Origin of the sequence: Parafilimonas sp. (genome assembly GCF_051953455.1) — a bacterium.
Classification (GTDB): Bacteria; Bacteroidota; Bacteroidia; order Chitinophagales; family Chitinophagaceae; genus Parafilimonas.
Genome location: NZ_JBQCIT010000027.1, coordinates 57672 through 114935, shown reverse-complemented (window position 1 = coordinate 114935; position 57264 = coordinate 57672). Strand labels below are relative to the sequence as shown.

Annotated in this window: 58 protein-coding genes (2 of these 58 running past the window's edge); 43 read left to right on the top strand and 15 right to left on the bottom strand. The window is 39.6% G+C overall.

All coding sequences use genetic code 11. The features are described from left to right. Nucleotides 1-454: the 3' portion of a gluconate 2-dehydrogenase subunit 3 family protein gene (locus ACTHN6_RS11100; RefSeq protein WP_440435828.1), read on the top strand. Its footprint begins 188 nt before the window's first position; the window shows 454 of its 642 coding nt (coding positions 189-642); its start codon lies beyond the left edge, outside the window; its stop codon occupies nt 452-454. Between the two features lie 101 nt (nt 455-555). Here the strand turns inward: ACTHN6_RS11100 and ACTHN6_RS11095 are convergent, their stop codons facing one another. Together ACTHN6_RS11095 and ACTHN6_RS11090 are read right to left on the bottom strand one after the other, a co-directional pair. Then, entirely contained in the window at nt 556-1899 is a 1344-nt protein-coding gene (locus tag ACTHN6_RS11095) for a DUF58 domain-containing protein (RefSeq protein WP_440435827.1), read from the bottom strand. Then, nucleotides 1899-2876 (bottom strand): AAA family ATPase, encoded by a 978-nt coding sequence (locus ACTHN6_RS11090; protein WP_440435826.1) that lies wholly within the window; start codon nt 2874-2876, stop codon nt 1899-1901. The genes ACTHN6_RS11095 and ACTHN6_RS11090 overlap by 1 nt, the downstream gene beginning before the upstream one ends. A 219-nt stretch (nt 2877-3095) precedes the next feature. Between ACTHN6_RS11090 and ACTHN6_RS11085 the strand changes: the two genes are divergently transcribed. Next, the gene (locus ACTHN6_RS11085; protein WP_440435825.1) at nt 3096-4463 is read left to right on the top strand and encodes an amidohydrolase family protein; all 1368 of its coding nucleotides are present in this window, start codon (nt 3096-3098) and stop codon (nt 4461-4463) included. 22 nt (nt 4464-4485) lie between these two features. Continuing rightward, a complete protein-coding gene (locus ACTHN6_RS11080) occupies nt 4486-5469 on the top strand; it encodes a 2-hydroxyacid dehydrogenase (protein WP_440435824.1) in 984 nt (327 codons plus the stop codon). Between the two features lie 59 nt (nt 5470-5528). Here the strand turns inward: ACTHN6_RS11080 and ACTHN6_RS11075 are convergent, their stop codons facing one another. The 3 genes from ACTHN6_RS11075 to ACTHN6_RS11065 are packed head-to-tail and all read right to left on the bottom strand — an operon-like array spanning nt 5529 to nt 8316. Beyond that, complete coding sequence (locus tag ACTHN6_RS11075) at nt 5529-7403, bottom strand: M1 family metallopeptidase (protein ID WP_440435823.1); 1875 nt, start codon at nt 7401-7403, stop codon at nt 5529-5531. Between the two features lie 26 nt (nt 7404-7429). Next, nucleotides 7430-8056 carry a nucleotidyl transferase AbiEii/AbiGii toxin family protein gene (locus ACTHN6_RS11070; protein ID WP_440435822.1) on the bottom strand — a complete coding sequence of 209 codons (627 nt, stop codon included), beginning with the start codon at nt 8054-8056 and terminating at the stop codon, nt 7430-7432. Further along, nucleotides 8011-8316, bottom strand: coding sequence for a DUF6922 domain-containing protein (locus ACTHN6_RS11065; protein WP_440435821.1), 306 nt, complete (start codon nt 8314-8316; stop codon nt 8011-8013). Before ACTHN6_RS11065 ends, ACTHN6_RS11070 begins: the two co-directional genes overlap by 46 nt. Nucleotides 8317-8466: 150 nt before the next feature. Between ACTHN6_RS11065 and ACTHN6_RS11060 the strand changes: the two genes are divergently transcribed. Further along, entirely contained in the window at nt 8467-9240 is a 774-nt protein-coding gene (locus ACTHN6_RS11060; RefSeq protein ID WP_440435820.1) for an ABC transporter ATP-binding protein, read from the top strand. A gap of 9 nt (nt 9241-9249) precedes the next feature. Next, on the top strand, nt 9250-10974 hold the full coding sequence (locus tag ACTHN6_RS11055) for a hypothetical protein (protein ID WP_440435819.1): 1725 nt from the start codon (nt 9250-9252) through the stop codon (nt 10972-10974). Between the two features lie 34 nt (nt 10975-11008). Here ACTHN6_RS11055 and ACTHN6_RS11050 read toward each other — a convergent pair whose 3' ends face one another. Continuing rightward, entirely contained in the window at nt 11009-11443 is a 435-nt protein-coding gene (locus tag ACTHN6_RS11050) for a winged helix-turn-helix transcriptional regulator (RefSeq protein ID WP_440435818.1), read from the bottom strand. 170 nt (nt 11444-11613) lie between these two features. Here ACTHN6_RS11050 and ACTHN6_RS11045 point away from each other — a divergent pair, with 170 nt between their 5' ends. Next, nucleotides 11614-12723, top strand: coding sequence for an alkene reductase (locus tag ACTHN6_RS11045; RefSeq protein ID WP_440435817.1), 1110 nt, complete (start codon nt 11614-11616; stop codon nt 12721-12723). Between the two features lie 85 nt (nt 12724-12808). Here ACTHN6_RS11045 and ACTHN6_RS11040 read toward each other — a convergent pair whose 3' ends face one another. From ACTHN6_RS11040 to ACTHN6_RS11020, 5 genes are all read right to left on the bottom strand, one after another. Beyond that, nucleotides 12809-13900: a hypothetical protein gene (locus ACTHN6_RS11040; protein WP_440435816.1), complete on the bottom strand. Its 1092-nt coding sequence runs from the start codon at nt 13898-13900 to the stop codon at nt 12809-12811. After that, nucleotides 13897-14529 (bottom strand): ABC transporter ATP-binding protein, encoded by a 633-nt coding sequence (locus tag ACTHN6_RS11035; RefSeq protein WP_440435815.1) that lies wholly within the window; start codon nt 14527-14529, stop codon nt 13897-13899. Before ACTHN6_RS11035 ends, ACTHN6_RS11040 begins: the two co-directional genes overlap by 4 nt. An 85-nt stretch (nt 14530-14614) precedes the next feature. After that, on the bottom strand, nt 14615-15793 hold the full coding sequence (locus ACTHN6_RS11030) for a cystathionine gamma-synthase family protein (protein ID WP_440435814.1): 1179 nt from the start codon (nt 15791-15793) through the stop codon (nt 14615-14617). Nucleotides 15794-15930: 137 nt separating this feature from the next. After that, complete coding sequence (locus ACTHN6_RS11025) at nt 15931-17448, bottom strand: RagB/SusD family nutrient uptake outer membrane protein (RefSeq protein WP_440435813.1); 1518 nt, start codon at nt 17446-17448, stop codon at nt 15931-15933. 55 nt (nt 17449-17503) lie between these two features. Beyond that, nucleotides 17504-20590, bottom strand: coding sequence for a SusC/RagA family TonB-linked outer membrane protein (locus ACTHN6_RS11020; protein ID WP_440435812.1), 3087 nt, complete (start codon nt 20588-20590; stop codon nt 17504-17506). Between the two features lie 590 nt (nt 20591-21180). On the opposite strand from ACTHN6_RS11020, the gene ACTHN6_RS11015 reads away from it, so the two are divergent. The 4 genes from ACTHN6_RS11015 to ACTHN6_RS11000 all read left to right on the top strand — a co-directional run bounded on the left by ACTHN6_RS11015 (nt 21181) and on the right by ACTHN6_RS11000 (nt 29990). Then, nucleotides 21181-22017 (top strand): DUF2911 domain-containing protein, encoded by an 837-nt coding sequence (locus ACTHN6_RS11015; RefSeq protein ID WP_440435811.1) that lies wholly within the window; start codon nt 21181-21183, stop codon nt 22015-22017. A 130-nt stretch (nt 22018-22147) separates the two neighbouring features. Then, nucleotides 22148-28501, top strand: coding sequence for an alpha-2-macroglobulin family protein (locus ACTHN6_RS11010; protein ID WP_440435810.1), 6354 nt, complete (start codon nt 22148-22150; stop codon nt 28499-28501). Between the two features lie 56 nt (nt 28502-28557). Further along, a complete protein-coding gene (gene ubiE / locus ACTHN6_RS11005; RefSeq protein ID WP_440435809.1) occupies nt 28558-29301 on the top strand; it encodes a bifunctional demethylmenaquinone methyltransferase/2-methoxy-6-polyprenyl-1,4-benzoquinol methylase UbiE in 744 nt (247 codons plus the stop codon). Nucleotides 29302-29306: 5 nt separating this feature from the next. Continuing rightward, the gene (locus tag ACTHN6_RS11000; protein ID WP_440435808.1) at nt 29307-29990 is read left to right on the top strand and encodes a type IX secretion/gliding motility protein PorT/SprT; all 684 of its coding nucleotides are present in this window, start codon (nt 29307-29309) and stop codon (nt 29988-29990) included. Here the strand turns inward: ACTHN6_RS11000 and ACTHN6_RS10995 are convergent. After that, nucleotides 29987-31111, bottom strand: coding sequence for an AI-2E family transporter (locus tag ACTHN6_RS10995; RefSeq protein WP_440435807.1), 1125 nt, complete (start codon nt 31109-31111; stop codon nt 29987-29989). The two genes, ACTHN6_RS11000 and ACTHN6_RS10995, sit on opposite strands and share 4 nt — an antisense overlap. Nucleotides 31112-31177: 66 nt before the next feature. On the opposite strand from ACTHN6_RS10995, the gene ACTHN6_RS10990 reads away from it, so the two are divergent. From ACTHN6_RS10990 to ACTHN6_RS10980, 3 genes are read left to right on the top strand one after another with little or no spacing between them, the layout of a single operon-like run. Continuing rightward, nucleotides 31178-31426, top strand: coding sequence for a YtxH domain-containing protein (locus ACTHN6_RS10990; protein WP_440435806.1), 249 nt, complete (start codon nt 31178-31180; stop codon nt 31424-31426). A gap of 34 nt (nt 31427-31460) precedes the next feature. Then, a complete protein-coding gene (locus ACTHN6_RS10985) occupies nt 31461-31808 on the top strand; it encodes a phage holin family protein (RefSeq protein WP_440435805.1) in 348 nt (115 codons plus the stop codon). A gap of 1 nt (nt 31809) precedes the next feature. Further along, a complete protein-coding gene (locus ACTHN6_RS10980; protein WP_440435804.1) occupies nt 31810-32277 on the top strand; it encodes a hypothetical protein in 468 nt (155 codons plus the stop codon). Here the strand turns inward: ACTHN6_RS10980 and ACTHN6_RS10975 are convergent. The 3 genes from ACTHN6_RS10975 to ACTHN6_RS10965 form a co-directional block, all read right to left on the bottom strand. After that, a complete protein-coding gene (locus ACTHN6_RS10975) occupies nt 32264-34531 on the bottom strand; it encodes a RelA/SpoT family protein (RefSeq protein WP_440435803.1) in 2268 nt (755 codons plus the stop codon). The two genes, ACTHN6_RS10980 and ACTHN6_RS10975, sit on opposite strands and share 14 nt — an antisense overlap. A 109-nt stretch (nt 34532-34640) precedes the next feature. Beyond that, nucleotides 34641-35075 carry a type I restriction enzyme HsdR N-terminal domain-containing protein gene (locus ACTHN6_RS10970; RefSeq protein WP_440435802.1) on the bottom strand — a complete coding sequence of 145 codons (435 nt, stop codon included), beginning with the start codon at nt 35073-35075 and terminating at the stop codon, nt 34641-34643. A gap of 38 nt (nt 35076-35113) precedes the next feature. Further along, entirely contained in the window at nt 35114-38785 is a 3672-nt protein-coding gene (locus ACTHN6_RS10965; protein ID WP_440435801.1) for a TraB/GumN family protein, read from the bottom strand. Nucleotides 38786-39027: 242 nt separating this feature from the next. Here ACTHN6_RS10965 and ACTHN6_RS10960 point away from each other — a divergent pair, with 242 nt between their 5' ends. From ACTHN6_RS10960 to ACTHN6_RS10815, 30 genes are all read left to right on the top strand, one after another. Next, nucleotides 39028-40086, top strand: a complete 1059-nt coding sequence (locus tag ACTHN6_RS10960) for an agmatinase family protein (RefSeq protein ID WP_440435800.1) — start codon at nt 39028-39030, stop codon at nt 40084-40086. Then, nucleotides 40073-40663: a hypothetical protein gene (locus tag ACTHN6_RS10955; RefSeq protein WP_440435799.1), complete on the top strand. Its 591-nt coding sequence runs from the start codon at nt 40073-40075 to the stop codon at nt 40661-40663. The genes ACTHN6_RS10960 and ACTHN6_RS10955 overlap by 14 nt, the downstream gene beginning before the upstream one ends. Nucleotides 40664-40672: 9 nt before the next feature. Continuing rightward, nucleotides 40673-41974 carry a radical SAM protein gene (locus ACTHN6_RS10950; protein ID WP_440435798.1) on the top strand — a complete coding sequence of 434 codons (1302 nt, stop codon included), beginning with the start codon at nt 40673-40675 and terminating at the stop codon, nt 41972-41974. A gap of 104 nt (nt 41975-42078) precedes the next feature. Continuing rightward, nucleotides 42079-42576, top strand: coding sequence for a DinB family protein (locus tag ACTHN6_RS10945; RefSeq protein ID WP_440435797.1), 498 nt, complete (start codon nt 42079-42081; stop codon nt 42574-42576). A gap of 48 nt (nt 42577-42624) precedes the next feature. After that, entirely contained in the window at nt 42625-43176 is a 552-nt protein-coding gene (locus tag ACTHN6_RS10940) for a DUF1599 domain-containing protein (protein WP_440435796.1), read from the top strand. A gap of 86 nt (nt 43177-43262) precedes the next feature. Next, complete coding sequence (locus ACTHN6_RS10935) at nt 43263-44372, top strand: BT_3928 family protein (protein WP_440435795.1); 1110 nt, start codon at nt 43263-43265, stop codon at nt 44370-44372. Between the two features lie 271 nt (nt 44373-44643). Continuing rightward, nucleotides 44644-44772 carry a hypothetical protein gene (locus ACTHN6_RS10930; protein WP_440435794.1) on the top strand — a complete coding sequence of 43 codons (129 nt, stop codon included), beginning with the start codon at nt 44644-44646 and terminating at the stop codon, nt 44770-44772. Nucleotides 44773-45150: 378 nt separating this feature from the next. Continuing rightward, nucleotides 45151-45456 carry a 30S ribosomal protein S10 gene (rpsJ, locus tag ACTHN6_RS10925; RefSeq protein WP_090655123.1) on the top strand — a complete coding sequence of 102 codons (306 nt, stop codon included), beginning with the start codon at nt 45151-45153 and terminating at the stop codon, nt 45454-45456. Nucleotides 45457-45772: 316 nt separating this feature from the next. After that, nucleotides 45773-46390 carry a 50S ribosomal protein L3 gene (rplC, locus tag ACTHN6_RS10920; RefSeq protein ID WP_440435792.1) on the top strand — a complete coding sequence of 206 codons (618 nt, stop codon included), beginning with the start codon at nt 45773-45775 and terminating at the stop codon, nt 46388-46390. A gap of 14 nt (nt 46391-46404) precedes the next feature. After that, nucleotides 46405-47049, top strand: a complete 645-nt coding sequence (gene rplD / locus ACTHN6_RS10915; RefSeq protein ID WP_440435791.1) for a 50S ribosomal protein L4 — start codon at nt 46405-46407, stop codon at nt 47047-47049. A 26-nt stretch (nt 47050-47075) separates the two neighbouring features. After that, nucleotides 47076-47375 carry a 50S ribosomal protein L23 gene (gene rplW / locus ACTHN6_RS10910; protein WP_440435790.1) on the top strand — a complete coding sequence of 100 codons (300 nt, stop codon included), beginning with the start codon at nt 47076-47078 and terminating at the stop codon, nt 47373-47375. 52 nt (nt 47376-47427) lie between these two features. Then, nucleotides 47428-48267 (top strand): 50S ribosomal protein L2, encoded by an 840-nt coding sequence (gene rplB / locus ACTHN6_RS10905; protein WP_440435789.1) that lies wholly within the window; start codon nt 47428-47430, stop codon nt 48265-48267. A gap of 30 nt (nt 48268-48297) precedes the next feature. Next, complete coding sequence (gene rpsS / locus ACTHN6_RS10900; protein ID WP_090653737.1) at nt 48298-48564, top strand: 30S ribosomal protein S19; 267 nt, start codon at nt 48298-48300, stop codon at nt 48562-48564. Nucleotides 48565-48647: 83 nt separating this feature from the next. Beyond that, the gene (gene rplV / locus ACTHN6_RS10895; RefSeq protein ID WP_440435788.1) at nt 48648-48992 is read left to right on the top strand and encodes a 50S ribosomal protein L22; all 345 of its coding nucleotides are present in this window, start codon (nt 48648-48650) and stop codon (nt 48990-48992) included. A gap of 21 nt (nt 48993-49013) precedes the next feature. Continuing rightward, nucleotides 49014-49799: a 30S ribosomal protein S3 gene (gene rpsC, locus ACTHN6_RS10890; protein WP_440435787.1), complete on the top strand. Its 786-nt coding sequence runs from the start codon at nt 49014-49016 to the stop codon at nt 49797-49799. Nucleotides 49800-49921: 122 nt separating this feature from the next. Beyond that, the gene (gene rplP / locus ACTHN6_RS10885) at nt 49922-50335 is read left to right on the top strand and encodes a 50S ribosomal protein L16 (protein WP_440435786.1); all 414 of its coding nucleotides are present in this window, start codon (nt 49922-49924) and stop codon (nt 50333-50335) included. 86 nt (nt 50336-50421) lie between these two features. Continuing rightward, nucleotides 50422-50631: a 50S ribosomal protein L29 gene (gene rpmC, locus ACTHN6_RS10880; protein ID WP_440435785.1), complete on the top strand. Its 210-nt coding sequence runs from the start codon at nt 50422-50424 to the stop codon at nt 50629-50631. Nucleotides 50632-50635: 4 nt separating this feature from the next. After that, on the top strand, nt 50636-50911 hold the full coding sequence (gene rpsQ, locus ACTHN6_RS10875) for a 30S ribosomal protein S17 (RefSeq protein ID WP_440435784.1): 276 nt from the start codon (nt 50636-50638) through the stop codon (nt 50909-50911). 100 nt (nt 50912-51011) lie between these two features. Then, nucleotides 51012-51380 (top strand): 50S ribosomal protein L14, encoded by a 369-nt coding sequence (rplN, locus tag ACTHN6_RS10870; protein WP_090653725.1) that lies wholly within the window; start codon nt 51012-51014, stop codon nt 51378-51380. A gap of 92 nt (nt 51381-51472) precedes the next feature. Next, nucleotides 51473-51832 (top strand): 50S ribosomal protein L24, encoded by a 360-nt coding sequence (gene rplX, locus ACTHN6_RS10865; protein ID WP_440435783.1) that lies wholly within the window; start codon nt 51473-51475, stop codon nt 51830-51832. After that, a complete protein-coding gene (gene rplE, locus ACTHN6_RS10860) occupies nt 51832-52398 on the top strand; it encodes a 50S ribosomal protein L5 (protein ID WP_440435782.1) in 567 nt (188 codons plus the stop codon). The genes rplX and rplE overlap by 1 nt, the downstream gene beginning before the upstream one ends. A 15-nt stretch (nt 52399-52413) precedes the next feature. Then, on the top strand, nt 52414-52683 hold the full coding sequence (rpsN, locus tag ACTHN6_RS10855; protein ID WP_440435781.1) for a 30S ribosomal protein S14: 270 nt from the start codon (nt 52414-52416) through the stop codon (nt 52681-52683). Between the two features lie 98 nt (nt 52684-52781). Continuing rightward, nucleotides 52782-53180, top strand: a complete 399-nt coding sequence (gene rpsH / locus ACTHN6_RS10850) for a 30S ribosomal protein S8 (RefSeq protein ID WP_440435780.1) — start codon at nt 52782-52784, stop codon at nt 53178-53180. 21 nt (nt 53181-53201) lie between these two features. After that, complete coding sequence (rplF, locus tag ACTHN6_RS10845; RefSeq protein WP_440435779.1) at nt 53202-53756, top strand: 50S ribosomal protein L6; 555 nt, start codon at nt 53202-53204, stop codon at nt 53754-53756. Nucleotides 53757-53832: 76 nt separating this feature from the next. Further along, nucleotides 53833-54186, top strand: a complete 354-nt coding sequence (gene rplR / locus ACTHN6_RS10840; protein ID WP_440435778.1) for a 50S ribosomal protein L18 — start codon at nt 53833-53835, stop codon at nt 54184-54186. Between the two features lie 60 nt (nt 54187-54246). Beyond that, nucleotides 54247-54768 carry a 30S ribosomal protein S5 gene (gene rpsE / locus ACTHN6_RS10835; RefSeq protein ID WP_440435777.1) on the top strand — a complete coding sequence of 174 codons (522 nt, stop codon included), beginning with the start codon at nt 54247-54249 and terminating at the stop codon, nt 54766-54768. A 59-nt stretch (nt 54769-54827) separates the two neighbouring features. After that, nucleotides 54828-55010, top strand: coding sequence for a 50S ribosomal protein L30 (gene rpmD / locus ACTHN6_RS10830; RefSeq protein ID WP_090653709.1), 183 nt, complete (start codon nt 54828-54830; stop codon nt 55008-55010). A gap of 82 nt (nt 55011-55092) precedes the next feature. Next, complete coding sequence (gene rplO, locus ACTHN6_RS10825; RefSeq protein ID WP_090653708.1) at nt 55093-55542, top strand: 50S ribosomal protein L15; 450 nt, start codon at nt 55093-55095, stop codon at nt 55540-55542. Between the two features lie 60 nt (nt 55543-55602). Next, nucleotides 55603-56952, top strand: coding sequence for a preprotein translocase subunit SecY (gene secY / locus ACTHN6_RS10820; RefSeq protein WP_440435776.1), 1350 nt, complete (start codon nt 55603-55605; stop codon nt 56950-56952). Between the two features lie 191 nt (nt 56953-57143). Further along, a protein-coding gene (locus tag ACTHN6_RS10815; protein ID WP_440435775.1) for a DinB family protein crosses the window boundary here: on the top strand, nt 57144-57264 show its start. 362 nt of this gene lie beyond the right edge of the window; only the first 121 of its 483 coding nucleotides appear in the window; its start codon is at nt 57144-57146; its stop codon lies off the right edge, out of view.

The window sequence follows — 57264 nt, the reverse complement described above, 5'->3', positions numbered from 1 at the left end:
AGCTGCGCAGATAGGCGAGTTTATGAAAACAATGGTCACTGATTGTTATACAGAAGATGACCAGAAGATTTTTACCGATGGCATAACCAAATTACAGGATGCTGCAAAAAAGAAGTACAGCAAATCTTTTATGGACCTTACGCCGGAACAGCGCACCGAGTTTTTGATAGAGCTGGATAAGGAAGCGAAAGAGAAATCAAAAGAGATTGGCGCACGGGCTGCTAAATTAACGGATGAACAAAGGCACCAGATTGCGCTTGATAAAAACTTCGGTAGCTTTAAACGTGATCCCCAGGATGATCCTCATTATTTCACCATGATAAAGCAATTAACGCTTACCGGTTATTTCACTTCCAAACCCGGTGCAACACAAGCGCTGCGTTATATTGCCGTGCCTGGTAAATATGAAGGCTGCATTCCTTACAATAAAGGGGATAAGGCCTGGGCAACATAGCCGTGAAATTAATTCGCTGGTATAAAAATATTGGATGTTCAAAGTAATCAATGCTCAAGTAAAAAATGGTAATTACATATTGAGCATTGATTATTTTTTTTCTATACCACCTGCCTCTCCTTCAACTCTAAATATTTATTAATTGTATTTGCTGTAAGTTTTTGCGGCGCTGTAAGCAAACTCATAATGCCGTGCTTTTGCAACTCTTTTACTACCTGTCTTTTTTCAAAAGCAAATTTGTTGGCGATGGTTTGATAGTAAATGTCTTCAACTGTTTTGGCTTTGGTTTGCTGCAAGGCAGTTAGTTCGGTATTCTCAAAAAATATTACCAATAAAGGATGATGCGTTGAAAGCTGTTTTAAATAAGGCAATTGCCTTTCCATGCTGTACAGGCTTTCAAAATTGGTGAAAAGAATGAGCAGGCTTCGCTGCTTTAAATGATAGCGTGTATGCACATATAAAGCTTCAAAATCACTATCCAGGAAATCTGTTTCCTGCCTGTATAATGTTTGCAGGATAAGGCTTATCTGAGAAGGCTTTTTATCCGGTTGAATAAACTGATCTATTTTTTTATCAAAGGTCAGCAGGCCGCTTTTATCCTGTTTCAGTAAAACGATGTTGCTTAAAACAAGCGTTGCATTAATAGCGTAATCCAGCAGCGTTATACCTTCAAAAGGCATTTTCATGCTGCGGCCTTTATCAATCAAACAAACAACCTGCTGGCTTCGTTCATCCATATAATTATTTACCATCAGTCCGCTTTTACGGGCCGTGGCTTTCCAGTTGATGCGGCGGTAATCGTCGCCCTGCACATATTCTTTTATCTGCTCAAATTCAAGGCTGCTGCCTATTTTACGCAAGCGCCTCGAACCACCTTGTTGCAATTGGTTGGTAACAGCCATCAATTGGTATTTCTTCATTTGCATGAATGAAGGATATACAGCAACTTTCTGTTCTTCACCGCCTGCTATATGGCGGATGACCATATTGAGCGGGCCGCGTAAAAAAATATTAATAATGCCGAAAAAATATTCACCGCGTTCTGTTGGTTTTAAATAATAATCAAACGAAATGTTTTCGCGTTCTTTCAGCGTAAAATTTTTCTTCCAGTTTCTTTGCTGAAACTGCATGGGCAACTCATCTATAATTTCAACACGCACTTTATAAGCGCGCTGATTGGCCAGTTTAATTGTTACTTTATTATCATCACCATTGCTGAAACGTTCCGGGCAAACGCGTTGTGCGGTTACAGGCTTGTTGCCCGTAAAAACAATAATAAAATCGAGTACAACTGTAAGGCATAAACACAGTAAAGCAATGGTGGCAACCTGTTGCAGCGGTTCAAAGAAAAATGCAAGAATGAAAAGCGCAACAATAACAGACCCGGCTGTATAAAACAACCTGGTGAAATAAAAGCGCAGCCGGTAAAATATACGCTTCAGCATTATCTTGGCACTTCAATGGAATGAATAATTTTTTCTATCACTTCATCTTCATTGGCACCTTCCATTTCTTTTTCAGGTGTAAGAATTATACGATGGCGTAATACCGGTTTGGCAACATAGATAATGTCATCGGGAATAACAAAATCCCTTCCTGATAAAGCTGCATATGCTTTTGCAGCATTTAAAATAGCAATTGTAGCACGTGGAGAAGCACCGAGATAAATGGCTTTATCATTTCTTGTGGCTACAGAAATTTTTGCAATAAAATGAATGAGGTTTTCTTCAACAACAAGATGTTTTATCAGTTGCCTTAACTGAATAACCTGTTCATCGCTTATAACCGGTTCCACCATATTCAACACATTATCTTCTGTAAATTGATGAAAGCGCTGCAGGATATTTATTTCTTCAGCTTCGTTGGGATAAGGCACGATTATCTTAAATAAAAACCTGTCTAACTGCGCTTCCGGCAGGCGGTATGTGCCTTCCTGTTCGATAGGGTTTTGTGTTGCAATAACCATGAAAGGATTATTCATCACATGCGTAATACCATCCATAGTTACCTGCTGTTCCTGCATTACTTCAAACAAGGCTGCCTGCGTTTTTGCAGGCGCACGGTTTATTTCATCAATCAAAACAATATTGCTGAAAACCGGCCCGCGCTTAAATTCAAACTGACCGGTGCCGGGATTGAAAATATTAGTACCGAGCACATCGCTTGGCATAAGATCGGGTGTAAACTGAATGCGGCTGAAACCTGTTTTTAAACACTTCGCCACAAGCCTTGCCGTTAATGTTTTGGCAACGCCGGGCACACCTTCAATTAATACATGGCCATTGGCAAGCAACGCCACCATAATTAAACGCACCATATCATCCTGCCCCACAATTACTTTTTTTATTTCGGATTGAAGTTTGAAAACTGCTTTATTCAGTTCTTCAAGATTTATTCTTTGCTCAAAGATTTCTTCGCTCATTTAAAGGTTGTTTTGTTTGTCAATGATAATAATAAATTCAACATGTGCAGGCATTGCATTAATAATTATACCGTAAATACAAATCTGAAAGTAAAGAGTGAGTGATAGCCGGTGGTTTTAGTTAATTTTAAACGCTCTTATACAAGCCGTCGTGATGGAAGGATTAATGGTGCGTTGTATATTTTTTGCCCGGCAGCTATTCATTTAAAACAATATTTTATGAAAATGGCATTCACTGATGTCGTGCTTTTTATTACCGCAATTGTAATTGCAGGTTGCGGCAACAACACATCAACAAAAAATCTAACAGCAACCGTTTTATATGATGCAACTATTATTGACGGTAACGGTGGTGCGCCTTTGCAGCATGCTTCTATACGTATAGAAGGTGATAGTATTACAGATGTTGGTGAACATATTGATACTGCAAATGCCACCGTTATTCGCCTCAAAGGCAAAACCATTATGCCAGCACTTATTAGTGCACATGTACACATCGGCACATTAAAAGGCACGAATACAAAACCGGAGAATTATACGAGGAATAATATACTGTCGCAGTTAAAGAAATATGAGGATTACGGTATAGAAAACATTTTGGTAATGGGCACCGACAGGCCAATGCTGTTTCAAAGCGGCCTGCGTGATTCTTCTGTAAATGGATTGTTGCCGGGCGCCCGTTTATATTCTGCCGGTTATGGTTTTAATGTGCCACAGGCCGGCGGACCCATTACATCTGTAATGGATCAGTTATTCAGGCCTGCTTCACCGCAACAGGTGCCTGCAGAGTTAGACAGTGTTGCGGCCGTGAAGCCAACGGTTTTAAAAATGTGGGTGGATGATTTTGGAGGCACTACACCTAAAATGGATCCTGCCATTTATAAGGCTATTATTGACGAAGCTCATAAACGCAACCTGCGTGTGGCAGCGCATTTATATTATCTTTCCGATGCAAGAAAGCTGGTTGCTGACGGGCTTGATATTATTGCACACAGCATTCGCGACAGCGTGATTGATGATGCCTTGCTAAAAGAGATGAAGGCAAAGCATGTTGCGTATATCCCAACTTTATCATTAGACGAATTTGCTTTTATGTATGCACAGAAACCTGCATGGATAAATGACGAATTTTTTAAAGCTTCACTTGAGCCGGGCGTTTATGAAATGATAACATCTTCAGCATACCAGAACGGGCTAAAAAATTCGCCTTCATATGAAAAAAATATGAAAGGATTTGAAACGGCTTTAAAGAACCTGAAAAAAATATATGATGCAGGCATTCTTATTGCGCTGGGTACAGATAGCGGCGCCACGCCTGTGCGGGCACAGGGTTTTTCAGAACATAATGAACTGGCATTAATGGTGCAGGCCGGCTTAACGCCCACGCAGGCAATAGGTGTTGCCACAAAAAATGCAGCGGCATTATTACAGATTGATAACCGCTTTGGCACTATTGAAAAGGGAAAGATTGCCGACCTGGTTATTCTTAATGCCAACCCGCTTGATGACGTTAAGAACACGCGAAAGATTGATGCCGTATATAAGGCAGGCATTAAAGTAAGTGATGGAGTTAAATACAATGATTAATTTTTGAATTTAATTTTCTAACATGAATGTACTTATAACGAGAAAATATCCCGAAGCCGGCTTGCAATTTTTAAAAGATGCCGGTTATGCTATCACAGAATACACAGAAAGAAGCAACCTTACACAGGAAGAACTTATTGAAGCTTGTCAAATGCAGGACGCTTTAATTAGCGTTGGCGGAAATAAGCTGGATGAAACATTTTTTAAAGCATGCGGACATTTGAAGTTGGTGGCATTAATGTCTGTAGGCTATAATAATGTTGACATGAAAGCTGCTACCAGAGCAGGAATCCCTGTAAGCAATACACCTGATGTATTAAGCGATGCAACCTCAGATGTGGCTTTTTTGCTGATGCTGGCCGTATCGCGAAAAGCCATTTACATGCATCAAACCATTATTGATGGCAAGTGGGATTTTTATGACCCTAATGAAAACCTCGGCATTGAATTGTATAATAAAATGCTTGGCATTTTCGGGCTTGGGAAAATAGGTTTTGAACTGGCAAAGAAATGCAAGGCAGCTTATAACATGCAGGTTATTTATCACAACCGCAACCATAATAATAAAGCAGAACAGGAATTGGAAGCGAAGTATGTTTCATTCGATGAATTGCTGCAGCAAAGCGATGTATTATCTGTTCATGCCAATTTATCTTCAGCAACAAAAGATATATTTAATAAAAAAGCTTTTAGCAGGATGAAACCCACATCCATCTTCATCAATACAGCCCGTGGCCAGGAACATAATGAGCAGGATCTGATACAGGCATTGCAGCAAAAAATTATATGGGGTGCGGGCCTGGATGTAACAAATCCCGAACCGATGGCAAAAGATAATCCTTTACTTTTTATGCCAAACGTTTGTGTGCTGCCGCATATCGGTTCTGCTACAAGAGAAACGCGCAATGCGATGGCAGCAATGGCGGCGCAGAATGTGATTGCGGGTTTACAGGGCAAGCAGCTTCCCAACATTGTAAATAAAGAAGTGTATAAGGCAAGCCGTTAAATGGCTTGCCTTATACACATTTAATATTAATGCCCCTTTGCCCAATATTCATCTTCGTTTTATAATTTATATTCATTGTCGCCGGGTGTTGCATCCATAAAAATGCCACCATCCAATTTTACAGAACTTACTGCAGTTTTATTGTCGATTATAACCGTAATGTTTTTTTCATTCTTACTCCAAATTGCCGGCGTAAAATGTTGTGTGGTTTGCTTGCCATCTTTGGCTGTGGTAACAACATCAAAAGGAATGGCGAAGCCGCCAACATTCTGAATAGTTATAATCGTTTTATTATTTTTTGACTGAACATTCGCAATCTTCAGATCGATATAATTATTGCTGAAGAACCAGTTGTTCCAAAACCAATTTAAATTTTGATTGGCCCCTGCATTCATCGAATAAAAATAATCCCAGGGAATTGGATGCTTGCCATTCCAGTTATCCATGTAATGATGCAGCGCTTTCTTAAACAAATCATCACCTAATAAATCTTTAACAGCGAGATAAGATAAAGATGCCTTGCCATAAGAATTGTTGCCATAGCCGGCACCACTCACTTGTGTGGACATGCTGATGATCGGCTGGTCTTCTTCTGTTGAAGGATCGTTGATATATCTTCTTATTCTGAAAGCTTTATAAAGCATGTCTGCCGCGGCTTTGCCGTTTTCTTCAATGCCAATAAGATATTCAAAAGTTGTAGCCCAGCCCTCATCCATGAAAGCATAACGCGTTTCATTAATGCCCATGTAAAAAGGAAAATAGGTATGCGCTATTTCATGATCTGCCACTAATTGTGCAAAACGCAAATCATTGGTGGTGCCATCATTTATCATCATTGGATATTCCATATCTGCATAACCCTGGAAGGATGTCATCTTTGAAAATGGATAAGGTACACCGGGCCATTGTGTTGAAAAGAAGCTTAAAGCATGCTGGGCAAACCTGGTATAAGAATGAAAATCTTTTGCCGTATCGTTGTAGGCAGATTGTACACTTGCACGGCGGTTGTTCTTTGCGTCAACAATTATACTTGCGGCATCCCAAACATAGTTTTTACTTACTGCAAAACATACATCGGTAATATGGTCTGCTTTAAACTTCCATGTATTCCAATCGTTTTGTTGTGTTATTTTTCCCTGCTGCATTTCATCAAAACCGGCGATTTGTATAACACTGTCTGAAGTATAAGATGCTTTCAAACGCTGTGCTATAGCGGGTTGCAGCACTTCGTCAGGGTTTAATAAATCGCCCGTTGCCCATACAACAAAATTTTTCGGCGCTGTTACATTTAAAGTATAATCATTAAAGTCATTATAAAATTCCTGCCTGTCTGTATGCGGTATCATATCCCAGCCATTATAATCATCATATACTGAAACACGCGGGTAGCTATAAGCGCAATAGAAAGTAGTGGAATCAATCTGGCCTTCCCTGCCACTTTGTTTGGATAAAGGATAACTCCATTCAATTTCCAGCGTAATGTTGGAATGCGGCATCATTGCTTTCTTTAGCCTTACAGAATTTACTGTGCCCCAGCCTTCACTGTTAATTTCATAAACTGTTCCGTCAATCCTAAAAGAAATTATATGTAAACCTGAATCTAGGAAATCATTGCTGTAAAATCCTGAGCGCGGGGCTTGTGGTTTATGAATGTTATTCACAAAACGAATGGCCAGTGATTTTAAAGTGTCGGGGCTATTATTGGAGTACACGATTTTTTCTGATCCTGATATGGACCTTGTATCAGCATGAACGGTAACATTAATGTCATACACGCCTTTATTCTGCCAGTAGTTAGGCCCGGGCTCACCGGTTAATGAACGCGTGCCTTTTGCGTAAGCATTTTTAGTGTTGCGCGGCATGTAAAGGTCCTGCGCGTTAACAAATGAATTGCATAAAATGATAAGACAACAAAAAAGAAAAACCTTCTTCATGATTTTTTATTTTGATATGGATGATGTTATGATAAATATTCCCTTACGCTTTTTTGAATGGTTTTCTTTACGGAATCCCACGTTTGATTTTTAAGGCTTACAGGCTCTTCGCTATCTTCTGCATCATCAAAATAGGTGATGGCCTGGGGAATTGAGATAGTCAATAATTGGGTTTTGAATTTCGTGTTATAAAAACTTATACAATCGCTCAGAGAATAATGTTTCAATAACTCCGAAATATCCCAAAAATCTTTCTTAACGGCGCGCCGTAAGACTGCATTTATTTTCATCGCTATAATATCTTTATCACTAAAAATCCTTATTCCTTCGATAATATTAACCGGAGCTATTAGCGGATATTGGTGATACTTAACAAAATCGACTTTAATATTATTAATATACCCAAACACGCCGATGGAATTGTTTAATCGCTGATAAGTAAATGTTGAAAAATGTTCAGCAATAACAGAAGCTACATTTTCATTATTAAAATCTTTTGAGGAGAATAAATCTAAATCAACAGATTTTCTATGGCCATACTTTAACGCTAAAGCTGTACCGCCCACCAAACAAAAATCATTTAATGGGGATACATTCATTATCTGCTTTAGTAAGTCCAGAGTTGCGGGTTCAATTGCGCTGCTTTGTAACATTTGTAATCAGATAAATCATTATCAAGTATGGCGCATGCAAGATAAACGGTTTCCTTCCGTAACCATTTTGCAGTAGTCAATATTTCTTTTATCAGCTCATCTCCATAATATCTTCTGCATTGACGTATGTCATCTACATCGCCACGTTCAAACACGCGTTCAATTACAAACCTTGCCCGTTTGTTATAATCCAGGGCATCAAAGTTCACATCCCAGAAAATACGCCGGTTAAAAACAGGTTTTGAACTTGCTGTATTCATTTTGTAAAGTTACGGTTTGAATTTTTCAAGCCGGTTCTAATTGCGAAAATAGCTGTCAACTATTTGCATTTCTTTAAAAAGAATAAATGATTCCACTTACTTTTATCCGCAAATTTTTTGCAACCTTTTACCAAATCAAAATATTAATAAATGGAACCCGTAATAAGTATAAAGGACCTCCGTAAAAGTTATGGCAGCAGGCAGGTATTGAAGGGAATTGATCTTGATGTATATGCAGGGCAGGTGCTGGGTTATATTGGCCCTAACGGAGCAGGTAAAAGCACTACTGTAAAAATTTTATGCGGGCTTTTGGATGATTATGAAGGTGAAGTACAGGTGAAAGGCCTGGACTTAAAAAGCGATGCGCTTGCTGTAAAAGCCATGATAGGTTACGTGCCGGAGCTGGCTGAATTATATGATGTGCTTACGCCCATGGAATTCTTAAAACTGATGGGAAGTTTATATAATCTTAATGAAACCGTTTGTATAAACCGGATTGAAAGAATGATGACGGCATTCGGATTGCAGCAACAGTTGAACCAGCGCATGGACACCTTCAGCAAAGGCATGAAGCAGAAAGTGCTTATTGCAAGCGGGTTGCTGCATAATCCCGATATCATTATTTTGGATGAACCTTTAAGCGGCCTCGATGCCAACAGCGTTATTATTATAAAAGACCTCATTAGTAAACTTGCCAAAGAAGGTAAAACCATTTTTTATTGCAGCCACATGATGGATATTGTTGAAAAAGTGAGCGACCGCATTATTCTTATTAACGATGGCGTTATTGTGGCTGATGGCAGCTTTGAACAATTAAAACAGCAGGAAGGTAATAATAGTCTTGAACAGATATTTGCACAACTTACCGGCAACACTTCAGGGGTGCAGGTAGCAGAAGATCTCCTGCGTGCATTTGATGAATAATTTACTTGTATGAATTTTTTTAACCGGGCTTTATTGAGGCTTGTGCTGCTTCCTAAAAAATTGTATAGCAGCAATGGCATTAATGCTGTGCAACTGCAAAGTATATTAACGGCCAAGCTGACCATGGACGACCGCAGGCCTGCATCGTTCATGCAAAACAGGCGCAGGCAAAAAACAAAAAAAGAAGTTAGCAATGCTACTTTATCTACTATGTTCATTAGTGCCGTAATGGGTTGTGTATTTCTTTTCTGCTTCGCATTAAATGCCGTTGCCATCGCCCAGCTTACTTTTTATTTCAGCTATTTTATTTTTATGCTTGCTTCTACACTAATCGCGGATTTTACTTCCGTATTGATTGATGTGCGTGATAATTATATCATACTGCCAAAACCTGTAAACGACAGAACCTTATTGCTGGCAAGATTGCTGCATATTTTTATTCACCTCTGCAAGATAATAGTGCCTATGTTATTACCGGGGTTAATATACATCGGCATAAACTATAGCATTGCAGGCTCCTTTTTTCTTTTATTAACCGGGCTGCTTACTGTTATCTTTTGTATATTTTTAGTGAATGCGGTTTATATATTCATACTAAAGATTACAAAGCCTGAAAAGTTTAAAAACATCATCAGTTATATACAAATTGTTTTTGCTATTGTTTTATATGCAAGCTTTCAGTTGCTGCCCAGATTAATAGGTGAGGTTGAGAATTTTGATTTTCATTTTACCAACAGCAACTGGCTGATAATTTTACCTCCATACTGGTTTGCTGCAGCATGGAATGTATTGTACACGTTGCATGGCACATTGCTTGAATTTAGCGCCGCAGCCTGTGCGCTTTTATTGCCTTTTTTATGTTTATGGCTCGTTATAAAATTCCTGGCACCATCATTCAATCGTAAATTATCACTTATTTCTAATACCGGCGAAGGCACAGCGCAGCTAACACAGACAGCATTTAAAATAAAGGAAACAAAAAAAACAGGTTTTGCTGACGTTATTGCGAAAATGATTACTAAGCCTGGTGCAGAGCGTATGGGTTTTGTTTTTACATGGAATATGATGGCCCGCAGCCGCGATTTTAAAATGAAGGTATATCCCGGCATTGGCTACCTGCTCGTGTATGTATTCATCATTTTTTTTAGTAGCAAAAAGTTAAGCCTGGAAGATGTTCAGCAGCATACTTCAGCCGGAAACGTCATCGTTATAACAGCACTGTATTTTTCCAGCCTTTTATTATCTATGGCCATAGCACAGCTTGCTTATTCAGAGAAATATAAAGCAGCATGGATATATTTTATTGCACCGGTGCATGTGCCCGGAAATGTTATTAATGGATCTGTGAAAGCAGCAATTGTAAAATTCTTTTTACCGGCCATTGCTGTACTAGGCGTTGCAGGTATTACATTTAGTGGTGCGTTATTTTTACCTAACCTCCTGCTCGCAATAGTAAACCAGTTGGTTATTTGTTATACACTTGTGTATATGGGCAGTAAAGATTTGCCTTTTGCAAAGAATCAAAGTATTGATGTGAAAGCAGGCAATTTTATGCGCAGCATTTTCAGGATGATCATCCCGTTTTCAATAGCCATCCTGCATTATTTTATTTTCAACAACCTGCCATTGATTATACTTGTTTTAATTGTGGCCGGCGCTGCACTCTGGCTGCTCATGGGTTCGGTTAATAAATTTACATGGAGTGTTATTAATACAAGTTATACTGAAGATTAAAGAAGTTAACGGGCAGGAAAATATTACCTGTTTTTTATTTTGCAAGATGTGCAGCCTTCAGTCTTTTCTTGTATGCAGATAATACTTCTTTACGGTTTTTATCATTCAGCTTAAGAGCGTTCGTACAACCTTCGGCCAATGGGTTGTGTTTTTCCATCCATTGCCTTAATTCAATCACCACTGGTAAAAGATCAATGCCTTTTTCCGTAAGATAATACAAACAGCGGCGGCCGTTTTCCGGATCGGCCGTTTTTCGTATCAGGCCGTTGGCCTCGAGCGACTGTAATCTTGCGGCAAGTATATTGGTAGCAATCTTTTCATCTGATGACTGCAGCTCTCCGTAAGAGCGTTTATCTGTAAACATAAGATCGCGTAAAATAAGCAGCGACCATTTATCTCCAATCGCATCTAATGCCATGCTGATGGCGCAAGCCGAACGGCGGCATAATTCCTCATCATTCTTTTTCATAAAAAAATACTTGCATTTTAAAAGTAATTGTTTATGTTTGCACTTGCAAAATGCAAGTAAAGGTACAGCTTTCTTTTTTTCTGAAAGTTAATTGTCCTTTAAACACGGTAAAATATCAGTGTTGCTTTTGCTAAAATTTTATTTATTAAAGCTACAAAACAAAATTAGTTATGAGCCAGTCATACCCAACATTATTCAGCAAGTTTAAGCTTGGCAGCCTTACACTTAAAAACAGGATTGTTATGGCGCCAATGACGCGCAGCCGTGCCATTGGTAATTTGCCCAATGACCTGATGGTAAGCTATTACAGTAAACGCGCTGATGCGGGCCTGATTATTACAGAAGGCGTGGCCCCGTCGCCCGATGGGCTTGGCTACGCCCGTATTCCGGGCTTGTTTAATGATGCGCAGGTAAAAGCGTGGAAGAAAATTACGGATGCCGTTCATGCAAAACGCGGGCGTATTTTTGTGCAATTAATGCATACAGGAAGAATATCCCATCCTTTAAACCTGCCTGATGAAGGTGTTGTAAGAGGTGTCTCTGCCATTGCCGCAGCAACAACACAGATGTACACCGACCAGGAAGGATTGAAGCCTTTACCGGTGCCTGAAGAAATTGCCACTAGTGAAATTCCGGCCTTGATTGATGAATTTGTACAAAGCGCTAAATATGCCATTAAAGCAGGTTTTGATGGCGTTGAATTGCATGGCGCCAATGGTTATTTACTCGACCAGTTTTTAAATTCAGCATCCAATCACCGCGCAGATAAATATGGCGGTTCTCCTGAAAACCGCAACCGCTTTGTACTGGAAGTGGCTGCAGCCGTTGCTAACACTATCGGGAAAGACAAAACAGGGATTCGTTTATCTCCCTACGGCGCTTTTAATGACATGCGTCCCGATGAAAACACCGAACAACAATACATTCAACTTGCAGCGGCGCTTAAAGAAATTGGCATTGCTTATATACATATTGTAGATCATGCTTCAATGGGTGCGCCAGCAGTGCCGCTAAGCGTTAAGGATGGTATTCGCAGCGCATTTGGAAGCACTATAATCTTATCAGGAGGTTATGATGCGACACGGGCCGAAGCAGAACTGGAAGAAGGCAGAGGCGAACTGGTTGCTTTTGGCAGGCCGTTTATTTCCAATCCTGATCTTGTAAAACGCATTGCATTACATGCAGAACTTGCACAACCTGACTTTGGTACATTTTATACGCCAGGTGAGAAAGGTTATACAGATTATCCCATATTAGATGAACAGTTACAGGCGAATTAAGATTGATAGAAAGGATTTAAGTTATAAGTTAGTAAGTGCTGAAATGCCTCAACGTTTGTTGGGGCATTTTTATTAGCGCAAAGCTTTATGATTTTTCGAAGTCGTAATAATAAGCATGAAATAAAGCAAATGCTATAATGAGCAATAAAACGCCAAGTATAATGCCCGTGTTGTAAAGTATTATAAAAAACAACCCCATTGCTATGCCAAATACTATTTTAATAAAAAATTCCATATGTATATTACCAGTGAAAAGGCAAGCGTGAAGCAATGATAATAATCCAACAGATGCTGTTACAACCTGCCAGTAGTCAATCATATTAAAATGCAGTGGGTAGCCTTTCCATACAAATATCAATTCCGGTAACAACAATACAACATACATCAATAAGACATGGATAAAGCGTTTGAAGAGTGAATATGAAAAATTCCTGTACTGCAAGAGGTAATCATCTTCAAAACTTTTTATCTCGAACACGATTGTGCAGTTTGCAATAGCAGCTAGCAAAAAGCACATAAGCAGCGGACGTATATCATAATGATCCGGTTCAAATGCTTTTATAAAAAGATATAGAATGAATAGTGAGAAAAATTTTGTAATCAGCAGCATTTGCCTGCGATTCTGCAGAATGTAAAAAAGTGGAATAGCAAACAATGGTTTTGGTAATCTTATTAAGCCAGATAAAATTACCCTATTTTGATTTTCTCTTTGCTTTAATGCATTTTGATATAACAATGCTGTTGCAGGTATAACTGTAATAATAAATAACAGGATTATTGCTGCTGATATATAAGCATGATTATTTATAGCGATGAGTATAATAAAAACTGCATAAGCGGTTGCCGGAAGGAATAATATAAAGTGAACATAACTTAAACACAAAAAACGTTTGAAGAAACTTATGTATTCAAGGCTGGATAAAAATAATTGCTGCGGCTCTTTGATCCTTTTTATAGTATAATCAATGCATTTAAGATTATAAAGTAACCAAGCTAATAAAGTAAGTAACAGTGCAGTTTGATTGGTTGTTATTAAAGTTGCAATGGAAACATGAAAAGTTTTTATATCCTGCGGCAATCCAAACAATACATAAAACAGGAACATGTATAAGCCTGCATTCAGTTTGTAAAAATGATTTACAAGCACCTTCTGCAGTATGCTGATTACTGTTCTCATTCAACAATCGTTATGGTTTTATTGGCTGCCCCTAAAACAGAGGAAAAGGAAAGCAGGCCGTCTGTAAAATGCTGATGGGATGTTATGATAAATGAAATGCCTGTTTTTGATTTATTATTGATAATATCACATATTGTTTCAACAGCATTTTTGTCGATGGTTATCAACGGCTCATCCAGCAAAATCCATTTGGGATTGCCTGCAAATGCGAGTGCCAGGCTCAGCTTCTTAAGCATGCCACTCGAATAAGTTGATACAGTTTTTGTATAAACATTAAATATGTGTAATTGCTGAAGTAATGCTTCAATATCTTTTACATTTCCCTTCTTTGCGTAGCAAAATAATTTCACTAATTCTTTAGCAGTTAAAAACGGCGGATATAATGGTTCAGCCTCCGCATAATTAATATTGCGTATAAATGATTGCCTTTGTTTTTTCAGGCTGAACAGATCGTCTATAAAAATATCTCCTTCAAAAGGAAGAAGCCCTGCAATTATTTTAAGAAAAGTAGTTTTGCCGCTGCCATTTTCACCCTGTAATAATATCGTCCCGTTTTGTATAACAAGCGATGGCACATGCAGCACCGTAGTTGTAGAATATTCTTTTTTAAGGCTGTTAAAACGCAGCATCAGCTAAATAAAACAAATTCTGCATTGCAGGCAGTTGCTTCATCAATTTAAACAAATTTTTATTGCAGCTATTATCTTTTGTTTGTTACACAAGCTTTAATGCTTCATCAAGATCGTTCAGCAAATCATCCACATTTTCAATGCCAACAGAATAGCGGATCAATCCTTCAGGTATGCCTAATTGTTTACGCTGCGCCTCGGTTAATTCTACATGGCTTGTTGTGCGCGGCGGGCCTGCGAGTGTGCTTACAGAACCAAGGCTGGCGGCGCGGTGCACCAGTTTAAGTGCCGGTAGAAATTTTTGTACACTATTCCACCCGCCATTTAAAACAAAGCTCATCATGCCACCAAAACCACGCATTTGTTTTTTGGCTATGTCGTGGCCTTTATGTGTTTCAAGTCCGGGATAAAATACATCGCTTACTTTATCATTTGCTTTAAGAAATTCAGCAATTTTTAGCGCTGATGCATTTTGTCTTTCAATTCTTAGTTCCAGTGTTTTCATACCACGGGCAATCATATATGCAGGATCGGCCTGGAGGCTTGCGCCATTTATTTCCCTGAACTGAAATACTTTTTGCACGAGTTCTTTTTTCCCGGCTATCAATCCGCCCATGGCATCGGAATGTCCGCATAAATATTTTGTTGCACTGTGTATAACAATATCAGCGCCCAATTGCAAAGGGTTTTGATTGATAGGTGTTGCAAATGTGTTATCAACCAAAACAACCGCCCCCACTGCTTTTGCAGCTTTGCTTAACCTTTCAATATCTATTATTTTTAATGTGGGATTGGTGGGTGTTTCAAGGTATACCACATCGCAGCCTTTAGCAATAGCCGTTTCCAATGCCTCGTGATCCGTTGTATCATATAACTCAACATTCACATTATATTTCGGAAAAAAATCAAGAAACAATTTGCTGGTACCGCCATAGGAATCTTTTATCGAAACCACTTTTTTGCCTGCCGTTAAAAAAGTAAATAAGGTATTGCTGATGCCTGCCATGCCTGTTGCAAATGATGTGGCAGCTTCCGCCTCTTCCAGTGCACGAATTTTTTCTTCTAATGCAGCAACGGTGGGATTGGTGTTACGGCTATAAATATAGCCGGGCTTATTGCCTTTTGAAACATCATACCATTCTTCCGGGTCATCATAAGCAAATGCCACGCTGTTTACAATGGGTGTTGTAACAGCGCCTTTTGTCTCTATATCGCCTTCGCCTGCCCATACCGCTTTTGTTCCGTTTTTATAATTACTGTCCATATCATTTTAATTTTTAAAGATGTACAAAAGATAAATAATTATTGCTGTTAGAATAAAACAAAACCGCTTCATATAAATGAAGCGGTTTAAAAATACATCCCAAATTAAAAAGATTAAATTAATCCTGTTTGAAATAGTTAGAAGCCCGGGTTGTTTGGTAACAAATTGGGGTTAACATCAATTTCCTGCTGAGGTACCGGAAACAGCAATTGCTTCTCGGCAAAGGTAGCGCCGGCAGTGGTGGTATGCCCAATAAAATCATCCCAATTACCGGTGACGTCGTTATGCACTTTGCGGGTGCGTATCATATCAAACCACATTTTATTTTCAAAACATAATTCAAAATAACGCTGCAACCATACTTCATGTTCAAAATCTGTTTGACTCAAAGTGCCTATTGGCGCCAGTTTTGCCCTTGTTCTAATTGCATTTACATAAGCAATAGCGTTTGTGTTAGGGCCACCTTCTGCCCGGTTGGAAGCTTCTGCATACATCAGCATTACATCGGCCAAACGATACAAGGTGTAATTAAGATCAGATTTTACAGTGCTTACCACGGCAACAGAATCGAACCATTTATAAATGTAGTGGTGCGCAAATTGAACCGTATCAGTAGCCGGCGATTTTCTCTTATACTTACTATAGAAGAACTGCCTTTCCTGTGCTCTTTTGTCGCCTGCAGCAAATGAATTATAAAACTGATCTGTAGGATAAACGGAGCCATACTCATCAGAATAATTTGATATGCCTGAATAGTTGGGAATAGTAAGCGGTGTTAACGGATTGGTAGAAGGCACGCTTGCCGCATACTGCACCTGGAAGATAAATTCGCCTTTGTTTTTGTTAGCCGGATTTATCATATCCGTATATTCCGGGAATAAAGAATAACCACCGTTTTTAATTACATCGAGTGAGCGTTTTGCTGATTCTGCATAGTATTGATCGCCGCCATTAATGGCTGCACCGGCATATGTTAAATACACATCTGCCAGTATAGATTTTACGGCACCCATAGACACGCGCCCTGTGTTATCCTGCCAGGCAAGCGTTGATTGTTCTGCCGTTAAAAGATCGGGAATAATGATATTGTCATAGATGTCCTTTGCCGGCGTTCTTGGTATTTTTAAACTATCAGGGCCTGTTGCTAATGCTGTTATACTTGGTACTGCCCCGTACATTCTGGCAAGATAGAAATAATACAAGGCGCGTAATGTATGTACTTCCGCCAGCATATTGGTTTTGTCTGCATCACTTAAACCACTTGCATTAATATCCGGTATTTTTTGGAGGGCAAGATTGCAGGCGCCAATGCCCCTGTATAAATATTGCCACCATGTATCAAAATAGAATGAAGTAGAAGTATAAGACAAATTTTGAAATGTTACAAAACCTGTTTGACCAAGATCGCTTAGCGACTTGCCGGTCATAAATTCCATCAGGTTCCATGTATTGCCGCCATAAGAAGAAGGCTGGCCGCCAAGCATGGCAGGCTGCAGGTTTTGATAAGCGCCATCGGCAAATGCGCGGGCCACTTTTACACTGGAGAGATTAGATTCCGGCGTTAAAAAATTCGTCGGATCCTCTTCCAGGAATTTGGTACAGGAGCAGGTAAACAATATCGCTATTGCCACCAGCGTATATTTTGTTGATTTCATTTTAAAGTATTTAATCATTAAGATTGATAATTTTTATTATACTGTTTAAGCATCATTAAAACACCAATGATACGCCGAGGTTCCATGTGCGGGGACGTGGATAGGCGAAGAAGTCTAAGTTCTGAGAGAAAGAACCATTTGCCCCATACCCGGAATTGAATGTATCCACTTCAGGATCGTAACCGGTATATTTTGTAATGATGAACAGGTTCTGCACGCTGGCATAAAAACGAAGCTTCTGAATTTTTGTCCTGGCTGTTTGAGATGTTGGCACTGTATAACCGAGTACAAAATTCTGACCGCGTATAAATGAACCATCTTCAACCCACCATGTATCAAAATGAGAATCCTGTGCATATTTATAGTTGCGCACCTGCGATACCATGGTGTTTTGATTATCCGGTGTCCATGCATCTAATACAGTGGCAAGACTGTTGGCAATGGTTTGCCTGTCTTCACTCGAATGCTTGAAGTTGGCTGCAGTGTTTACACCCTGTACAAAGCGGATGTCAAATGTAAAATCCCAGTTTTTATAACTCATGCTACTGCTGAATGTGCCAGTCCATTTAGGATAAGCCTGACCTATAATGCTGTAATAGTTGCTGCCATCCTCATTATAAATATATTTCCTGTCACCCACTTTTAAGCCATGCGCAGCAGCTTCATCAGCTTCTTTATCACTATATGTTCCAAGCCTTGTCATACCATAAAAAGAACCAATTGGTTCGCCCACACGGATAACAAAGTTTTGGCCGAGGAAATTAGGCCCGGGGAAAATATCTGCATTGCCATCATTTAATTTAAGCACCTTATTTCTGTTGGTAGCAAAAATGAAATTGGTTGTCCATGTAAAGTTTTTGTTTTGAATGTTTTGTGTGGTAAGATTTACTTCAAGGCCTGTATTCCTTACTGATCCAACATTCCTGTACACGTATGCGTTAACAAAACCGGCAGACCATGGAATGGGTTGTTGCAGCAACAGGTCTTTCGTGTCACGTGTGTAGAAATCAAGATCAAGATTAATGCGGTTTGAGAAAAGCCCTAACTCAAGCCCTGCATCAAACTGTACCGATTTTTCCCATTTCAAATCAGGATTGCCGATATAGCTTGGTAATAAAGTTGACTGTGATGCGCCGTTCAATACCGTGGAGCTTGGCTGAATCTGAGCAATTGAAAGATACTGGCCAATTTCCTGGTTACCTGATACACCATAGCTTGCACGCAGCTTCAAATTAGAGATGGAAGTATTATTCTTCATAAAATCTTCCTCGCTTAAACGCCAGGCTGCACCAACAGATGGAAAGAATGCATATTTATTATTCTTACCAAATTTTGAAGAGCCATCATACCTACCTGTTGCGGTAAAGAAATATTTGCCGCTTATATCATACGTAGCACGGGCAAAGTAAGAATTCATCGACCATTGATAATCCTGCGATTCATTAGCAGTTCTTACAGAACCTGCCTGCTGGTAATGCCATTGGAAAATATCATCAATAAAGTTTTGCGTTTCTGAACGAACCCTTTCATTATTGTATTGCTGGAATGACATACCGAGCAAGGCTGTCAATTTCTGGTTACCATTAAAAGTTTTGTTATAGGTAAGATAGTTTTCAGACTGCCAGTAAGTATTAGTATAGCCATTAATGTTGGCTACACCGCCCTGGTCTTGTGAAAGGTGCGCCAGTTCCTGTGAAGAATAGAAATTATTCTTCTGTGAGTTTACATTATAACCATAGTCTGTTTTAAAATCAAGGTCTTTTGTAATATGAAACAGCAGGTAAACATCACCCAGCATCTGCATATTATTATTAAGCGAGTACCTGTTAGTGGCAATATTCACCGGGTTAGGCCCACCTTCAAGGCCTGCTATATCATTGTTGCCTGCCCATGTGCCATCGGGATATTTTACCGGCACAATCGGTACTTCTTCCGTAACCATTCTCGGCACATTTAAAGCACCGTTGGCATCGGAAACCATGCGCTGCCTGCTTTTAATAATGTTGAGATTACCGCCTACTTTCAGCCAGTTGTTTACATCGTTATCAAGCGTAAACCTTGCAGAATAACGCTTAAACCAGGATTCTACCATCAGGCCATTCTGATCAAGATAACCTAATGATAAACTGTATATGGATTTATCACTGCCGCCCTGGAAATTAAGCTGGTGGCTTTGTGAGAAAGCCGGTTTGTATGTTTCTTTTTCCCAGTTGGTATTATACAATGGTTTGTCATTGGCATCGAACAGCAGAGGAAAGTTTTCATGGTTCAATGCTTTTGGCGGTGTTTGCACGGCGCCATCCGGGTCCCATTTTGAGCCATTGGCATAAGCCTGGTTATATACCTGCACAAACTCATCGGCGTTAAGCGTTTTTAAATGCCTGTATAAATCAACCATGTTAACATTACCATCATACGAAACGATGGTGCCGCCTTTTCTTCCGCGTTTGGTGGTAATTATGATAACGCCGTTAGCACCGCGTGCCCCGAATATGGCAGTGGAAGATGCATCTTTCAATACTTCAAGCGAAGCAACATCGTTTGGATTAATAGAATTGGGATCAACGCCAATTACTCCATCCACCACATACAGCGGATCTATATTAGAGTTAATAGAACCAATACCACGCACACGCACTTTGGCGCCGGCGCCGGGCGCATTGCTGTTAACGCTTACATCCACACCCGCTACTTTACCCTGCAATGCCTGCGTCACATTGGGCACAGGCCTGTCCATTAACCGGTCGCCCTTAACGGTGGCTACCGCGCCGGTAAGGTCAGATTTTTTTACCGTGCCATAACCAATTACTACTACTTCATTTAATGTGGAATTGTCGTTATCCGGCAACAGTGTTACGTTTATACTTGATTGATCTCCTACGGTAACTTCCTGCGCTTTCATTCCTACATAATTAAACACAAGCACGGCGTTTGATGCGGGCACATTAATCGAAAAGTTGCCCGACGCATCTGTTGTGGTGCCGCCGGATTGGTTTTTAACTTTTACAGTAACATTCGGCAGCCCGTTTTGTGCGCTGTCGGTAACATGGCCTGTTACGGTTTTTGTTTGGCCCGTAGCCATGTAAAAACAGAAAAGCAGGCAGGTTATAAGGCCTGCTCTGATCTGAGGGATTTTTTTCATGAACAAGGTTTTTGAAATGAATAAAAATGATTAGCAAAAAATTTTGAATAACATGGTAAGCGAAGCCTTCAATAGCGGCCTGGCGCTGCTATTATTCAACAATAAATAATAACAACTATACATTGGGTGAGTATCCCGATGCTGGTTGCTTGCAGGAAAGGCCAACAATAACTACATATAGCAAGTAGTTATCAGCATAAATAAAAAGCCCTATTTAACAGCTTTGGCTATTGTTTGAGTACAGCAGCGCAAAAGATGAAGGGAAAGCATAAACGAAATTGGTTGGAGCTAAACTTTTTCATGTGTCAGAAATTTAAATGTGAGCAATTTTTGTCAGAATAAGTGATGTTGTTAGCAATCGAATTAGTTAGATAACAACTAATTGCACGCAAATGTAGGACGTAAGCCGAGATTATGAAACGCCAACTTATAAACCGTTTTCAATTATTAATGCACATAATAAAAATGCATGCAGCGTTTTTGAATATCAGGTAATCCCTTGAAATCTCTTAACGGTTTCCTATATATTTTCAATGCAGTAAATGGCGTTAAAAAAAAGCCTTTATCTTGCAGCAAACAATTGTAATCGTATGAAAAAAATCCTGCTGCCATTAATGCTTTTAGCATGTAACTTTTTATTTGCACAAGTGCCATTGCCGCAATTAAGTCCCACGGCAACTGTTATCCAGAATTTTGGCGTTGGCAAAATAACGCTGGTATATTCAAGGCCATCTATCAAAGAAAGAACACTGTTTGCCGAAAACAGCGACCTCGCACCGCTCGGCAAATTATGGCGTACCGGTGCTAATGCTGCTACACAGTTAAGCTTTACAGATAAGGTAACCTTTGGTGGAAAAAATATTGATACAGGTTCGTATGCACTTTATACAATTCCCGGTGCAAACGAATGGGAAATTATATTAAACAAGGGCTACAATAATTCAGGTACGGACGGCTATAAAGAAAGCGATGATGTGGCACGTTTTAAAGTGCCTGCCGAAAACAGTACCGATCTTAATGTTGAAACATTTACAATAGAATTTCTGAACATTAAAGCCGAAAGCTGCGATCTTGCTTTGCTTTGGGGCAACACAATCGTAGTAATTCCCATTACAACAAACTTTAAAGACAAAGCAAGGGCCGGTATTGAAGCTGCTTTAAAAACCGATAAAAAACCTTATTGGCAGGCAGCCAGTTTTTATTATGAGTATGATAAGGATTATGCAAAGGCGTTGGAGAATGTGAATCACGCTATCGAAACCAATAAAGATGCATTCTATATGTATATGCTGAAAGCGCGTATTCAAAAGGAGCTTGGCGATAAAACCGGCGCCAAAGCCAGTGCAGAAAAAACCATTGAGCTGGCCACTACTGCAAAAAATGATGATTATGTAAGGCAGGCGAATGAATTATTAAAAGGTTTGTAATAATATTGATTTGAAAGTAAGGGCAGCCGGTATGGCTGCCTTTTTTATTTTAAATAGTTTGATATTGTTTATGTATTTCTTTTAATGCCTGCATCTTCATATATATTTAATGCAAGACAGAATTATTTACATGCGAAAACTAATAATGCTAACTGCAATAATTTGTTGCAGCTTCGTTATATCAGCCCAAACAGTAAGCGGCTATGCAAAGCAATGGGAAGGAATAGACTCGCTTATAGTTTTAAAAGACCTGCCTAAGAGCGCTTTGGAAAAAGTAAATGTTTTATATAACGATGCGAAAATAAAAGGTTTGCATGATGAAGTTATTAAGGCCTTACTGTACAGGCTAAGCCTTGAAGACAAGACAAAAGATGATGATATAAATAATAAAGTTGTTTTACTTAAAGCAGAGTTACAAGCCACGAGAGATGCGGTTTCACAAGCTATATTATCTGCTATACTGGCTAATACCTTAAAAGATTTTTATTCTCAAAATGCCTGGAAGAACCGTGACCGTAAAGAAACGGATATCAAAGAAGCTGATATCGCCACATGGAGCAATGCACAATTCAAAGAGATTATTGATAGCCTGTATGAAATAGCCCTTTTGCCCAAACAAATATTACGGCAAACAAATACCAGTGCTATTAAAGCTCTATTAATAAAAGGCAATATGGCCGGCACAAGGCCCACGTTATACGATCTGCTTGTGCATGAAGCGCTTGATTATTATAAAACAGGGCTGGCATATTTATCAAGACCCGCATATACTTTTGAATTAACGGATGTGCATGCCCTGGCAAACGCGAAGGATTTTATGCATTATAATTTTGTTGCAAAGGATACCGCTTCTCATATTTTAAAAACTCTGCGATTATACCAGGAACTGATGCGGTTTCATAAAAATGATATAGATCCATCAGCTTTTATTGATATAAATCTTGAAAGGATATACTGGGCAAATGCCAGGGCGAATATTGATAATAAAGAAGCGCTTTATGTGAGTGCATTATCTGATGTAGCAGGCAGTTTTGCTAATACTAAAGCTGCTGCAGAAGCATGGTATGCTTTAGCAAAACTGGAAGCAGATAAAGCCGTATCATATAAACCTTTCTACGATACTGTTTGGCAATATGCTTATGTTTCAGCGAAAAGATTAATAGAAGAAAGATTGAAAGCTATGCCTGATTCCTGTTATGGCAACGAAGCCATGAAGTCTTTATTAAGTGATATTGAAGAGCCGGGCCTAAATACACAGGCAGAATCGGTAAATGTTGCCAATGCACCTTTCAGGTTGTTAGTAAATTATAAAAACATTGATACATTATATGCACGTTTGCTCTTGCAAAAAGATATAGATAAAGCTGCGAAAAAGAAACATTATAACCGGTGGAAAGATGTGGCCTTATTATCCCCTGTAAAAACGTTCATACAGCCGTTGCCGCAAACAAACGACTACCAGCAGCATACCGTTGAAATAAAGGTTGATGCTTTGCCTGTTGGCAATTATTCTATCCTGTTTAGTAATAATAAATATTTCAACGATTACAAAGATAAACTTGCATTGCAGCCAATAACGGTTTCCAATATTGCTTACCTGCGCAATGGCTTTGATTATTTTGTAGTTGACAGGGAAACAGGGCAGCCTGTTGAGAACGTAAAAGTTACCGGCTCTGTTTCTGTACAAAATGAAAAGAACAAAGAATGGCGTAATAAAAAATTTAAAACATTATACACTGATAGCACCGGGCATTTTGCATTACCATTTAATATCAACGCTGGTAATTATGGTAATGTTGATCTTGTATTGCAAAAAGGAAGTGACAAACTTGAAACAGGTGATTATGTTTATTCTTATCGGAACAGTTATAATAATGATGACGGGGAAGATGATGATTCAACATATGAAGAAGACAATGCGCAGGTTTATTTTTTTACAGACAGAAGTATTTACAGGCCCGGGCAAACTGTTTTTTATAAGGGTATAGTATTGACCAGAGACAGTAAAACCAAGCAGCAAAAACTTTATAATTATGCTGACAGCATAGAAGTTGATCTTTATGATGCAAATGACAAACAAATTGATTCCATGTTTGTAAAGCTGAATGAATATGGCTCATTTGCCGGAAAATTTTTATTGCCGCAAACTGCTTTAACAGGTAAATTTTCAATTGAGACTTTGGAATTTGATGGCGAAACTAAATTTAATGTGGAGGAGTATAAACAGCCCACTTTTTATGTTGAATTTGATACATTAAAAGGCTCTTATCGTCTTAATGATATAATCACGGTTACAGGCATTGTAAAATCTTATGCCGGCAGTAATATAAACAATGCACGCATCAGTTATACTATTCAGCGCACGGCAAACTTCCCTTATTCCTACCTGTTCTGGCGAACAAGAATACCCTATTCATCTGAAACCCAGATTGCAGACAGCAGTATCAGTACAGATGCAAACGGCATGTTCAAAATAAGTTTTGTTGCAAAGCCGGATTCATCAATAGAAAAGCAAACGGAGCCGTTATTCAATTTTAAAATTGAATTATCTGCTACTGATGCCAATGGTGATACGAGGGAAAACTCAACCAGTGTAGTGGTGGGTTATAAATCAATGGTGGTACAGGCAAATGTTCCTTCTGTTGCCGAAGTAAATAATTTCAAAAGTATTTTCATCACCACTAAAAACAATTCAGATGAAAATATTCCTGCAAATGTGGGTATTGTTATCAAGCCATTGCAAACGCCTGAAAAAGCATACCGTAAAAGGTTATGGCAGCAGCCCGACCAGTTTGTAATGGACAGAAATACGTTTGAGCAATATTTCCCTTACGATGAATACAAAGCGGACGCAGATTATCATGAATGGGCAAAGCTGGATGCTGTTGTAACTGATACTTTCAACACAGGCAATACTTCCAGCTATAAATTGCCTGAACAATTGCGGCAGGGTTGGTATTGTATTGAAGTATCAGCAAAAGATAGATATGGCGATACCATTAAAGATGTTTGTTATATTCAGTTGTATGATATGAATGCTGCGGGCCTGCCTTCGCCGCAAACAAATTTCTCTCAGAATATAAGTAATACAGGGGCTCTCGGTGATAAAGCACAATTGCTGCTTGGCACAAACGAAGCTGATGTGTTTGTGATTAAAAAGCTCAGCAGGGGTAATAAAAATGTGGCGGGTTCATTTCAGTATATAAATCTTAACAATAATAAAAAACAAATTGAATACGCTATACAGCCCAGCGATCATGGTGATATTGGGTTATACTATGCCTTTATAAAACATAACCGTTTTTATACCGGCGGTATGCAGGTGTATATCGCCAATGAAGTAAAGAAGCTGAATATAACCTATTCAAGTTTTAGGAATAAAACAGAACCGGGCAGCAAAGAAGCCTGGACGGTGCAGGTTGCTAATAATGATGGTACAAAAGCAGATGCAGAATTATTAACAAGTATGTACGATGCATCCCTTGACCAGTTTAAAAAGCATGAATGGGCTTTGCCTTATCTTAATACAAACAGTTATGTAAGCAATGATTGGAGGGGCAGTTTAATGTATTTAAAAAATTCAGCCGAGAATTATGCCAATAATAACAATAGCCTGCCATTAAAAACACAGGATCATATAGCACAATCAGCAACCACGTTTTGGGATATCTACAACTTTCAGCGAATTATTAAACTACAAACTACAAAACATTCTGGCAGAAAGATCAAGACTGGAGATTACGATAAGGAATTTACATCTGTGCCTGAGTTGACGGCAAGACGGTTGGCGGCGAGAGGTAGTCTTGATAAAGTTGTTGTAATTGGTTATGGGGTACAAAAAAAGACGAATGTAACAGGCGCTGCCACATCAATTCAAATCAGGGGCATATCAAGCCTGGATGAAAAAGCTCTCTTAATTATTGATGGTGTAATCAGTGACAAATCTGCAGAAGATATCAATGCAGGGGATATTGATAATATCATTGTGCTCAAAGGCAGCGAAGCAACAACTTTGTATGGCGCAAAAGCAGCTAATGGCGCAATCGTTATCACTACAAAAGGATTCACTTTGCGTAATGGAAAAAAGGAAGAAGCGCCACAGGTGCAAATAAGAAAAAACTTTAATGAAACGGCTTTCTTCCACCCGCAATTGCATGCAGACAGTACCGGGAATTATAGTTTCAGTTTTACTATGCCGGAAGCTTTAACCACGTGGAAATGGATGAGCCTGGCGCATACAAAAGATGCAGCCTTCGATCTAAAATGGCAGAACATCATCACCCAAAAAACATTGATGGTGCAACCCGGCCTGCCACGTTTTTTAAGGCAGGGGGATACGATTGATATAACTGCAAAGCTCACCAACCTTAGTGACAGCGTATTAACCGGCAAAGCAAGGCTGCAATTGCTTGATGCCATTAGCAATGAGCCGTTAAATGATGTTTTCAAAATAAACATCGTTGCACAAAACTTTAATGCAGGGCAAGGTAAAAGCACGGTTATAAATTTCCCCGTTAATATTCCACATGATTTTACGCACCCGCTTATCGTAAAAATTATAGCGCAGTCGGGCCGGTACAGCGATGGTGAAGAAAGGATATTACCGGTGCTTTCAAACAGGTTGCTGGTTACGGAAACGCTTCCTTTATACATGCCCGGCGAAGGATCGAAAACATTCAAATTTGAAAAGCTGCTTAACAATAACTCCTCAACTTTTACTAACGAAAGCCTTACTGTGGAATATACGCCAAACCCTGTTTGGTATGTTGTCCGATCATTGCCTTATCTCATGCAGTTTCCGTATGAATGTGCGGAACAAACTTTCAACCGTTTTTATGCCAATGCTTTGGGCGCATATATTGTTGCACAAAATCCTTCTGTTAAGAATGTATTTAATAAATGGAGGCAGGATACAATGGCAATGCAAAGCACCCTTGAAACAAATCCTGAGTTGAAACAAATCCTGCTGAACGAAACACCCTGGATTTCGAATGCAGAAGGTGAACAGCAGCAAAAAAGAAATATTGCGTTATTATTTGACACTGCGAAAATGAACAGCAGCATGGAAAATGTATTGCAGCAATTAAAGCAAATGCAGCAAAGCAACGGTGCTTTTGCTTGGTTTAGTGGCGGTAATGGTGACAGGTATATAACGCAATATATTCTAACAGGTATCGGCAAACTGGAGAAGCTGAATGCTATTCCTGCATCGCAACAAAACATGTTGAACGAGATAACAAATAGAGCATTGTTATATGCCGATAAAGAAGCTGAAAAAGAATATGCAGCACTTGTAAAGCGCAAGGCAGATCTTACAAAAGAACAATTAACGCCATTGATGATCCAATACTGGTATATGCGCAGCTTTTTTGGGAAAGTGCAGCAAAAATCATTTCCTGCGGAAACATTGGGTTTCTATATAAAGCAAGCTGAACAATACTGGATGAAGCAACCACCTTATCTGCAAGGCATGATCGCACTGGCTTTAAATCGGTTGGTTCCTGTAATAAAACCTCTATCAAAATTTAAAAGCCCTCAGCTTGATATAATTAAATCGCTCAAAGAAAATGCGGTGAACGATATGGAAAGAGGCATGTACTGGAAAAATAACTCCAGCGGTTACTACTGGTATCAAAGCCCGCTGGAAGAGCAGTCGCTTTTAATAAATGCTTTTGAAGAGATTACGCCAGGCGATACCGGCATCCATGCTATGCGCAGATGGCTTATGCTTAATAAACAGGCGAACAATTGGGAAACTACAAAAGCTACTGCAGATGCCTGTTATGTTTTGTTATCAGGCAATAATATCAATGCACAAAATCTTGCTGTGAGTATTAAACTGGATGATTCGGTTGTTAGCACGGTTAATGAAATGCAGCAAAGCGGCAGCGGTTATATAAAACACCGCATTGCTGGAAAAAATATACGGCCGGCAATGGGTAATATTGAAGTATCTGTTTCAAACCCCGTTGCAAAAAACAATAATTATCCATCGTCTTACGGCGCTGTTTACTGGCAGTATTTTGACGATATGGATAAAGTAACAGCGGCAACATCGCCGCTTTCCGTCAGTAAAAAATTATTCATGGAAAAAAGTTCCGATAAAGGCAAAATATTACATGCCATTAGCGAAAAAGATACGTTGAAAACCGGTGATAAGATTATTATTAGACTTGCCTTAAAAACAGACCGCGATATGGATTATGTTTATCTGAAAGACCTTCGTGCAGCTTCGATGGAGCCGGTGAATGTTTTGAGCGGGTATAAGCGGCAGGATGGTTTTGGTTATTACGAATCAACAAAAGATGCATCTTCTAATTTCTTTATCGACCACCTTTCCAAAGGAACTCATATTGTAGAATACGAGGTTTATGTTACACATACCGGTGTTTTTTCTGGCGGTATGGCAAGTGTTCAGTGTATGTATGCCCCGGAGTATTCGGCGCACAGCGGAAGCATAAATATCAAAGTGGGCAACCGATAAATTTGTGTCATCCCTAAATCCATTACAATTTTCCCTTTCCCCGCTATCTTCGCGGCATGGCTATGTATGCGCACGATAAAATTGTGCCTGATGAAAAAAGTGATGCTGCCAAAAAAAAGCAGGTGGCAGAAATGTTTAATTCAATTGCGGGACGCTACGATTTTTTGAACCGTTTTTTAAGCATTGGTATTGATAAAAGCTGGCGGAAGAAAGCAATCGCTGAATTAAAGGAAATTCATCCGCGAACAATGCTGGATGTTGCCACGGGAACAGCGGATGTTGCCATTACCGCATATAAAATGCTTAAGCCCGAAAAAATTACCGGTATTGATATTTCCGAAGGCATGCTTGAACTTGGCCGGAAAAAAATCCAAGACCTTCAGCTTGAAGATGAAATTGAATTACATATTGGCGACAGCGAAACAATAAACTATGCCGATTCCTCGTTTGATGCAATAACCGTTGCATTTGGTGTACGCAATTTTGAAAACCTTGAAAAAGGCCTTGCTGAAATGCTGCGTGTGTTGAAACCCGGTGGTAAAGTTTCGATACTTGAATTTTCAAAACCCAGGGCATTTATGTTTAAAGGCATTTATAATATATATATGCGCATTGTGGCGCCGGGTTTTGGAAAAATGTTTGCAAAGAACAAAGAAGCTTATGCCTATCTTAATAATTCAGTACAGGCGTTTCCTGACAGGGAAAATTTTGCGGCAATTATGAATAGAGCGGGTTTCAAAAAAACGTATTATAAATCGCTTAGTTTGGGAATATGCTGTATTTACTGCGGAAGCAAATAGTTGTTGTGTGCCTGCTTCTTATAACTATCTCTTCAAAAGCGCAGCACGAACTTAAGCGGCCGGATCACGATAACCTGCCTTATTATTTCGGACTTACTTTTGGCTATGCCAATATGGGGCTTCATACAGAGAAGGATCCCCGCTTTCTTCAATACGACAGTGTACTTTCCGTTGACCCGGGTTCAAGCGGCGGCTTTTCTGCAGGGTTACTGGCCACATTGAAATTAAATAACCGTTTTGAACTGAGGGTTGCACCGCAACTGGCCATTGGCGGCGCCAGGGTATTTACTTACTCCGTTAAATATCCAAATGCGCTGGAGCAAACAATAGCTAAAAAGACCCTAACATCCACCTTGTTCACTTTTCCGCTCCAGGTAAAATTTAATTCAGACCGCATTGACAATTTTCGTGTGTATATGATTGGCGGGCTTACGTATGATGCCGATCTAGCCAGCAACTCGAACGAGCGCAATGCGGAAGACCTCATCAAACTTAAAAAAAATGATTACGCCATTGAAGCGGGCGTTGGCTTCAACTTCTTTCTAAACTTCGTAACTATTTCTCCGGAAATAAAGATACATAACGGCCTCACCAATATTCACGACCGCGATCCCGATCTTAAATATTCCAATGTGCTGGGTAGGCTTAGCTCCCGCATGATAATGTTTTCAATTAATATAGAACCTTAGCCTGCAACATTTTTTTTGGATTTTGCGGCTGGTTTGCTTTTAAACTTGGTGAACCCTATTAATGGCTGCATATATGCGGGCATTATCTGCCGTTTTCTTAATTGTTTTGCTATGGGTTTTTGATATTCCACATAATATATTTTCAGGAGGATGAAGAAATAGGAGATAAGCAAGGGCCCAAAAATAAGGCCGAGTATGCCAAAATACTGCAGGCCGAGTATTACGCCAAGCACGGTAATAATAGGATGCACATCTGCCATTTTTTTCGCCAGTATAAAACGGATAACGTTATCGAGCACGCCCATAATAAGGGCGCCATAAAATATCATGAAAATGCCCTGCCAGTAATGACCGAGAACAAACATGTAAACAGCAATAGGCGCCCATGCAATACCGGTGCCCACTACCGGTATAAAAGATGTAAATGCGGTTACAACTCCCCAAAAACCAGGTTCCTGCAGGCCAATGATCCAATAAGCTAAAAACCCGGCGAGGCCCTGCGCCACTGCAATAGCGGGTATGCCAATGGCATTACTGAATGTTTGATGCACCAGCTCATCGCCGAACAATTTTATTTTATCTTTTTTAAAAGGAAGATATAAGATAAGCGCTGCTTCAAACCTGCTGGTGTTTATGATCATGAAGTATAAAAAGAAATACATCATCAATATGGTTGAAACAAAGCCAAGGCTTTTATTTAATATTATGGATAAAAGGTCCGAGGCTTTCGTTCTGATGGTTGCCAGCGTTTCTCCGGATATTACACTGATGTGGTATTTTTGTTGTATAACATTATCGGCTTGTTTTATGGAGTTTGTAATTACATCAGGATTAGCTAACACGGCACTAATCTTGTTGTAAAGCAAACTGATAAGGGTGGCTACGGGTAACAGGATTACAAAGAACGAAAGAATAATAATTAGAATGGCTGCCATGCTTTTATTCCATTCTTTCTTCTTTACAAGCCATGCCACGAACGACTTACTTAAAATGTAAAATGTGATGGCCCCCAGAAATGCGGGGAAGAACTGCCGCAAACTGGCAAACAGGAAAAAGGCGAATATTAAGATGATGGCAAGGAAAATATACCTGTTAACCTGTTTGCTGAAAGAGTTCTCCATATAATGAAAATAAATTTTTTTGGTATTTAATGATAAACAAATATTCATCCAATTAAATCTACAATTATGACTAACGGACAAAAATTTTTAGGCGGTATTATGCTTGGCGTAGCAGCGGGCGTTGCTATTGCTTTATTTATCAACAGTGATAAGGGAAAAGAATTGTTAGCCGACGTAAGTGATGCTGCAAGCGATGCAGGCGATAAGCTAAAAAGTAAATATTCTGAGTATGAAGACCAGGTGAAAGACTTTATCAAGAAAGGAAAATCTTTTTTAAAGGATATGGAAGGCAAAGCAAAAGATATTGCGGGTTAAGTTTGCACGGCTGCAACCAATTAAAATAATTATAATGAAGGAAGAAGCAAATTACTTTCAGGAAACCAGGCAAAAACTGAATGAGTATATACAGCGACGGATTTTATTGTTGAAACTGCAGGCGGCAGATAAAGTTTCCCATGTAGCGTCAACAATCATTACAGCAATCATAATTACCATATTAGTATTGTTCGTGCTGATATTTGCGAGCATAGCTGCGGCTTACTGGCTCGCAACATTAACCGGAAGTTTAGCCACGGGCTTTGGTTTAGTTGCCCTGTTTTACCTGCTTGTGTTTTTGTTTGTTATATTCTTTTTAAGAAAGATTATACGTAATTCCTTCGTTGACAAATTCGTTAAACTCATCTATAAAAAAGATTAATATGGCTTCAAAAATTGTTGTGGTAAACGGCGCTTACGACCTTTCTGAAATCAATACAATTAAAGAACTGAGGGAAGAGATAGAATTTTTGAAAATAAGCGTAAAAAAAGATGAAGATGAGCTTGAGGAACGCCTGCGCCGCTTGCCGCAACATGCCATAAAATCTGCAGCAGATAACTTGCTGCCCTCCTTTATTAATAAAATGATTGCCAACGGAACATGGAAATTGTTATTGAACGGTGTTAGCATGTTTGCCAATCCTTTTTCAAGAGGGTTCAGCTTTAAAAAGAATATTGTTGGCTCTGCAAAAAAATTAGGCATTATGGCTTTAATAAAAGGTGCCTACAGTTATTTCACAAATAAAAAAACATCAGCCAGGCCGTCATCCATAAATACAGGAGGGGAGAAGAAAGTACCAGGCGCTGTTGTTCCGCCCAAAACAAAAATTAAAGTGCCTAAGAAAGCGTAGCGTCTTCTGTGTCCAGCCTTTCTACCTCATAAATACCTTTCAAATGTTTTAAACGGTTTACGAGCTCATCAAGCTCTTCTTTGTCGTGCACAAAAATTTTAATGGTGCCTTCAAACATGCCTTCACCCGATTCAATTGTGAGCGCTGCAATATTAATACGCAATTCGCCGCTTACAACATTGGTTATTTTATTAATAACGCCCACATCATCAATACCAATGATTTTTAACCCGGTTAAGAAAGAAATCTCCTTGTTTTTAGCCCATTTTGTTTTTACAATACGCGGTGCATAATTTGCCATAAGCCTTGCTGCATTCGGACAATTCGTTCGGTGTATAATGAGGCCTTTGCCTGTACTTACAAAACCAAATACATCATCGCCGGGAATAGGGGAGCAGCATTTAGCAAGAGAATATTTTATCTTATCGCTGCTTTCACCAAAAATAATAAGCTCTGAATCTTTTTTGTGCTGCGGTTTTGTATCTGTTTCAGGAACCTTTATTTCGGTAATTATTTTTTGCGGTTTGGGCAGTTCAAGTTTGCCCCCGTTAACTGTAAAATCTTTTAGTTCTTTAAGATCGGTATGCTTCGTGGCTATATTATAGAACAAGTCAAGCTGCGAAGGAACTTTATAGAAATTTACCAGTTCGTCAATATTATGCTGGCTAAATGTTGTGCCTTTATTTTCAAGCTTACGCTGCAGCATTTGTTTTCCATCTTCAGCAATTTTTCTTTTTTCCTCTTTAAGCGAATCTTTAATTTTTGCCCTTGCTTTTGCTGTTACCACAAACTTCAGCCAGTCTTCATTAGGCTTTTGTTTATTACTGGTAATAATCTCAACCTGATCGCCGCTGCGCAGTTTATGGCTTATGGGCACGAGCTTATGATTTACTTTGGCGCCAATACAACGGCTACCCACGGCGGAGTGGATGGCAAAGGCAAAATCAAGCGCGGTGCTGTTTACCGGCAACATTTTCACATCGCCTTTTGGTGTAAAAACATAAATCTCTTCGGCAAGAAAACTCGTTTTAAAATCCTGTAAAAAATCAACGCTGTCTGTATCCTGGTTGCTGATCATTTCCCGTATCTGTGAAAACCATTTATCAAAACGGTCTTCTTCGCTGCTACCTTCTTTATATTTATAATGAGCGGCAAGGCCTTTTTCTGCAATTTCATTCATGCGGTTGGTGCGTATCTGCACTTCAACCCATTTGCCCTGTGGGCCCATAACGGTTGTATGCAGGGCTTCATAACCATTATTTTTTGGATTACTTATCCAGTCGCGCAGCCGTTCGGGTGAAGGCAGGTATTCATCGGTTATCATTGAATATACCTTCCAGCATTCTTCTTTTTCTTTTTCTGGTGATGCGTAAACGATAATGCGTATGGCAAACAAATCATACACTTCATCAAAATCAACGCCTTTCTTTTTCATTTTATTCCAGATGGAATGAATGCTTTTGGGCCTGCCATAAATATCAAAAGTGAAACCTGCCCTTTTCAGCTTTTCTTTTAAAGGCTTGATAAATTCGTTTATGTAACGGCTGCGTTCCCTTTTTGTTTCAGAAAGCCTTTGGGCAATTTCGCGGTAAGCTTCAGGTTCAAGGTATTTCATGGAGAGGTCTTCCATCTCCGTTTTGATATTATACAAGCCCATCCTGTGTGCAAGCGGCGCATAAACCCATATAGTTTCACTGGCTATCTTCAACTGTTTTTCACGCTTCATATAATCCAGCGTGCGCATATTATGCAAACGGTCTGCAAGCTTTATTAATATTACCCGCGGATCATCTGTGAGTGTAAGTAATATCTTTTTAAAATTTTCTGCCTGCTGGCTTGTATTGGTATCCATTACATTGGATATCTTGGTAAGCCCGTCCACTATACGCGCTATTTCAGAGCCAAATTCCTTTTCAATATATTCAATGGTAATATCGGTGTCTTCAACGGTATCGTGCAGCAGTGAACAAATGGTAGAGCGCACACCAAGCCCTATTTCTTCCACGCAAATCATGGCAACGGCAATAGGATGAAGTATGTAAGGCTCACCGCTTTTGCGGCGCATGGTTTTATGGGCCTCTGCTGCAATTTCAAAAGCACGGCGCACCATTTCCTTATCGCCTTTTTTAAGCTTGCTGCGTAATGTTTTTAATAAAGCACGATATTGTCTTAAAATTAATTTCTTCTCCTGCTCGTCTGTAAGATTGTACTTAGGCATTTTCACTGCCTGTACGGTTGCCTGCACTTCGTTCATACTCTACGAATTTAATAAAAAATACTGCGAAAGAAAAGTTTAATAACGCGTTAATTGTTGCCTGTAAAATTAAAATTGAATTGAATAAAGGCATGCTTCTGCCGGCTTTTTATTGGAGTTGCGGTAAAGCAGCCAGCTCCCGGAAAGAATCGCCGGAAATCTCATAACAAAAACTTTCGTTGCCATTTGTAATAACAAAATACTTAATAGCAAGCGCCATATTATATCGTATTACCTGCTCAATAACTTTTACATCAAGCGGCGTATTGCTTTCCTTGCATTCTACAATTAACCAGGGCAGGTTGTTTTTATACACAACAATGTCGTAGCGTTTTGAAAGATCACCTACCCTGATAATTTTTTCAACAGAAATAAGCGATGCCGGATAATTTTTTACCTGTATTAAATATTGCAGGAAATTCTGGCGTACCCATTCTTCGGGTGTTAATGCCACCCAGCGGCGGCGCACTTCGTCAAAAATAGTGTGCCTGTTTTTTTCTTTTTTTATGCGGAAATTGTGTACAGGAAAATTTATCTGCAGCATATAAAATAATGGCGGCTTACTGAAGCCGCCTCACTATATTAATAATCATCAAAATTGCCATACATGTTTTTATTGTTTTCATAAAAATGCCTGGCGCTTTTATGTTGTAATAACAGTAGCCTTGATAACTGCTCGCTGAACTGTTCTGCAAGCGGTTTGCCGGTAATAATTTTTTCATTGGTTAAAGAAGTTAATGCATCATCTGTGTTTACCATATGCGTATTTTCCGGCTGCGGGCCGCTTAAGGCAATTTCCCAGTCATCATCTTTTTGCAGCTTGTATTTAAAGAAATAAACATAGCCTTTCTTGCCATTAATATTTGCAAGCGTTTTGCCTTCGGGCTTTATGTCAAATAATTTTATTTTTTCTGTATCGCCGGTTAATAAGGAGCGTGCCATTAAATCCTGCTGTTTATATTTTGATGGAAATATGTCAATGCGGTTAATGTCATCAAGCGCCTTAAATAAATCGCTGCGGTAATTGTCTTTTGCCGCAATGTTCATCAATATGCTATCCGGCACAGGCTTATTGTTTTTAATTAGCAATACCGCCGTTTCCAGTTGAACTGGTGTATCCCTCGATTGTAGCAGCCGGTTGAAAAACTTTGGCAGGGCCGGTATTGTATCGTAAAAAGGTAATAGCAAGGCAGCGTATTCATTTATATCGTTTGTTTCATAATCATCTTTAGAATAGCGGTTTTTTATTACACTGTCATCGTCATCATAATTTTGCTGAGATTGCTGTTCAAGTAATTTTTCTTCAGCATTCTGCAGTTTTTTCATTTCAATTTTTGCATCAAAATATATTTTGCTGAAGTAATCTTTATAATCATTAGCCTTTATATAACCGCTGTCAAGCAATTCGGATAGTAATGCAATAACCGGTTCTTTATAATCTTCAATGGTTGTTAGCTGCAATATTTCCGGGAACAATGTTCGTGTAAGCTGCAGCGAATCTTCAAAATTTTCGAAGAAATCTCCATATGCATCATAATCATCAAACAACGGCGGATCCTGCAGCAACAGCTTTTTTAATGTAGCATATGAAGAATCTGTTTGAATATGCTGTAGCGCTTTCAATACTGCATTCTGGAAATAAGCTGTATCGGCGGTGCTTGTATAAATATCTTCAAGCGCATGCACAATTTTGTTTTTGCAGCATGAATCATTTATATAGCCTAATTCAGCAATGAATTTTTGCTTCATTTCAAAATAATCTTCCTCGCCGTAATTAAGGTTATTGATGAAGTTTACAACCTTGTCAATATTGCCGGCGCCATAATAAACATTAGAAATAGCGTTTCTTGCAAGTGCTTTTGTAAGTGAATCCTTGCTGTACAAGTCTTCAAAAAATAAATTTGTTTTATCTGTATAAATGGAAGCCGTGTCTTTATTAATTACTGTAAAGGTTGAAAAGAAATTTTTTATAAAGCTGCTTTCAACGCCTGTTGTATCAGTGATGGTATAAAGATTATACAGCCTGTTATTGCTTAAAATTTTGTAGTTAATTATTTGTCTTACTGTATTGGTGTCACGCCAGTATAATTTATAACCCTGGCATGCATTGGCTGTAAATGCAGTTTTTTTATACAGGTAAGTATCATCATCATTGCCTGGTTTTAATTGTTTGTTCCAATATGTTGCAGAATCTTTTACATGGTAATATTTTGGATATTCATACATGCTTACCAAAACAGATTCGCCTGTTGAATCGCTTTTAAACATAGCATATTTGTTTTTTGGCCAATAACTTTCGCCCTGCATTTTAGCTAAAAGGCTTGCATCGTGCAGCATACTGTACATTAAATTAACAAGCGATGAATCTAGCAAGGGTTTTACAGGCGTTTGTACTGTAAAATCAAGCAAAGTGTCTGTGTAGGTTGTTGATGTATTGTATTGATAATTATCAAAGCCAAACGAATTAAAAAAAGCGGCATCAATAGTATTTTTTTTGCGGCTTGTTTGAATAACGAGGTAATAATCCGGGCCTTTTAAAACAGCTTCTGCATTAATATAATTACCATTTTTGCAGGCGAACTGCATTTTCAACGCATCAAAGCCTTCCACTTTTGTAAAGTTTCTTGAAAGTTCTTTATCAATTATATCGGAAGATTTTAAGCTTAACTCTACGAGACTGAGATCAAAAGTGTCTTCTTCCATAAAGTTTAAATTGGTAACGGTTTTTTTATAAACAGCATAGGCATTTCCCGTTGTACTGTCATTGGCTTCAAATTGCCATGCATCTATATTGTCTGCATCATAACTGTTTTTATTTATGTGCGGGAATTGCGGAAAATTTATATGAAAACCTGCTTGTGTTGATGCAAAAGCCGGTTGTGAAGCTGAAGGTTGGTTAAAATGAATTGAATTGAAAAAAGTATCAGCCTCTGTGCCGCCTGCATAATCATTGATGCCGCTCATTTTAAAAATGAGTATTTCAAATGGCGTTACGAGAATATTGTAACGTTGCAGATCGCCCCTTCTTGTTCTGTTTACTATATCAAACCCGCTTACACCATCTTTCTTTATTGTTTTTTTGCTGATAATACGGCCAGGAATATTTTCATATAAGAGGCTGTCTGTTTTTTGTAAAACGGTGTTCACATTTTGATTGAGTAATCCTGCATGCGTTTTCACCCGCGTAAGCATATAATAAGCGCCGTTATCCATGTCGGCGTATTGCCAGTTATCGCTAATGGTTCTGTATGTTTGGGGCATTCTGTAGAAAGGGCCGGGCATTTTTACAGAAATAAATCCATCATCTGTTGTAAAATTTTTAAAGTTTACCGGCACTTTCATCTTTTCAACAGCTTCCTTAGCTGTTGCATCCCTGTCCTGCATATAAATAGGGCGCAGCTTATAACCTTTCTTCCGTAGCAATTCTATTACGCCATTAGGACCTGGCAAATGTGCAGCGCCTACGCCAACGAACAGGCTGTGTTTTTTTACTAAAGAGTCTATTGAATTAGCCTGGATTTTATTGCGTGCATACAAAAACTTATTTACATAAGCAGGCGAATTAAAAGATAAATGTTCAAGTGAATCCAGCAAATCGAGGTTGCCGTGTCGGTAAGCCTCCTGTATTTTTTTATCAATGTCAGGTGTTGCATCGCGGTTGTTCGACCGCTTCATTCTTTCTTTTGCCATAGCGGCGTAAGCTTCAAACAATATTTTCTGGGTTTGATAATAATCTTCAACACCGCCGGCCAGCTTGCCATATTTTCTGCCGGTTTGATAAATGTAAAGATCGAGGTAAGTGTTTTCTTCATAATCCTGCTGTATGGAAAATGTGCGGTAAAGCAGGCTGTTTATTTGCTGGGGTTCCGCTGTAAGCGCTGGTTTTAATTTATCATAATAATCAGTTATTGCAAAAGACGATTCGGTTAAGTATTGCGTGGTATTGTCCCTGTAGAAATTTTCAATTTCTTCCTGCGCGGCATTCATCTTCACCATATCTTTTTGCCAGTATTCGGGGTTTAATTCAAGCGCAACCATATCGGTGCTTTGAATAGCATTGTAAAAAGAATCGCTTAAATGAAAAGCAATCTTATTGCTTACATGCATGGTGCCAAACAGGTAAGAAGGTTTTTTTAAACCGTTGCCGGTTATTTCCCAAAAAAGTGAAGGGTATTTTGCAGTGTTTGAAGTTTGGGCGAAAGCATTTTGAAAAAACAGGATTAACACAGCTATCAGCGTACAGTTTCTCAACATTTCAGGCGATTGTTTCGGGTGTGCAAATTAAAGTTTTGAAATGAGATTATTCCGGTTAATTATATGCATGGAAAAGTCGTAACGCGGTTTAACAATATGGTTTGCAGAATTATTTGCGGACAGGAAAATAATCAACCCCTTATTGTAAGGAACATTCCGGCCCGGTTATGGTTTTTGTTAACAGGTATTAGCAAGCCTGTTTTGAAAATAGCGAGTATCTTGCACAACTTTTTATTACAGATATGGTTGATCTTTCAAAGTTTGACGTAAATGAGGTGGCAAACCGCAACAACAATATTTTTGGCTTGCCCTTTTCTGAGGATGATGCACAGGTGGTTATCCTGCCCGTTCCCTGGGAAGTTACAGTAAGCTGCAATGCAGGCACAGCAAGGGCTATAGAGCACATTTTTAAAACAAGTACGCAAATAGATCTCTTCGATCCCAACATGCCGCACGGCTGGAAGAAAGGCTTTTACATGCGTGAACCCGATAAAAAAATTTTGATGAAGAGCGATTACCTGCGCAAGGAGGCTGAACTCTACATTGATTTTATTGCGCATGGCCAGGATATAAACAATAATAAGTTTATGTTAAAAAGCCTCAAAGAAATTAATGAGGGCAGCGAAATGCTGAATAACTGGGTGTATGAACAAACGAAAGATTTGCTGAACCGTAACAAGCTTGTTGGCCTGCTTGGCGGCGATCACAGTGTATCATTAGGTTATTTTAAAGCGCTGGCTGAAAAATATAAAAGTTTTGGCGTGTTGCAGATTGATGCACATTGCGATTTGCGTAAGGCTTATGAGAAATTGAATTACTCGCATGCGAGCATTATGTATAATGCCCTGAATGAAGTGCCTGCCATTGAAAGGCTGGTGCAGGCAGGCGTACGGGATTATTGTGAAGCAGAATGGAATTATATCTGCAGCAGTAATTATAAAGTGATCACCTATTTTGACCAGCAGATAAAGGAGCGCTTTTTTGCCGGGGAAAACTGGAAGATTATTGCTGATGAAATGGTGCAATATTTACCGGATAATGTGTATTTCAGTTTTGATATAGACGGGCTTGATCCCAAACTTTGTCCCAACACAGGCACACCCGTTCCGGGCGGTTTTCAAAGTGATGAAGTTTTATACCTGCTGAGAAAAATTATAGAGAGCGGCAAGAAATTAATAGGGTTTGATTTGGTTGAAGTGGGCGTGGGCGAAACCAATTATGATGCGGTTGTTGCATCGCGCCTGTTATGGAAGATCTGTAATTTATTTGTGAAAAGTAATTGCACTGATGAGCCAAAATAAAGAATACGATTTTGTAATTACGCTCAGGCATCCCAATTACAAAATATATAATATAATAACAACGCTGATGTGCGTGCTTACAATTGCTGCAGAAATATATGCGTTGTTAAATACCATGTTCTTTACATACAACTGGATTAATGTAGTATTAATGGCAGTTATTGTAATCAACTTTGTGTTATCAATAACAGCCAATCAGAAAGAAAGTATAATTACATTTAAATGGGCCTTATATGCAGCCGCATTTTTATGGCTCCTGTACCCGCTTCATCTTCCGTGGATAGCGGTACTTCTCATTGTGGCAGCTTTGCTGGAAAGGCAGATTAAATTTCCGCAGGAAATCGGGTTTAGTAAAGACGCCATCACGTTCAACACTTTCCCATTCAAAAATTATTCATGGCAGGATGTAAAGAATGCCATACTGAAAGATAATATGCTCACGCTCGATTTCAAAAGTAATAAGATCATTCAAAAAGAAACGGAGAGTGATGTTCCCGCCCAAACAGAAAGGGAATTTAACGAATTTTGTAAACAGCAAATCGCAAGCAGCCCGCAGCCCGCAACTCACGGCTCATAGCTATCTATTATGCTTCATCAATCCCCATACATATTATATTCAGATGGCAAAGGCAACATCTTCGAAGATACCAGCCTTTATGCTGTTGGCCGTGCCGGCTGGGATGCTTTTCCCATAGAGAAAGAAGACTGGATTGAATTGCCCGATGGTGGTAATTTATATGAACTGCCCGGCCGCAGGGGTATTGGCATTGATGTGCAAACCGGCGAAATGCGTTTGTGTGAAAAAGGCTGGGCCGTTGCTGCATTTATTCCGCCGGCACACACAGGCTTGTTTATTGCGGCGTACGAAACCTTGCCTGACGCGCCAACGCTGCCTTTGTTTTGCTACACGGCTGCTGGCTGGCTGAACAATAAATTTTATGTGCCTGCTGTGAGAATTGAAGAAGACATCCGCCAGGAATGTGCGGGTTATAATGATGAAAAAATTCAGAACGGTGCACAATGGCTTTTAGAGCATTATCCGCATAACCGTTTGGTGAAACATTTAATGCAGAATTGCTGCTTAACCTATCATTGCCCCGCGGCAAGGAATTTATCGCTGGGCAGATGGGAATGCCCTGTGCCATCATCTCCGGCTTGTAATGCCAATTGCATCGGCTGTATTTCTTTTCAACCCGAAGAAGAAACGATTGTTTCAACGCAAGACAGGCTAACATTCAAACCTACTGCGGCAGAAATTGCCGAGTTTACGGTTCCACATTTGCTCAATGCACCTTATCCGTTAGTAAGCTTCGGGCAGGGTTGTGAAGGAGAGCCGTTGCTGATGTGGGAAACTATTCGTGAATCCATTCTTGAAATAAGAAAACATACAGATCGCGGCAGCATCAATATTAATACAAATGGCTCCAAACCGAATGCTGTAAGGGCTTTGTGCGAAGCCGGGCTAAACAGCATACGAGTAAGCATGAACAGCGCTCAGCGCCATATTTATACGGCTTATTACAGGCCCAATAATTATGTGTTTGAAGATTTGCTTGAATCGTTAAAAGTTGTGCGCAGTTATAACGGCTGGACAAGCATTAACTATTTTGTTTTTCCTGGAATGACAGATACGGTTGAAGAATATGAAGCTTTGCGAAAGCTGATTATTGATACCGGTTTATGCATGATCCAGTGGCGCAATTTTAATATTGATCCCGATTGGTACCTTGGCAAAATTAATGTAACGGAAACCGGTGACATGCTTGGCGTGAAACAGTTGATGGAATTATTAAGAGAAGAATTTCCCCGCTTAAAATTTGGTTATTACAATCCTCCCATTGAAAGAATTAAGGGCGATTACACAAAAGATTTTGCCCGTTTTGTGTAATTGCAGCCAGCGCAAACATCCCGTGAATAACTTAGGTAAACATTTGCTTATTGATGGCTTTTTATTTTCTACTTTAGCTGCCTGTCAAAAAAACATAAAATAAAATGGCGATGAATACAGCCTTGCTCGGAGAATTAAAGCATGAAGCTATCAATACAAGAAAAATACTGGAGCGTGTGCCAACTGATAAACTGGATTGGCAGCCACACGAAAAATCAATGAAACTTGGCAAGCTTGCAAAACATATTGCTGATTTGCCCGTTTGGTTCGAAAGAATTTTAAATGCGGATGAATTTGATCTGGCTTCGGCATCATTTAACCGCGAGCCGCCTGCCAGCACCGAAGAAATTTTAAAACAGTTTGATAAAGGGCTTGCTGCAGCAGTAGCAGTGCTGGAATCTGCAACCGATGAAAACCTGAACAGCATCTGGGTTTTCCGGCGCGGCGAACAGGTAATGTTTCAACTGCCCAAAAAAGTGGCAGTTCGTAACCTGGCAATGAATCATGCGTATCATCACCGCGGGCAATTAAGTGTTTACCTGCGATTATTGAATGTGCCTGTTCCGGGAATGTACGGACCTTCGGCAGATGAAGCCCTGTAAAACCTGATAATAAAAGCCTTTCAAAAAGTTACTTCACCATAACATATAATGATTAATACAGAAGCTCAGTTCAATAATGTAATTGAACGTTGCAAGCAAATTTTTCTTAAAAAAACAAAAGACTATGGTACGGCGTGGCGTGTGCTGCGCACAATTTCTGTAGTTGATCAAATATTTATAAAGGCGCTGCGTATACGAAACATACAGGGCCTCCCTGAACGTAAAGTGGAAGATGATGTACAAAGTGAGTTCATGGGTATTATTAATTATGCCGTTATTGGCTTAGTTCAGCTGCATTTAAACAACCCGGTTGTTGAAGAACTTTCTGTAAAACAGGCCGGCGATTTTTATGATGAAGCTGTTCATATTGCAAAGCATACTTTGCTGAATAAAAATCATGACTACGGCGAAGCCTGGCGTGAAATGAGCCAGGAAAGTTTTGTTGATTTAATATTGATGAAATTGCTGCGGGTAAGACAAATACTGAATAATGATGGCAAAACACTGATAAGTGAAGGGATAGATGCAAACTATGTTGATATTATTAATTACGCTGTTTTTGCTTTAATCATGATTGATGAAGGGAAGCACAGTTCTTAAGATAAAGGGTGAAAGTTTAAGGTATAAGGAGAGGTACGTGCTGCTAAGTCCTTCAACCGTAAACCTTACAGCTTAAATAGATCGCAATGGCAACAAAAAAAAATACAGGCTTGTTAATTATACGGTGGGTTGTTGGCCTGCTGTTTATTTTCAGCGGGCTGGTTAAGGCGAATGATCCACTCGGGCTGAGCTATAAAATGCAGGAGTTTTTCCAGGCATGGGATATGTATTTTTTTAATGACTATACCTTAGCCTTATCCCTTATCATGAATGTATTTGAGGTGCTGGCGGGCGTTGCTGTTATCATTGGCTGGCACATGCGCTTGTTTGGCTGGCTTTTATTGATATTAATTATCTTTTTTAGTTTTCTTACGGGCTATGCCTTGTTCTCCGGTAAAATAAAAACCTGCGGCTGCTTTGGTGATTGCCTGCCTTTGACGCCTGCGCAATCTTTTACAAAAGACCTTATTTTATTACTCCTGATACTTGTATTATTTATCAACAGAAAAAAAATAATACCGTCTTTACGACCCGTTGCGGCTGTTTGTTCTTTGATATTCTGTATTGCTGTTATTGGTGAATTGCAGGCTTATGTAATGAAGCATTTACCGCTGGCAGATTGCCTGCCTTATAAAAAGGGAAATAATTTATTACGGCAAATGCAGCCGCCGCCAAATGCAGTACCAGACAGTATTGTAATGGTTTTTAAATACAGAAAGAATGGCAAAGTGGAAGAATATACCGCAGAAACGTTGCCTGCTGATCTTGATTCAACTTATGAATTTCTTGACCGCACTGATAAAGTTGTACGAAAGGGAAATGCCACGCCGCCCATTGCCGATTTTGCTTTGTTTACATTTAATGGGGCTGATACAACAAAAGAATTATTGCAATCTGATGCAAAGTATGTAATGCTGTTTGCCAAAGACTTCAGCGCGGTTGATGACTGGATGAATGATGATTTTAAAAAGTATATGCAGCAGTTACAACAGCAGCAAATACATTTTTATGTGGTTACAGCCGATAAGCAGGGCGCTGAAAAGATCACAGGCAGCATTCCTGCCGATGTTTTATTATGTGATGGTACGGTTATTAAAACGGCAGCGCGTGTAAATCCAACCTATTTTGTTATGCACGGCGCTGATGTGCTGGATAAATTCAGCTATATTGATTTGCCGGAAAGGCTGTTAAAATGATAACCGGTAAAGATTGCTTCTCTGTCTAAAAATTATAGTTTACCTCAGGAAACCGGGCGCCTGTTAATTGTATCTGATTTTTAATTTTACTATTCGTTTTTAAGAACAATACACTACTTTTAGTTAACCAAACATACTTGCAAACTGCTGGTTACAGATGATTTTATAAAATACCGGGGATGATAACTGCTATGCTTTCAATTAGTGTATGCTTTGAGTGAGTAAAACAAAGTTCCTAAGTCAATAGCTGCTAAGGCTTTAATAATTATTAATGATTAAACCTTTCAACAGGTATATAAAATCTAAAAGAGTGTTTAAGATAGGCCTGCTTAAGGTTGATGCCGGCGATATTATATACGCCATCATTGTTTTGTTTGCTTTAATCTTATTGTTTTTATAGGTTTATAAAATTCAATCAAATATGCCAAAACCACTGCCTGCCGGGCCCCGATAAATGTTTTGCATTTTTAATATACCGGTAAGTTGAAAATTTGCAATGGGAGTTTTTGACTGTCTCACGCTGTAAAATTAAACGCATGTAATTATTTTATTTATTGTTTTATAAGTCTTGCTGCCAAATAGCATATTATACTTCGTAATATTAATTTGGCAAACCTATGTTATTTGAAAAAAGCAATGTTTTCATATTAAATGAACGAAATTTGCCTTCTCAGGGCATCCTTAACAAAAAATATCAAAAAAACTTCCCTAAATGCTTGCGCCATATCTATGAGATGCCTACCTTTGCGCTCCCAATTTGAAAAAATTGGTTTTGATTATGTCTCAGAGAATAAGAATAAAATTGAAATCGTACGATCATAACCTGGTTGATAAATCAGCCGAAAAGATCGTGAAAACAGTACGTGGTACAGGCGCCGTAGTAACAGGCCCGATTCCTCTTCCAACACACACGAGGATTTTCACTGTTCTCCGTTCTCCCCACGTAAACAAGAAAAGCCGTGAGCAATTCCAGTTAGCAACACACAAGCGTTTACTGGACATCTACACTTCTTCATCAAGAACAGTAGATGCGCTAAGCAAGCTCGATCTTCCTTCAGGCGTTGAAGTAGAGATTAAGGCGTAAGATTCAGCAGCTTATTCGGATAAAAGTTCTTATAAATAAAATCATCTCTCAATTCAGGGTAAAATCCTGAAAAAAAGAGCTCTGAAAAATGAAATATCTGAAGGGATTTTTGGTTTAATTCCTGAAAATCAGGGAAAACCTCAAAATTCCGGTTCAGACAACATATAAACAAGCCCTTCGAGGTTTGCTTACTTCCGGTACTTCTCTCCCGGTGTAAAAATCGGGAAACAAAAGAAAAGGTCGGTAGCTAAACAGAGGATCGATTCCTGACAAAAAAGGAAGTCCTTATAACCATGCGGGGCTAAAACCGCAAAAAATGAAAGGAATTATTGGTAAAAAGATCGGGATGACCAGCGTCTTCACTCCGGATGGCAGGCAAACAGCTTGTACCATTATTGAAGCTGGCCCCTGCGTGGTAACCCAGGTTAAAACAAAAGAAACCGACGGGTACTCTTCTCTCCAGTTGGCATTTGGCGATAAAAACGAAAAACACTCCATTAAGGCCGAAACCAACCACTTTGCAAAAGCAAGCACTGCTCCTAAAAAATTCGTAAAAGAATTCCGCGATTATACTATTGAAAAAGCTTTGGGCGAAACCATTACAATAGACATTTTCACTGAAGGTGAAAAAGTTGATGTTGTTGGTACAACCAAAGGTAAAGGCTTCCAGGGCGTTGTAAAACGTCATGGTTTTGCGGGCGTTGGCCAGCAGTCTCATGGTCAGCACGACCGCCAGAGGGCTCCCGGTTCTATCGGTAACTCTTCTGACGCTTCCCGTGTATTTAAGGGTGTGCGTATGGCCGGCAGAATGGGCGGTGACCGCGTAAAGCTTAAAGGTTTGAAAGTGGTAAAGCTGTTTCCTGAAAAGAATTATATTCTTGTCAGCGGTTCTGTGCCGGGTCATAACGGCTCTATTGTATTAATTCAGAAATAATTTAATTACAAGAAATGCAAGTTGACGTTTTAAATATAAAAGGTGAAAAAACCGGCAGAACATTAGAATTACCTGATGATATTTTTGGTGCCGAGCCAAATGATCATGTAATCTATCTTGCTGTTAAGCAATACCAGGCTGCTCAGCGCCAGGGCACGCATAAAGTAAAAACCCGTGCTGAGGTGCATGGCGCAAGCCGTAAACTTCACCGCCAGAAAGGTACCGGTGGTTCCAGAAAAGGTAACATCCGTAACCCTTTATACAAGGGTGGTGGTACCATCTTCGGGCCTAAGCCGCACAGCTACGATTTTAAGCTGAATAAAAAAGTGAAGGACCTGGCTAAGGTGAGCGCCTTATCATACAAAACAAAGAATAATGCTTTATTGGTTGTTGAAGATGTAACGCTGGATGCACCTAAAACAAAGCAGGTGGCTGATGCTTTAAAAAGCTGGAATCTGGATGGTAAGAAAACCTTGTTTGTTACAGACGAACTGAATGATAATCTTTATTTAAGCCTTCGTAACATTGATACAGTATTAAGCTGTGCACTGACAGATTTAAATACATATGATATTTTAAATGCAGATGCGCTGGTTTTAACAGAAGGTGCGGCAAAAATATTTGTTGACGAAACAGAGGTTGCTGAAGAAAAAGCATAATTGAATAACATTTCAATAAAAGAAAAATGCAGTTAGCAGAAGTTTTAATAAAACCAATCCTTACAGAAAAAGCAAACGGCCAGCAGGAAAAGCTGAAACGCTATGCTTTTAAAGTAAGCCGTAAAGCAAACAAGCTTGAAATTAAAAAAGCCGTTGAAGATTTTTACGGAGTATCTGTAGTGGATGTAAATACCCTGGTTGTACCGGGTAAAAACAAAACCAAGTTTACAAAGGCTGGTTTTGTAAAAGGCGTAAAACCGGCTTATAAAAAAGCAATGGTTACTGTAGCAGAAGGCGATACAATTGATTTGTACGCAAATATTTAAGCAAATAAGTTAAGGCAGCAACTGCCGCAAAAGTTGATAAAATATAAGCACAATGGCATTAAAAAAGTATAAACCGGTTACAGCAGGCATGCGTTGGAGAATTGGTAATGCGTATGCTGAAATAACTACCAACGAACCTGAAAAGAGTTTGCTGGAGCCGATGTCAAAAACGGCTGGCCGCAATGCACAGGGCAGAAGGTCAATGCGTTACATGGGCGGTGGTCATAAAAAGAAATACCGCGTTGTAGATTTTAAACGTAATAAAAAAGATATAGCAGCAACCGTAAAAACCATTGAATACGATCCTAACCGTTCGGCATTTATCGCTTTGGTTGAATATACGGACGGTGAAAAAAGATACATACTTGCCCCACAAGGTTTGCAGGTTGGCGCCACTATCATTTCCGGTGATGCAGTAGCTCCCGAAATTGGAAATGCATTACAAATGAAGAACATGCCGCTTGGTACAAATGTTCACAACATTGAAATGCAACCTAACCAGGGTGGAAAACTGGCAAGAAGCGCAGGTGCTTCCGCACAGTTGAATGCCAAAGAAGAAAAATATGCAGTGTTGAAAATGCCTTCAGGTGAATTGCGCAGAATACTTATTAATTGTTATGCAACAGTTGGTGTGGTTTCAAACAGCGACCATAACCTGCAAACAATGGGTAAGGCCGGCCGTAACCGCTGGAGAGGTATTCGTCCCCGCAACCGTGGTGTGGCTATGAATCCAGTAGATCACCCGATGGGTGGTGGTGAAGGTAAGGCTTCCGGCGGCCATCCGAGAAGCAGAACAGGTAAATATGCCAAAGGCGAAATTACCCGTAAGAGAGGCAAGGCAAGCAACAAGCTTATCCTGCAAAGAAAGAATGGTAAAAAGCTGGCTAAATAATTAAATCAGAAATCGTTAAACAGAATATAAATGGGTCGTTCGATTAAAAAAGGTCCTTACGTTGACGTAAAACTGGATAAGAAAGTTCTGAATATCAACGAGGGTAAAAACAAGAAATCAGTTATTAAAACATGGAGCCGCCGCTCTACAATTACTCCTGATTTTGTTGGACATACTTTCGCTGTGCACAACGGTAACAAATTCATCCCGGTTTATGTAACAGAGTTTATGGTTGGCCATAAATTGGGCGAATTCGCCCCCACCAGGAATTTCAGAGGGCACTCAGGTAGCAAATAATAAATAGTTTAAAGTTTGAAGTTTAAAGTTTGAAGTTCCTCAAAACATTAAACATTAAACCTTCAACATCAAACAATAAATAAATGGAAGCAGTAGCTAAACTTAAAAATTATCCCACAGGTCCACGCAAAATGCGTTTGCTGGCTGATGTTATTCGTGGCATGCAGGTTGAGAAAGCACTTGGCATTTTAGAACATCATCCGCAGCATAATGCTACGCCTTTAGCAAAGCTTTTAAGAAGCGCCATCAGCAACTGGGAACAGGCTAATACCGATAAAAGTGCCGCTGATGCCAACCTTATCGTAAAAACGGTATTTGTTGACGGTGGAAGAGTGTTAAAACGGATGCGCCCGGCGCCACAGGGACGTGGTTACAGGGTTCGCAAACGCAGCAATCATGTAACAATCATTGTTGATTCAAAAAATTAATTAAACAGAATAAACCTTAATATGGGTCAAAAAGCAAATCCAATAGGTAACCGGTTAGGTATTATCCGCGGATGGGAAAGCAACTGGTATGGCGCAAAGAAAGACTTTGCTACCAAACTCATCGAGGATAATAAAATAAGAAACTATCTTAATGCACGTATCAATAAAGGCGGTATTTCCAAAATCGTTATTGAGCGTACATTGGGTAAGCTTATCGTAACAATTCATACCTCAAAACCGGGTATTATTATTGGAAAAGGCGGAAACGAGGTTGACAGGATTAAAGAAGAGTTGAAGAAACTTACCAGCAATGAAGATGTTCAGATCAACATCCTGGAAATCCGTCGCCCCGAACTGGATGCAGCTATCGTAGCCGATAATATTGCTCGCCAGATTGAAAATCGTATCAACTATAAAAGAGCCATTAAAATGGCCATTGCCTCATCGCTCCGCATGGGTGCTGAAGGCATTAAAGTAAAAGTTTCCGGCCGTTTGGGTGGTGCTGAAATTGCCCGTACGGAAGAAATAAAACAAGGCCGTACGCCATTGCATACTTTCCGTATGGATATTGATTATGCCAGCGTATTCGCACTTACCGTTTATGGTAAAATAGGCATTAAAGTATGGATTTGTAAAGGTGAAGTTTTAGGCAAACGCGAGTTGAACCCGAACTTTATCGGTGGCAAGAATGAAGGCGGCGACCACAGGGAAAGAAGAGGTGGTGATCACAGAGGTGATAGAGATAGAGGCGACCGTGGCGGACGTCGCGATAACCGTGGTGGCGACAGAAGGGATAACAGAAGATAAAAAGCTATACGCTACGATCCGCTGCGGCGGATACGAGCACAAAGCCTAAAAAATAATATTGATTTTAAATAGCTAAACGCCGAAGCTCAAAGCTGAAAGCTGATAGCTCAAAGCTGAAAAAAATGTTACAGCCAAAAAGAACGAAACACAGAAAGGCGCAGAAGGGAAGAATCCGCAAAGTAGCTAAAAGAGGCACCTCTATAGCTTTTGGTTCTTATGCATTAAAATCCCTTGAACCAATCTGGTTGAACAACAGGCAAATTGAAGCTGCACGCCAGGCTATGACAAGGGCAATGAAGCGTGAAGGTAATGTTTGGATTCGCATATTTCCCGATAAGCCAATTACCCGCAAACCACTTGAAGTAAGGATGGGTAAAGGTAAAGGTAACCCGGAGTTTTGGGCTGCTGTGGTAGAACCAGGCCGTATCATATTTGAGTGTGACGGCGTAAGCCTTCAGACGGCCCAGGAAGCAATGCACCTGGCTGCTCAGAAATTGCCGATCAAAACACAATTTATACAAAGAAGAGATTTATAATAATGTGTAATTTGAAAATATGCTAATGTGCTGATGAGGTAAAACATTTTCAAATTTTCAAATTGTAAATTTTCAAATTTAGAAAAATGGCAGACAGAATTGATTTTAATAAAAGTTTGAAAGACCTTAACGAGAATGATCTTAAGGCCCGTATAGCAGAAGACAAGCTGCGCTTAAAAAAGCTGGAATTTGCACATGCCATTTCTCCGCTTGAAAATCCTTTAAGCGTTCGCGGCCTTCGCAGAGATATAGCCCGTTTAAAAACTGAATTAAAAAACAGAACATTACAAGCTTAATATAATGGCAGAGGAAACAACAACAGTGCAGCGAAACCTGCGCAAAACAAGAACCGGTGTAGTCCGCAGCAATAAAATGGATAAAACCATTACCGTTACTGTGGAAAGAAGGGTAAAACATCCTATCTACGGAAAGTTCGTAAAGAAAACAACCAGCTTTCATGCACACGACGAAAAGAATGAGTGCACCGTTGGTGATATTGTGAAGATAATGGAAACACGCCCGCTGAGTAAAACAAAGCGTTGGCGCTTAGTTGAAGTGATAGAAAAAGCAAAATAAAGAAAGCTACGCGCTACGAGCCGCAAGCTACGAGCCCGTACAGTTTAAAATAGTTTTTAATTGCTAATAGCTCGCAGCTAATAGCTCAAAGCTTACAAAAATGATTCAGCAGGAAAGTCGTCTAAACGTAGCAGATAACAGCGGTGCAAAAGAAGTATTATGCATCCGCGTTTTAGGAAACAGCGGCCAGGATTATGCAAAAATTGGCGATAAAATAGTTGTTACGGTAAAAGACGCAATACCCGCAGGCGGTGTTAAAAAGGGAACTGTTTCTAAAGCTGTAATTGTGCGCACTACAAATAAGTTAAGAAGAAAAGACGGTTCTTATATAAGGTTTGATGACAATGCCGTTGTATTGCTCAACGCCTCTGATGAACCACGCGGCACCCGTATTTTCGGGCCTGTTGCCAGGGAATTGAGGGATAAGGGCTACATGAAGATTATATCACTGGCGCCGGAAGTATTATAAAGCTACGAGCTACGAGCCTTGAGCTACGAGCCCGTTAATCATAAGATATAAAACGCTATAGAGTAAAAACTCATAGCTCAAAGCTTAAAACAATGAGTAACAGATTTAAACCGAAGTTTAATATTAAAAAGGGAGACATGGTGATTGTTATCTCGGGAAACAGTAAACCACAGAAAGAAGATGGCAAAACCATCTATAAACCACGCAAGGTTTTAAAAGTGCTCCCTGAAGACGGGCGTGTAGTTGTAGAAGGCGTAGGCATCGTTACACGTCACACAAAACCTTCGGCACAAAATACAAAGGGCGGGCTTGTAAAAAAAGAAGCTCCTATCCACATCAGCAATGTTATGTTGTGGGATGCGAAAGCCGGCGCTCCAACTAAAGTTAAACGCAGCCGTGAAACCGGTAAATTGGTTCGCATTGCTAAAAAATCAGGGGAGGAAATTAAATAATGGCAACAGAAAAATATACGCCGAGACTGGCGAAAAAATATAAGGAAGAAGTTATTCCTGCTTTGTCCAAAAAATTTGGCTACAAAAGCATTATGCAAACGCCTAAGCTGAAAAAGATTGCTATTAACCGTGGCGTTAACGGCGCTGTGGCTGACAAGAAATTGGTTGAGGTAGCAGTTGAGGAGCTTTCAAATATTACAGGTCAGAAAGCTGTAGCTACTTACAGCAAAAAAGATATTTCAAACTTTAAGCTGCGTAAAGGCATGCCCATTGGTGCACGTGTTACGTTACGCGGCGAAAAAATGTACGAGTTTTTAGACAGGCTGATTTCTGTTGCATTGCCCCGTGTACGTGATTTTAAAGGCATCAATGATAAATCATTTGATGGTCGTGGTAATTACACATTAGGCATTACAGAACAGATCATCTTCCCTGAAATTGATATAGACAAGGTGAATAAGATTACCGGTATGGACATCACTTTTGTTACTTCGGGCACCAACAATGAAGAAGCATACGAACTGTTGAAAGAACTGGGTATGCCTTTCAAAAAAACTAATAATTAAGAATACAATATAATTATGGCTAAAAAATCAGTAGAAGCAAGGCAAAGAAAAAGAGAGCGCATGGTAGCGCAATATGCTGCTAAACGCGCTGCTTTAAAAGAAGCCGGCGATTTTGCAGGTTTAGACAAGCTGCCTCGAAACGCTTCACCGGTTCGCTTAAAAAACCGTTGCCAGCTAACCGGCCGTCCTAAAGGCTATATCGGATACTTCGGTTTATCAAGAGGTGTATTCAGGGATATGGCGCTTAATGGCAAAATTCCGGGAGTTAAAAAAGCAAGCTGGTAAGCTTCAACCCTGAGAGGGGAAGAGGCTCAGAAACAATAATAGTTAACAATCAAATCAATCCAATTATTACGCTCCGGCGTGGTGTAGGAGGACAAAATATGGTAACAGATCCTATAGCAGATTATCTCACAAGAGTTCGTAATGCACAAATGGCGGGCCACCGTGTTGTAGAAATTCCTGCATCTAACTTGAAAAAACGTATCACTGAAATTTTATACGAACAGGGTTATATCCTGAAGTATAAATTTGAAGATGATAACAAGCAAGGCTTTATTAAAATAGCATTGAAGTACGATCCTTCAACCAAACAGCCGGCTATCCGCTCTTTAGAAAGAATCAGCCGTCCTGGTTTGCGCCAGTATTCAAAACCTGCCGATTTCAAAAGAGTGATCAACGGCCTGGGTATTGCTATCATCAGCACATCCAAAGGTGTTATGACCGATAAGCAAGCCAAAGCGCAGAATGTTGGCGGTGAAGTATTGTGTTCAATTTCCTAAAGATTAAAATAAACTTATTATATGTCACGTATAGGTAAAGCTCCGGTTACAGTTCCCAATGGTGTTTCCATCACTGTTGGTAAAGACAATGTAATTACCGTAAAAGGCCCTAAGGGAGAATTGAAAGAAGCTGTTGACAGGGATATTAAAGTAGAAGCAGCTGACGGCGAATTGAATTTAAGCCGTCCTACAGACCAGATCCGCCACCGTGCTATGCATGGTTTATACCGTGCGTTAATAGCCAATATGGTTAAAGGTGTTACCGAAGGTTTTAAGAAAGAACTTGAACTCGTAGGGGTAGGTTATAAAGCTTCTAACCAGGGCAATGTACTTGATCTCTCTTTAGGTTATTCTCATAACATCATTTTCGAAGTACCTAAAGAATTAAAAGTAAGTACGGAAACTTTGAAAGGGCAGAACCCCAAGATTTTCATTGAAGGCACTGACAAGCAATTGCTCGGCCAGGTTGCTGCAAAAATCCGCAGCCTGCGCAAACCCGAACCTTACAAAGGAAAAGGTGTTAAATATTCTGATGAAGTTGTTCGTCGCAAGGCTGGTAAGGCAGCAGGTAAATAAGCCGCCTGTCCTTTAAAGTAAAATAAAAGAGACTTATAAATATACCCGGCAGTATCGGGAATAAATAAATAAACAAATGGACACTAAAGTTTTAAGAAGGCAAAATATCCGCTATCGAATCCGCCACAAAATAAGCGGCTCGAATGAAAAGCCAAGATTGTCTGTCTTCAGAAGTAATTCAGAAATTTATGCTCAATTGATTGATGATGTAAGCGGTAAAACTATCGTTGCTGCATCATCCCAGGATAAAGATCTGAAAGCACAGAAAGTTACCAAGCTTGAAAAGTCAAAAATGGTTGGCGCTGCCATTGCCCGCAAGGCAACTGAACTAGGCGTTACTAAAGCTGTATTTGACAGAAGCGGTTATTTATATCATGGCCGTGTAAAAGCATTGGCAGAAGGCGCAAGGGAAGGCGGCCTGCAAATTTAGATTCCAGATTTGGAGTTGCAAGTTTATTGTAACTCATAATTCGTAAATAGTAAATATTAAATGGCAAAGATCAGCGTAAATAAAGTAAAGCCAGGCGGTGAAGTAGAACTGAAAGAAAAAGTTGTTTCTGTAAACCGCGTTGTAAAAACTACAAAAGGTGGCCGTACATTCAGCTTTTCTGCTTTGGTGGTTGTAGGTAATGAAAATGGTGTTGTTGGCCAGGGCTTAGGCAAAGCAAAGGAAGTTCAGGAAGCTATTACCAAGGGCATTGAAGATGCTAAGAAGAATTTGGTGAAGGTGCCTGTAATGCACGGAACTATTCCGCACGACCAACTGGCAAAAGAAGGCGCTGCAAAGGTTTTAATTAAACCGGCTGCGCATGGTACAGGTGTAATTGCCGGAGGCAGCATGCGTGCTGTGCTGGAAAGCGCAGGTATTACAGACGTATTGGCAAAAAGCCTTGGTTCTGCAAACCCGCACAACGTGGTAAAAGCTACTATAAGAGCGCTTACTTTATTGAGAGAACCAATACAGGTATCCAAAGAGCGTAATATTAAATTGAGCAAAGTATTCCAGGGATAGCCGGAAAGTCAGGACGTCCGCAACTACGGAAAGAATGATTACCGACAAACGACATTACAATGAAAAAGATTAAAGTAACATTGGTAAAAAGTGCGATCGACAGGCCGGAGCGCCAGAAGCTTACGCTGAAAGCACTTGGTTTAAACAAGCTGAACTCTTCAAAAGAAGTTGAGGCTACCGACCAGATTTTGGGTATGATCCGCAAAGTAGATCATTTGGTAAAAGTGGAAGAACTGGCATAATCGCAAAAGCGATTTGCCTGCTTTTATAATTATTCATTAGCGAGCTCCGGCAACACCGGAGCGTTGAGTTAAAAAGTAAAACATGCAATTACACAATTTAAAACCTGCAGAAGGTTCCGTTCACAAACAGAAAAGATTAGGCCGCGGTGAAGCCAGCGGTAAAGGTGGCACATCTACAAAAGGTAACAAAGGTGGTCAGAGCCGTGCCGGTTACAAAAGTAAAATGGCACATGAAGGTGGTCAGATGCCTATTCAGCGCCGTTTGCCAAAGCGCGGATTTAAAAACAATAACCGCATTGAATACAAAGTATTCAACTTAGGCCAGATTGATGTGATTGCCGAAACATATGAAATAGCTGAATTCAGCACAGAAAACCTGTATGCTAACGGCCTTATTAAGAAAACTGATAAGGTAAAAATTTTAGGTAGTGGTGAATTAACAACCAAACTGAATTTTAAAGTAAACGCTGTTAGCGAAAGCGCAAAAGCTGCAATTGAAGCCGCTGGCGGAAGCATTGAAATTTTGAAATAATTTTCCCGATATTTGCCTCAAACAGGTTTGAGGCATTCATTTATCTTATAATTTTTCCCGGTGAAAAAATTTATTGAAACACTAAAGAATATCTGGACTATTGAGGAGCTGCGTAATAAAATTATTACCACACTGGCATTGATTCTTGTGTACAGGGTTGGAACCCATATTGTATTGCCGGGCCTTGATCCTAACAAACTGGAAGCTGCCGCCGCCGGTGCAAGCAATAATGGATTGCTTGGCCTGTTTGATACATTTGCCGGTGGTGCGTTTTCTCACGCATCCATATTTGCATTGGGCGTAATGCCTTATATCTCTGCTTCCATCTTCATGCAGTTGGCAACTATCCTTGTTCCTCAAATGCAGAAAATGCAGAAGGAAGGAGAGAGTGGCCGCAAAAAGATCAATCAATGGACGCGTTACTTAACCGTGGGCGTTACAGCTTTACAGGCAAGTGCTTATTATCAATATTTAAAAACGCCTTCTTACGCGCCTGCTATCCTTCCTGGTTATGAACCTTATTTTTTCGCATCAACTATAATCATTCTTACTGCAGGCACTTTGTTTGTAATGTGGCTGGGTGAAAAAATACAGGATAAAGGACTTGGTAACGGTACTTCAATCATCATTATGATTGGTATTCTTGCCCGCCTGCCTATTTCGCTGGTACAGGAATTTCAGAACAAAGAAGTTAAAGGCGGCGGCGGTTTATTAATCTTTTTGATTGAAATAGCTGTGCTGGTTGCTATTAACATGGGATTGATTGTTTTAATTCAGGGTGTGCGTAAAATTCCTATTAATTACGCAAAACAAATTGTTGGTAACAGGCAATTTGGCGGAGCAAGACAGTTTCTGCCGATAAAAGTAAATGGCGCCGGTGTAATGCCTATCATATTTGCACAGGCAATCATGTTTTTGCCAACGCTGGTTTCTTTTACCAATCTTGATTCTGCCCGCGGCATAACCGCCATATTTTCCGATCATAGCAATGCCTGGTACATGGTTATTTATGGCGCTATGGTTATTGCATTTACGTTCCTTTATACGGCGCTTATCTTCAACCCCAAGCAAATGAGTGAAGATTTAAAGCGCAACAATGGGTTTATTCCCGGCATAAAGCCAGGACAACCTACAGCAGATTTTATTGGTGCCGTTATGGATAAGGTAACTTTACCGGGCGCTATATTTCTTGCCATTGTTGGTATTCTTCCCGGTTTTGCACAGAGACTTGGCGTAACGCAGGGCTTCAGCACATTCTATGGAGGAACATCCCTGTTAATTATGGTGGCCGTAATTCTTGATACACTACAACAAATAGAAACACATCTTTTAATGCGCCAGTATGATGGCTTAATGAAAGGTGGTCGCATACAGGGGAGACAAACTGTTTCACCGGTGAGCAATTTTTGATTTCCAAATAACATTGCAGCTATAGGAAGCCCCGCAAACGCGGGGCTTTTGTTTTGCCATATAACGCGAACCATCTGCATATATCTTATATATTTGGTTATATTGATTATTAAAGTGCGGGTTATAAACTTGCTTTATGTTAAGTATTTTTTGTTAGGCAAGGCTTTTGCTAACTAATCAAATAAATAATCATGCAGATTCCTGAACAACAAAATCTTTTAGATGAACTGGTATTCCTTTTAAAAAAAGGTAATGCACATGTTTCTTTTAATGATGCCATACAGGATATACCTTTTGATGACCTTGGGAAAA

What these genes read in the sequence shown, in the direction of transcription:
- rpsJ (WP_090655123.1), top strand. Translation starts at nt 45,151, where the DNA reads ATGTCTCAGAGAATAAGAATAAAATTGAAATCGTACGATCATAACCTG.
- ACTHN6_RS11045 (WP_440435817.1), top strand. Translation starts at nt 11,614, where the DNA reads ATGAGCCAGTCATACCCAACATTATTCAGCAAGTTTAAGCTTGGCAGC.
- ACTHN6_RS11085 (WP_440435825.1), top strand. Translation starts at nt 3,096, where the DNA reads ATGAAAATGGCATTCACTGATGTCGTGCTTTTTATTACCGCAATTGTA.
- rplF (WP_440435779.1), top strand. Translation starts at nt 53,202, where the DNA reads ATGTCACGTATAGGTAAAGCTCCGGTTACAGTTCCCAATGGTGTTTCC.
- rpsE (WP_440435777.1), top strand. Translation starts at nt 54,247, where the DNA reads ATGGCAAAGATCAGCGTAAATAAAGTAAAGCCAGGCGGTGAAGTAGAA.
- ACTHN6_RS11015 (WP_440435811.1), top strand. Translation starts at nt 21,181, where the DNA reads ATGAAAAAAATCCTGCTGCCATTAATGCTTTTAGCATGTAACTTTTTA.
- rpsS (WP_090653737.1), top strand. Translation starts at nt 48,298, where the DNA reads ATGGGTCGTTCGATTAAAAAAGGTCCTTACGTTGACGTAAAACTGGAT.
- ACTHN6_RS11090 (WP_440435826.1), bottom strand. Translation starts at nt 2,876, where the DNA reads ATGAGCGAAGAAATCTTTGAGCAAAGAATAAATCTTGAAGAACTGAAT.
- ACTHN6_RS10955 (WP_440435799.1), top strand. Translation starts at nt 40,073, where the DNA reads ATGAGCCAAAATAAAGAATACGATTTTGTAATTACGCTCAGGCATCCC.
- ACTHN6_RS11075 (WP_440435823.1), bottom strand. Translation starts at nt 7,403, where the DNA reads ATGAAGAAGGTTTTTCTTTTTTGTTGTCTTATCATTTTATGCAATTCA.
- ACTHN6_RS11095 (WP_440435827.1), bottom strand. Translation starts at nt 1,899, where the DNA reads ATGCTGAAGCGTATATTTTACCGGCTGCGCTTTTATTTCACCAGGTTG.
- ubiE (WP_440435809.1), top strand. Translation starts at nt 28,558, where the DNA reads ATGGCTATGTATGCGCACGATAAAATTGTGCCTGATGAAAAAAGTGAT.
- ACTHN6_RS11055 (WP_440435819.1), top strand. Translation starts at nt 9,250, where the DNA reads ATGAATTTTTTTAACCGGGCTTTATTGAGGCTTGTGCTGCTTCCTAAA.
- rplP (WP_440435786.1), top strand. Translation starts at nt 49,922, where the DNA reads ATGTTACAGCCAAAAAGAACGAAACACAGAAAGGCGCAGAAGGGAAGA.
- rpsC (WP_440435787.1), top strand. Translation starts at nt 49,014, where the DNA reads ATGGGTCAAAAAGCAAATCCAATAGGTAACCGGTTAGGTATTATCCGC.
- ACTHN6_RS10950 (WP_440435798.1), top strand. Translation starts at nt 40,673, where the DNA reads ATGCTTCATCAATCCCCATACATATTATATTCAGATGGCAAAGGCAAC.
- rplB (WP_440435789.1), top strand. Translation starts at nt 47,428, where the DNA reads ATGGCATTAAAAAAGTATAAACCGGTTACAGCAGGCATGCGTTGGAGA.
- rpmD (WP_090653709.1), top strand. Translation starts at nt 54,828, where the DNA reads ATGAAAAAGATTAAAGTAACATTGGTAAAAAGTGCGATCGACAGGCCG.
- ACTHN6_RS11040 (WP_440435816.1), bottom strand. Translation starts at nt 13,900, where the DNA reads ATGAGAACAGTAATCAGCATACTGCAGAAGGTGCTTGTAAATCATTTT.
- rpsN (WP_440435781.1), top strand. Translation starts at nt 52,414, where the DNA reads ATGGCTAAAAAATCAGTAGAAGCAAGGCAAAGAAAAAGAGAGCGCATG.
- ACTHN6_RS10975 (WP_440435803.1), bottom strand. Translation starts at nt 34,531, where the DNA reads ATGAACGAAGTGCAGGCAACCGTACAGGCAGTGAAAATGCCTAAGTAC.
- ACTHN6_RS11010 (WP_440435810.1), top strand. Translation starts at nt 22,148, where the DNA reads ATGCGAAAACTAATAATGCTAACTGCAATAATTTGTTGCAGCTTCGTT.
- ACTHN6_RS11025 (WP_440435813.1), bottom strand. Translation starts at nt 17,448, where the DNA reads ATGAAATCAACAAAATATACGCTGGTGGCAATAGCGATATTGTTTACC.
- ACTHN6_RS11035 (WP_440435815.1), bottom strand. Translation starts at nt 14,529, where the DNA reads ATGCTGCGTTTTAACAGCCTTAAAAAAGAATATTCTACAACTACGGTG.
- ACTHN6_RS10965 (WP_440435801.1), bottom strand. Translation starts at nt 38,785, where the DNA reads ATGTTGAGAAACTGTACGCTGATAGCTGTGTTAATCCTGTTTTTTCAA.
- rplE (WP_440435782.1), top strand. Translation starts at nt 51,832, where the DNA reads ATGGCAACAGAAAAATATACGCCGAGACTGGCGAAAAAATATAAGGAA.
- ACTHN6_RS10930 (WP_440435794.1), top strand. Translation starts at nt 44,644, where the DNA reads ATGATTAAACCTTTCAACAGGTATATAAAATCTAAAAGAGTGTTTAAG.
- rplD (WP_440435791.1), top strand. Translation starts at nt 46,405, where the DNA reads ATGCAAGTTGACGTTTTAAATATAAAAGGTGAAAAAACCGGCAGAACA.
- ACTHN6_RS11060 (WP_440435820.1), top strand. Translation starts at nt 8,467, where the DNA reads ATGGAACCCGTAATAAGTATAAAGGACCTCCGTAAAAGTTATGGCAGC.
- ACTHN6_RS10990 (WP_440435806.1), top strand. Translation starts at nt 31,178, where the DNA reads ATGACTAACGGACAAAAATTTTTAGGCGGTATTATGCTTGGCGTAGCA.
- rpsH (WP_440435780.1), top strand. Translation starts at nt 52,782, where the DNA reads ATGGTAACAGATCCTATAGCAGATTATCTCACAAGAGTTCGTAATGCA.
- ACTHN6_RS10940 (WP_440435796.1), top strand. Translation starts at nt 42,625, where the DNA reads ATGATTAATACAGAAGCTCAGTTCAATAATGTAATTGAACGTTGCAAG.
- ACTHN6_RS10935 (WP_440435795.1), top strand. Translation starts at nt 43,263, where the DNA reads ATGGCAACAAAAAAAAATACAGGCTTGTTAATTATACGGTGGGTTGTT.
- rpsQ (WP_440435784.1), top strand. Translation starts at nt 50,636, where the DNA reads ATGGCAGAGGAAACAACAACAGTGCAGCGAAACCTGCGCAAAACAAGA.
- ACTHN6_RS11080 (WP_440435824.1), top strand. Translation starts at nt 4,486, where the DNA reads ATGAATGTACTTATAACGAGAAAATATCCCGAAGCCGGCTTGCAATTT.
- rplV (WP_440435788.1), top strand. Translation starts at nt 48,648, where the DNA reads ATGGAAGCAGTAGCTAAACTTAAAAATTATCCCACAGGTCCACGCAAA.
- rplN (WP_090653725.1), top strand. Translation starts at nt 51,012, where the DNA reads ATGATTCAGCAGGAAAGTCGTCTAAACGTAGCAGATAACAGCGGTGCA.
- ACTHN6_RS11070 (WP_440435822.1), bottom strand. Translation starts at nt 8,056, where the DNA reads ATGTTACAAAGCAGCGCAATTGAACCCGCAACTCTGGACTTACTAAAG.
- rplR (WP_440435778.1), top strand. Translation starts at nt 53,833, where the DNA reads ATGGACACTAAAGTTTTAAGAAGGCAAAATATCCGCTATCGAATCCGC.
- ACTHN6_RS11050 (WP_440435818.1), bottom strand. Translation starts at nt 11,443, where the DNA reads ATGAAAAAGAATGATGAGGAATTATGCCGCCGTTCGGCTTGCGCCATC.
- ACTHN6_RS11020 (WP_440435812.1), bottom strand. Translation starts at nt 20,590, where the DNA reads ATGAAAAAAATCCCTCAGATCAGAGCAGGCCTTATAACCTGCCTGCTT.
- ACTHN6_RS10985 (WP_440435805.1), top strand. Translation starts at nt 31,461, where the DNA reads ATGAAGGAAGAAGCAAATTACTTTCAGGAAACCAGGCAAAAACTGAAT.
- ACTHN6_RS11065 (WP_440435821.1), bottom strand. Translation starts at nt 8,316, where the DNA reads ATGAATACAGCAAGTTCAAAACCTGTTTTTAACCGGCGTATTTTCTGG.
- ACTHN6_RS10960 (WP_440435800.1), top strand. Translation starts at nt 39,028, where the DNA reads ATGGTTGATCTTTCAAAGTTTGACGTAAATGAGGTGGCAAACCGCAAC.
- rplO (WP_090653708.1), top strand. Translation starts at nt 55,093, where the DNA reads ATGCAATTACACAATTTAAAACCTGCAGAAGGTTCCGTTCACAAACAG.
- rpmC (WP_440435785.1), top strand. Translation starts at nt 50,422, where the DNA reads ATGGCAGACAGAATTGATTTTAATAAAAGTTTGAAAGACCTTAACGAG.
- ACTHN6_RS10980 (WP_440435804.1), top strand. Translation starts at nt 31,810, where the DNA reads ATGGCTTCAAAAATTGTTGTGGTAAACGGCGCTTACGACCTTTCTGAA.
- rplC (WP_440435792.1), top strand. Translation starts at nt 45,773, where the DNA reads ATGAAAGGAATTATTGGTAAAAAGATCGGGATGACCAGCGTCTTCACT.
- rplX (WP_440435783.1), top strand. Translation starts at nt 51,473, where the DNA reads ATGAGTAACAGATTTAAACCGAAGTTTAATATTAAAAAGGGAGACATG.
- ACTHN6_RS10945 (WP_440435797.1), top strand. Translation starts at nt 42,079, where the DNA reads ATGGCGATGAATACAGCCTTGCTCGGAGAATTAAAGCATGAAGCTATC.
- ACTHN6_RS10995 (WP_440435807.1), bottom strand. Translation starts at nt 31,111, where the DNA reads ATGGAGAACTCTTTCAGCAAACAGGTTAACAGGTATATTTTCCTTGCC.
- ACTHN6_RS11030 (WP_440435814.1), bottom strand. Translation starts at nt 15,793, where the DNA reads ATGGACAGTAATTATAAAAACGGAACAAAAGCGGTATGGGCAGGCGAA.
- ACTHN6_RS10970 (WP_440435802.1), bottom strand. Translation starts at nt 35,075, where the DNA reads ATGCTGCAGATAAATTTTCCTGTACACAATTTCCGCATAAAAAAAGAA.
- rplW (WP_440435790.1), top strand. Translation starts at nt 47,076, where the DNA reads ATGCAGTTAGCAGAAGTTTTAATAAAACCAATCCTTACAGAAAAAGCA.